Annotated in this window: 56 protein-coding genes (2 of these 56 cut by a window edge); 33 read left to right on the forward strand and 23 right to left on the reverse strand. The window is 63.2% G+C overall.

Going from position 1 to position 55,698, the window contains the following annotated elements:
• The 3 genes in view from aroE to ACI5KX_RS01700 are tightly spaced (each overlapping or abutting the next) and all read right to left on the reverse strand, a layout consistent with a single transcriptional unit that may run on beyond the window.
• Positions 1-607 carry the 5' portion of a shikimate dehydrogenase gene (gene aroE / locus ACI5KX_RS01690; RefSeq protein WP_406808945.1) on the reverse strand. It extends 251 nt beyond the left edge of the window, so only the first 607 of its 858 coding nucleotides appear in the window; its start codon is at positions 605-607; the stop codon falls past the left edge of the window.
• On the reverse strand, positions 604-1,200 hold the full coding sequence (locus ACI5KX_RS01695; RefSeq protein ID WP_406808946.1) for a Maf family protein: 597 nt from the start codon (positions 1,198-1,200) through the stop codon (positions 604-606). The genes aroE and ACI5KX_RS01695 overlap by 4 nt, the downstream gene beginning before the upstream one ends.
• On the reverse strand, positions 1,197-2,042 hold the full coding sequence (locus tag ACI5KX_RS01700; protein ID WP_406808947.1) for a pyruvate, water dikinase regulatory protein: 846 nt from the start codon (positions 2,040-2,042) through the stop codon (positions 1,197-1,199). The genes ACI5KX_RS01695 and ACI5KX_RS01700 overlap by 4 nt, the downstream gene beginning before the upstream one ends.
• Positions 2,043-2,373: 331 nt before the next feature.
• On the opposite strand from ACI5KX_RS01700, the gene hemE reads away from it, so the two are divergent.
• From hemE to ACI5KX_RS01720, 4 genes are all read left to right on the forward strand, one after another.
• A complete protein-coding gene (gene hemE, locus ACI5KX_RS01705; protein WP_406808948.1) occupies positions 2,374-3,393 on the forward strand; it encodes a uroporphyrinogen decarboxylase in 1,020 nt (339 codons plus the stop codon).
• A 9-nt stretch (positions 3,394-3,402) separates the two neighbouring features.
• Positions 3,403-3,846 carry a CopD family protein gene (locus ACI5KX_RS01710; protein ID WP_406808949.1) on the forward strand — a complete coding sequence of 148 codons (444 nt, stop codon included), beginning with the start codon at positions 3,403-3,405 and terminating at the stop codon, positions 3,844-3,846.
• A gap of 180 nt (positions 3,847-4,026) precedes the next feature.
• Entirely contained in the window at positions 4,027-5,292 is a 1,266-nt protein-coding gene (gene rho, locus ACI5KX_RS01715) for a transcription termination factor Rho (protein ID WP_406808950.1), read from the forward strand.
• Between the two features lie 98 nt (positions 5,293-5,390).
• On the forward strand, positions 5,391-5,783 hold the full coding sequence (locus ACI5KX_RS01720; protein WP_406808951.1) for a BLUF domain-containing protein: 393 nt from the start codon (positions 5,391-5,393) through the stop codon (positions 5,781-5,783).
• Here ACI5KX_RS01720 and ACI5KX_RS01725 read toward each other — a convergent pair.
• Positions 5,780-6,142 (reverse strand): nuclear transport factor 2 family protein, encoded by a 363-nt coding sequence (locus ACI5KX_RS01725; RefSeq protein WP_406808952.1) that lies wholly within the window; start codon positions 6,140-6,142, stop codon positions 5,780-5,782. The genes ACI5KX_RS01720 and ACI5KX_RS01725 overlap by 4 nt on opposite strands.
• Positions 6,143-6,186: 44 nt before the next feature.
• Positions 6,187-6,885 carry a dienelactone hydrolase family protein gene (locus ACI5KX_RS01730; protein ID WP_406808953.1) on the reverse strand — a complete coding sequence of 233 codons (699 nt, stop codon included), beginning with the start codon at positions 6,883-6,885 and terminating at the stop codon, positions 6,187-6,189.
• A gap of 132 nt (positions 6,886-7,017) precedes the next feature.
• On the opposite strand from ACI5KX_RS01730, the gene ACI5KX_RS01735 reads away from it, so the two are divergent.
• From ACI5KX_RS01735 to ACI5KX_RS01760, 6 genes are all read left to right on the forward strand, one after another.
• Positions 7,018-7,281 (forward strand): DUF6489 family protein, encoded by a 264-nt coding sequence (locus tag ACI5KX_RS01735; protein ID WP_406808954.1) that lies wholly within the window; start codon positions 7,018-7,020, stop codon positions 7,279-7,281.
• Between the two features lie 24 nt (positions 7,282-7,305).
• A complete protein-coding gene (gene mnmE, locus ACI5KX_RS01740; RefSeq protein ID WP_406808955.1) occupies positions 7,306-8,583 on the forward strand; it encodes a tRNA uridine-5-carboxymethylaminomethyl(34) synthesis GTPase MnmE in 1,278 nt (425 codons plus the stop codon).
• Positions 8,584-8,683: 100 nt separating this feature from the next.
• On the forward strand, positions 8,684-10,549 hold the full coding sequence (gene mnmG / locus ACI5KX_RS01745; protein WP_406808956.1) for a tRNA uridine-5-carboxymethylaminomethyl(34) synthesis enzyme MnmG: 1,866 nt from the start codon (positions 8,684-8,686) through the stop codon (positions 10,547-10,549).
• Positions 10,546-11,172: a 16S rRNA (guanine(527)-N(7))-methyltransferase RsmG gene (gene rsmG / locus ACI5KX_RS01750; protein WP_406808957.1), complete on the forward strand. Its 627-nt coding sequence runs from the start codon at positions 10,546-10,548 to the stop codon at positions 11,170-11,172. The genes mnmG and rsmG overlap by 4 nt, the downstream gene beginning before the upstream one ends.
• Positions 11,173-11,229: 57 nt before the next feature.
• Positions 11,230-12,006, forward strand: a complete 777-nt coding sequence (locus ACI5KX_RS01755; protein ID WP_406808958.1) for a ParA family protein — start codon at positions 11,230-11,232, stop codon at positions 12,004-12,006.
• Positions 12,003-12,977, forward strand: a complete 975-nt coding sequence (locus tag ACI5KX_RS01760; RefSeq protein WP_406808959.1) for a ParB/RepB/Spo0J family partition protein — start codon at positions 12,003-12,005, stop codon at positions 12,975-12,977. The genes ACI5KX_RS01755 and ACI5KX_RS01760 overlap by 4 nt, the downstream gene beginning before the upstream one ends.
• Before the next feature lie 71 nt (positions 12,978-13,048).
• On the opposite strand, the gene ACI5KX_RS01765 is transcribed toward ACI5KX_RS01760, so the two are convergent.
• Both ACI5KX_RS01765 and ACI5KX_RS01770 read right to left on the reverse strand, forming a co-directional pair.
• Positions 13,049-13,966, reverse strand: coding sequence for a glycine zipper 2TM domain-containing protein (locus ACI5KX_RS01765; RefSeq protein WP_406808960.1), 918 nt, complete (start codon positions 13,964-13,966; stop codon positions 13,049-13,051).
• A 157-nt stretch (positions 13,967-14,123) separates the two neighbouring features.
• The gene (locus ACI5KX_RS01770; RefSeq protein WP_406808961.1) at positions 14,124-14,621 is read right to left on the reverse strand and encodes a GAF domain-containing protein; all 498 of its coding nucleotides are present in this window, start codon (positions 14,619-14,621) and stop codon (positions 14,124-14,126) included.
• Between the two features lie 75 nt (positions 14,622-14,696).
• Here ACI5KX_RS01770 and ACI5KX_RS01775 point away from each other — a divergent pair, with 75 nt between their 5' ends.
• Positions 14,697-16,178, forward strand: a complete 1,482-nt coding sequence (locus ACI5KX_RS01775; protein ID WP_406808962.1) for a PQQ-dependent sugar dehydrogenase — start codon at positions 14,697-14,699, stop codon at positions 16,176-16,178.
• A gap of 9 nt (positions 16,179-16,187) precedes the next feature.
• Here ACI5KX_RS01775 and ACI5KX_RS01780 read toward each other — a convergent pair whose 3' ends face one another.
• Both ACI5KX_RS01780 and ACI5KX_RS01785 read right to left on the reverse strand, forming a co-directional pair.
• Entirely contained in the window at positions 16,188-17,012 is an 825-nt protein-coding gene (locus ACI5KX_RS01780; RefSeq protein ID WP_406808963.1) for a DUF815 domain-containing protein, read from the reverse strand.
• A gap of 11 nt (positions 17,013-17,023) precedes the next feature.
• Positions 17,024-18,766 carry an acyl-CoA dehydrogenase gene (locus tag ACI5KX_RS01785; protein ID WP_406808964.1) on the reverse strand — a complete coding sequence of 581 codons (1,743 nt, stop codon included), beginning with the start codon at positions 18,764-18,766 and terminating at the stop codon, positions 17,024-17,026.
• A 92-nt stretch (positions 18,767-18,858) separates the two neighbouring features.
• On the opposite strand from ACI5KX_RS01785, the gene ACI5KX_RS01790 reads away from it, so the two are divergent.
• A complete protein-coding gene (locus ACI5KX_RS01790; protein WP_406808965.1) occupies positions 18,859-19,812 on the forward strand; it encodes an L-threonylcarbamoyladenylate synthase in 954 nt (317 codons plus the stop codon).
• Here ACI5KX_RS01790 and ACI5KX_RS01795 read toward each other — a convergent pair.
• The 3 genes from ACI5KX_RS01795 to ACI5KX_RS01805 form a co-directional block, all read right to left on the reverse strand.
• Positions 19,809-20,141, reverse strand: a complete 333-nt coding sequence (locus ACI5KX_RS01795; protein ID WP_406808966.1) for a hypothetical protein — start codon at positions 20,139-20,141, stop codon at positions 19,809-19,811. The two genes, ACI5KX_RS01790 and ACI5KX_RS01795, sit on opposite strands and share 4 nt — an antisense overlap.
• A 68-nt stretch (positions 20,142-20,209) precedes the next feature.
• A complete protein-coding gene (locus ACI5KX_RS01800) occupies positions 20,210-20,977 on the reverse strand; it encodes a head GIN domain-containing protein (protein WP_406808967.1) in 768 nt (255 codons plus the stop codon).
• Between the two features lie 169 nt (positions 20,978-21,146).
• On the reverse strand, positions 21,147-21,683 hold the full coding sequence (locus ACI5KX_RS01805; protein WP_406808968.1) for a CarD family transcriptional regulator: 537 nt from the start codon (positions 21,681-21,683) through the stop codon (positions 21,147-21,149).
• Positions 21,684-21,991: 308 nt separating this feature from the next.
• On the opposite strand from ACI5KX_RS01805, the gene ACI5KX_RS01810 reads away from it, so the two are divergent.
• Positions 21,992-22,897, forward strand: a complete 906-nt coding sequence (locus ACI5KX_RS01810; protein WP_406808969.1) for a tetratricopeptide repeat protein — start codon at positions 21,992-21,994, stop codon at positions 22,895-22,897.
• On the opposite strand, the gene fdxA is transcribed toward ACI5KX_RS01810, so the two are convergent.
• The 3 genes from fdxA to ACI5KX_RS01825 form a co-directional block, all read right to left on the reverse strand.
• Positions 22,894-23,232, reverse strand: coding sequence for a ferredoxin FdxA (gene fdxA / locus ACI5KX_RS01815; RefSeq protein WP_406808970.1), 339 nt, complete (start codon positions 23,230-23,232; stop codon positions 22,894-22,896). The genes ACI5KX_RS01810 and fdxA overlap by 4 nt on opposite strands.
• Before the next feature lie 110 nt (positions 23,233-23,342).
• Positions 23,343-23,633 carry a S4 domain-containing protein gene (locus ACI5KX_RS01820; protein WP_406808971.1) on the reverse strand — a complete coding sequence of 97 codons (291 nt, stop codon included), beginning with the start codon at positions 23,631-23,633 and terminating at the stop codon, positions 23,343-23,345.
• Entirely contained in the window at positions 23,630-26,257 is a 2,628-nt protein-coding gene (locus ACI5KX_RS01825) for a helicase-related protein (protein ID WP_406808972.1), read from the reverse strand. The genes ACI5KX_RS01820 and ACI5KX_RS01825 overlap by 4 nt, the downstream gene beginning before the upstream one ends.
• 192 nt (positions 26,258-26,449) lie before the next feature.
• On the opposite strand from ACI5KX_RS01825, the gene ACI5KX_RS01830 reads away from it, so the two are divergent.
• Genes ACI5KX_RS01830 through ACI5KX_RS01850 form a run of 5 tightly spaced genes read left to right on the forward strand, consistent with a single transcriptional unit; the run spans position 26,450 to position 30,846 of the window.
• Positions 26,450-28,129, forward strand: coding sequence for a M23 family metallopeptidase (locus ACI5KX_RS01830; protein ID WP_406808973.1), 1,680 nt, complete (start codon positions 26,450-26,452; stop codon positions 28,127-28,129).
• A 46-nt stretch (positions 28,130-28,175) separates the two neighbouring features.
• On the forward strand, positions 28,176-29,171 hold the full coding sequence (gene hemB, locus ACI5KX_RS01835) for a porphobilinogen synthase (protein ID WP_406808974.1): 996 nt from the start codon (positions 28,176-28,178) through the stop codon (positions 29,169-29,171).
• On the forward strand, positions 29,164-29,733 hold the full coding sequence (locus ACI5KX_RS01840) for a GNAT family N-acetyltransferase (RefSeq protein WP_406808975.1): 570 nt from the start codon (positions 29,164-29,166) through the stop codon (positions 29,731-29,733). The genes hemB and ACI5KX_RS01840 overlap by 8 nt, the downstream gene beginning before the upstream one ends.
• Positions 29,726-30,298, forward strand: a complete 573-nt coding sequence (locus ACI5KX_RS01845; protein ID WP_406808976.1) for a GNAT family N-acetyltransferase — start codon at positions 29,726-29,728, stop codon at positions 30,296-30,298. Before ACI5KX_RS01840 ends, ACI5KX_RS01845 begins: the two co-directional genes overlap by 8 nt.
• On the forward strand, positions 30,265-30,846 hold the full coding sequence (locus ACI5KX_RS01850; RefSeq protein WP_406808977.1) for a gamma carbonic anhydrase family protein: 582 nt from the start codon (positions 30,265-30,267) through the stop codon (positions 30,844-30,846). The genes ACI5KX_RS01845 and ACI5KX_RS01850 overlap by 34 nt, the downstream gene beginning before the upstream one ends.
• A gap of 185 nt (positions 30,847-31,031) precedes the next feature.
• Here the strand turns inward: ACI5KX_RS01850 and ACI5KX_RS01855 are convergent, their stop codons facing one another.
• From ACI5KX_RS01855 to ACI5KX_RS01875, 5 genes are all read right to left on the reverse strand, one after another.
• Complete coding sequence (locus ACI5KX_RS01855) at positions 31,032-32,627, reverse strand: cisplatin damage response ATP-dependent DNA ligase (RefSeq protein WP_406808978.1); 1,596 nt, start codon at positions 32,625-32,627, stop codon at positions 31,032-31,034.
• A 12-nt stretch (positions 32,628-32,639) separates the two neighbouring features.
• A complete protein-coding gene (locus ACI5KX_RS01860) occupies positions 32,640-33,644 on the reverse strand; it encodes a ligase-associated DNA damage response exonuclease (RefSeq protein WP_406808979.1) in 1,005 nt (334 codons plus the stop codon).
• A gap of 36 nt (positions 33,645-33,680) precedes the next feature.
• The gene (locus tag ACI5KX_RS01865; RefSeq protein WP_406808980.1) at positions 33,681-35,750 is read right to left on the reverse strand and encodes a prolyl oligopeptidase family serine peptidase; all 2,070 of its coding nucleotides are present in this window, start codon (positions 35,748-35,750) and stop codon (positions 33,681-33,683) included.
• 85 nt (positions 35,751-35,835) lie between these two features.
• Positions 35,836-38,226, reverse strand: a complete 2,391-nt coding sequence (clpA, locus tag ACI5KX_RS01870) for an ATP-dependent Clp protease ATP-binding subunit ClpA (protein ID WP_406808981.1) — start codon at positions 38,224-38,226, stop codon at positions 35,836-35,838.
• A gap of 120 nt (positions 38,227-38,346) precedes the next feature.
• Positions 38,347-38,550: a DUF1192 domain-containing protein gene (locus ACI5KX_RS01875; RefSeq protein WP_406808982.1), complete on the reverse strand. Its 204-nt coding sequence runs from the start codon at positions 38,548-38,550 to the stop codon at positions 38,347-38,349.
• Between the two features lie 100 nt (positions 38,551-38,650).
• Here ACI5KX_RS01875 and ACI5KX_RS01880 point away from each other — a divergent pair, with 100 nt between their 5' ends.
• The 6 genes from ACI5KX_RS01880 (at position 38,651) to ACI5KX_RS01905 (ending at position 45,140) form a co-directional block, all read left to right on the forward strand.
• Positions 38,651-39,673 carry an NAD(P)H-quinone oxidoreductase gene (locus ACI5KX_RS01880; protein WP_406808983.1) on the forward strand — a complete coding sequence of 341 codons (1,023 nt, stop codon included), beginning with the start codon at positions 38,651-38,653 and terminating at the stop codon, positions 39,671-39,673.
• Positions 39,666-40,307, forward strand: a complete 642-nt coding sequence (locus tag ACI5KX_RS01885) for a glutathione S-transferase family protein (protein WP_406808984.1) — start codon at positions 39,666-39,668, stop codon at positions 40,305-40,307. The genes ACI5KX_RS01880 and ACI5KX_RS01885 overlap by 8 nt, the downstream gene beginning before the upstream one ends.
• Positions 40,308-40,413: 106 nt before the next feature.
• Positions 40,414-41,331, forward strand: coding sequence for a UDP-2,3-diacylglucosamine diphosphatase (locus tag ACI5KX_RS01890; RefSeq protein ID WP_406808985.1), 918 nt, complete (start codon positions 40,414-40,416; stop codon positions 41,329-41,331).
• Positions 41,332-41,375: 44 nt separating this feature from the next.
• Positions 41,376-42,434: a glycosyltransferase family 4 protein gene (locus tag ACI5KX_RS01895; protein WP_406808986.1), complete on the forward strand. Its 1,059-nt coding sequence runs from the start codon at positions 41,376-41,378 to the stop codon at positions 42,432-42,434.
• A gap of 104 nt (positions 42,435-42,538) precedes the next feature.
• Positions 42,539-43,345, forward strand: a complete 807-nt coding sequence (locus ACI5KX_RS01900; RefSeq protein ID WP_406811300.1) for a cell cycle transcriptional regulator TrcR — start codon at positions 42,539-42,541, stop codon at positions 43,343-43,345.
• Between the two features lie 130 nt (positions 43,346-43,475).
• Positions 43,476-45,140, forward strand: coding sequence for a long-chain-fatty-acid--CoA ligase (locus tag ACI5KX_RS01905; RefSeq protein ID WP_406808987.1), 1,665 nt, complete (start codon positions 43,476-43,478; stop codon positions 45,138-45,140).
• Between the two features lie 66 nt (positions 45,141-45,206).
• On the opposite strand, the gene ACI5KX_RS01910 is transcribed toward ACI5KX_RS01905, so the two are convergent.
• Positions 45,207-45,629: a polymer-forming cytoskeletal protein gene (locus ACI5KX_RS01910; RefSeq protein WP_406808988.1), complete on the reverse strand. Its 423-nt coding sequence runs from the start codon at positions 45,627-45,629 to the stop codon at positions 45,207-45,209.
• 4 nt (positions 45,630-45,633) lie between these two features.
• Positions 45,634-46,812 (reverse strand): peptidoglycan DD-metalloendopeptidase family protein, encoded by a 1,179-nt coding sequence (locus ACI5KX_RS01915; protein WP_406808989.1) that lies wholly within the window; start codon positions 46,810-46,812, stop codon positions 45,634-45,636.
• A 298-nt stretch (positions 46,813-47,110) separates the two neighbouring features.
• Here ACI5KX_RS01915 and ACI5KX_RS01920 point away from each other — a divergent pair, with 298 nt between their 5' ends.
• The 8 genes from ACI5KX_RS01920 to ACI5KX_RS01955 all read left to right on the forward strand — a co-directional run bounded on the left by ACI5KX_RS01920 (position 47,111) and on the right by ACI5KX_RS01955 (position 53,920).
• On the forward strand, positions 47,111-48,400 hold the full coding sequence (locus ACI5KX_RS01920) for a glutamate-5-semialdehyde dehydrogenase (protein WP_406808990.1): 1,290 nt from the start codon (positions 47,111-47,113) through the stop codon (positions 48,398-48,400).
• 16 nt (positions 48,401-48,416) lie between these two features.
• Positions 48,417-49,064, forward strand: a complete 648-nt coding sequence (locus tag ACI5KX_RS01925; protein WP_406808991.1) for a nicotinate-nucleotide adenylyltransferase — start codon at positions 48,417-48,419, stop codon at positions 49,062-49,064.
• 66 nt (positions 49,065-49,130) lie between these two features.
• A complete protein-coding gene (gene rsfS, locus ACI5KX_RS01930; protein WP_406808992.1) occupies positions 49,131-49,553 on the forward strand; it encodes a ribosome silencing factor in 423 nt (140 codons plus the stop codon).
• 186 nt (positions 49,554-49,739) lie between these two features.
• Positions 49,740-50,162, forward strand: coding sequence for a 23S rRNA (pseudouridine(1915)-N(3))-methyltransferase RlmH (locus ACI5KX_RS01935; RefSeq protein ID WP_406808993.1), 423 nt, complete (start codon positions 49,740-49,742; stop codon positions 50,160-50,162).
• Positions 50,163-50,166: 4 nt separating this feature from the next.
• Positions 50,167-51,420 (forward strand): murein hydrolase activator EnvC family protein, encoded by a 1,254-nt coding sequence (locus ACI5KX_RS01940; protein ID WP_406808994.1) that lies wholly within the window; start codon positions 50,167-50,169, stop codon positions 51,418-51,420.
• Between the two features lie 154 nt (positions 51,421-51,574).
• Entirely contained in the window at positions 51,575-52,912 is a 1,338-nt protein-coding gene (locus ACI5KX_RS01945) for a S41 family peptidase (RefSeq protein ID WP_406808995.1), read from the forward strand.
• Positions 52,913-52,931: 19 nt separating this feature from the next.
• Positions 52,932-53,402: a disulfide bond formation protein B gene (locus ACI5KX_RS01950; protein ID WP_406808996.1), complete on the forward strand. Its 471-nt coding sequence runs from the start codon at positions 52,932-52,934 to the stop codon at positions 53,400-53,402.
• Complete coding sequence (locus tag ACI5KX_RS01955) at positions 53,399-53,920, forward strand: demethoxyubiquinone hydroxylase family protein (RefSeq protein ID WP_406808997.1); 522 nt, start codon at positions 53,399-53,401, stop codon at positions 53,918-53,920. Before ACI5KX_RS01950 ends, ACI5KX_RS01955 begins: the two co-directional genes overlap by 4 nt.
• On the opposite strand, the gene ACI5KX_RS01960 is transcribed toward ACI5KX_RS01955, so the two are convergent.
• Complete coding sequence (locus tag ACI5KX_RS01960; protein ID WP_406808998.1) at positions 53,917-55,257, reverse strand: nucleotide sugar dehydrogenase; 1,341 nt, start codon at positions 55,255-55,257, stop codon at positions 53,917-53,919. The two genes, ACI5KX_RS01955 and ACI5KX_RS01960, sit on opposite strands and share 4 nt — an antisense overlap.
• Positions 55,258-55,423: 166 nt before the next feature.
• On the opposite strand from ACI5KX_RS01960, the gene ACI5KX_RS01965 reads away from it, so the two are divergent.
• On the forward strand, positions 55,424-55,698 hold the beginning of the coding sequence (locus ACI5KX_RS01965) for a hypothetical protein (RefSeq protein WP_406808999.1). 340 nt of this gene lie beyond the right edge of the window; 275 of the gene's 615 nt are visible here — the first part of the coding sequence; the start codon lies at positions 55,424-55,426; the stop codon falls past the right edge of the window.

The raw sequence follows: 55,698 nt of genomic DNA on the forward strand, positions 1-55,698 counted from the left end.
GAGACGCGTTGATGACGAGGTCGAGGCAACCCTCGCGATCGTCGAAGGCGAAATCGGTCGGCTGGGCGAAGTGCGAGAGCTGGATAGCGTGGTGTTCACCGTCCGGCGCAAGCTCGTCGAGCAGAGCGCGCGCTTTGGCAGGATCCCGCCCGGCCACGACGAGGGTGAAACCGTTGTCGGCGAGCGCGGCAATGATCGCCCGGGCCGCGCCGCCTGTGCCAATGATGCGGGCCATGCGGAACAAGTGCTGCGATTCGAGCATCGGCATGAGCGGCTCCAGAAAGCCGGGCGCATCAGTGTTGAAACCCTTCAGCGAGCCATCCTCGCCGCGAACGACTGTGTTCACAGCGCCGAGCTTGCGAGCTACGGGGTCGAGCGCGTCGAGTTCGCCCAGGATCGCCTGTTTGTGCGGCATGGTGACGTTGCACCCAATCCAGCTACCGTCGCTACGCCGTTCGGCCAGGTAATCGCGCAAGCCTGCGCTCTCCACAAGGCGCGCCTTGTAGCTTCCCGGGATACCGAGCCTTTCTAGCCAGAAGCCATGAATCAGTGGCGATTTCGACTGCGCGATAGGATCGCCGATGACATGGGCGTAGGGAGCGTTCATGCAAGCAGCACACCGTGTTCGCGAAGCGCGCCAAGCAGCGGAAGCAGTGGCATCCCGAGCACAGTGAACTGGTCACCCTCGATGCTGTCGAACAACTGCACGCCCATCGCCTCGATCCGGAACACGCCGACGGTAAAACCCACCGCGGGCCATTCATGCTCGAGGTAGTGCTCGATGAAGTCATCCGAAAGCGCGCGAACCGCAAGGCGCGCGATGTCGGCATGTGCCCATTCGCAGGTGTCCCCGCGGACAAGGGCCGCCGCGCTGTGCAATTCCATCACCTTGCCCGAGAAGAACCGCAGGTGTTCAGCGGCATTCTCGCGAGAAGTCGGCTTATCGAACCTCGTCCCATCGACAACCACCAGGGAATCGCTACCAAGGACGAATGCTTCGGGATGATCCGCGGTGAGGGAGGCTGCCTTGGCCACGCTCAGAGCCTCGGCGATCTCGGGCGCCGAAGCGTCGTCGAGGTTCTGCTCGATCGCGCGTTCGTCGATATCGGCGGGGATCGCTTCATAGGTCACACCCGCGGCATCGAGCATTGCCCTGCGCGAGGCGGATTTCGAAGCGAGAATGAGCGGCGGCTGCGTCATATCGGTTTTGACATGAGATCGGGCTGACCGTTCTGACGCTTGCGTTCCTGCACAAGCCGGATGATGGCCGCCGCGCTTTCCTCGATCGAACGACGGGTCACATCGATCACCGGCCAGCCATTGTCGGCGAACATCCGCCGCGCGAATTGCGTTTCGGACTTCACCTTCTCGCTGTCGACATAAGAGGTCTCGGTACCCTCGTTCAGCGACAGCAGGCGGTTGCGGCGGATCTGGACCAGCCGCTCAGGTGCGGTTGTCAGTCCGACCACGAGAGGGTGGCGCAGCCTGAAAAGGCTGCCAGGCGGAGGACTTTCGACCACAAGCGGGATGTTCGCGACCTTGTATCCGCGATTGGCCAGATAGATGCTGGTTGGCGTCTTCGAACTGCGGGAAACGCCTGCGAGCACGATATCGGCTTCTTCCCAGTCCTCATGCCCGACACCATCGTCATGCGCGATGGTGTACTGGATCGCTTCGACGCGTTTGAAATATTCCTCGTCCATCAGATGCTGGCGACCGGGTCGTCCATGGGCCTCCTGGCCGAGTTGGGATTCCAGCGCTGCGGTTACTCCATCGAGCACAGGTACCGCGGGCAGTCCGAGATGGCGGCAATGTTCCTCTAGCCTCGCGCGCGTGTCGGCGTTCACAAGAGTGAACAGCACCAGGCCCGGATTGTCGGCGAGATCGGGAACGATCCGGTCGAGATGCTGCTTCGATCGCACCATCGGCCAGAAATGGCGTGCGACCTCGGGATCGTCGAACTGAGCCAGCGCCGCCTTGGCGATCATCTCCAGCGTTTCCCCGGTGGAATCAGAGACAAGGTGGAGATTCAGGCGGTTCATCGGGTGGTCGCGATTGCTTTTCTACGCTTGTGGATACTCGCGGGCATAAACCACGGGAGAGGACCGTTCACAAGCATGGGAGCGATTTTCATGCCCGCTGACCGGGTCGCAGCGGGCCGGTTTCTCTACACGGGACAGCGCATATCGACAGGCTGGGGACAACGAGGAAAGATTGCGCTTGACCGCCTGCGTGTGCAGAGTCGCAAAGCGTCAAGGGGCTGTTCAGCACGGGAGAAATCGGGCAGTTGTCGGTAATTCCCGCTTTCCACAGGGCCAACAGACTCCATCATCTCTTTTATAAATATAATTATTATTGATTAGAGGAACACGTATGCCGGGCCCGTTGCTCGAAACTCTCAAAGGTACGAAACAAGATGTCGCTCCGGTCTGGCTCATGCGCCAGGCGGGCCGTTACCTTCCCGAATATCGCGAACTGCGCGCCGAGAAGGGCGGTTTTCTCGAACTGGTCTATGACAGCGAAGCGGCGGCGGAAGTCACTGTCCAGCCGATCCGTCGTTTTGGGTTCGATGGAGCGATCCTCTTTTCGGATATCCTGATCGTGCCGCATGCGATGGGGCAGGGGCTCGAATTCCAAAAAGGGGAAGGGCCGAAGCTCAGCCCGACACTGCTCGAAGCCGAACTCTCGGACTTCACCAAAGCGAAGGAGCGCTTCGACGCAGTCTACGAAACCGTACGGCTGACCCGCGAGCAGATCGCAGACGATGTGACGATGCTTGGCTTTGCAGGGTCACCCTGGACCGTCGCGACCTACATGATTGCCGGCGAAGGGTCCAAGAACCAGGAGCCGGCGAGGCTTCTCGCCTATCGCGATCCGGCGCGCATGCAGGCGATTTGCGATGCGATCATCGAAACCTCGATCGAATATCTTCGTGGCCAGATCGATGCGGGGGCCGAAGCGGTGCAGCTGTTCGACAGCTGGGCCGGCAGTCTCGCCCCTGACGAATTCGAACGCTGGGTGATAGCGCCGAATGCTACGATCACCGCGGCGATCAAGGAATCGCATCCCGATACGCCGGTGATCGGTTTCCCCAAGGGTGCGGGCGCGAAGCTTCCTGCCTATGCGCGCGAGACCGGGGTGGATGCGGTCGGTCTTGACGAAACGCTCGATCCCGCGTGGGCCCATGCGAGCCTTCCAGAGGGAATGCCGGTGCAAGGCAATCTCGATCCTCTGCTGGTCGAAGCGGGCGGGCCGGCTTTGCCCGATCGGGTGCGCACCATCCTCGATGCCTTCGGAGACCGGCCGCACGTGTTCAATCTTGGCCACGGAATCGGTCAATTTACGCCGATCCAGCACGTCGAAGAGTTGCTTGCGGCCGTGCGGGGCGGGTAAGGCGCGGCCATGCAGGACTTCTTCGTATCGATCTATCTCTGGCTGAAGATCGGCCATGTCATCTTCATGGTCTTCTGGCTTGCGGGGCTGTTCATGCTTCCGCGCCAGTGCATCTACATTCTCGATCATGCACCCGGTTCCGAAGGCGAGGCCAAGTGGGCCGAGCGGATGGGCAAGCTGCGGACAATCATCCTGACGCCGAGCCTGTTGGTGGTATGGGTGCTTGGCCTGGCCATGGCCTACACGATGGGATTCTTCAGTTCGGGCTGGCTGCACGCCAAGTTGACGCTGGTTCTGGTCCTCAGCGGTTATCATGGATGGCTGGTGGCGCAGTCCAAGAAGATGGCGCGCGGCGAGCGGCCGCTGAGCGAAAAGACCCTGCGGATGATCGGCGAGGTGCCGGGTTTGCTGCTCGTGCTCATCGTCGCGCTGGTGTATCTGAAGCCATTCTGACATTTGCCGATTGACCGGCACCCAACCGAATTCTATTTCATCTCCATCACCCGGTAAGGGCTGAGCGACCCCGCACAGCCCCGTCTGCTTTCTCCAAGCCCAGCCTCGGATCCTGCGAGGCGCCTCGTCCACAGAGGTACTGACGAACCGGCCAATCATTTTTACTCTGGAATAAAACCAATGCATCTCAAAGACTTAAAGCAGAAGACCCCGGCCGAACTCGTCCAGATGGCGGAAGAACTCGGCGTCGAGGGTGCATCAACCATGCGCCGCCAGGACCTGCTGTTCAGCATCCTGCGCGAACTCGCCGAAGACGAGGAATACGAAGAGAAGATCATGGGAATCGGCACCATTGAGGTGCTGCAGGATGGCTTCGGCTTCCTGCGCTCGCCCGAAGCGAACTACCTTGCCGGGCCGGACGATATCTATGTTTCACCCAACCAGATCCGGAAATGGGGATTGCGCACCGGCGATACGGTCGAAGGCGAAATTCGCGCGCCGAAGGAAGGCGAGCGCTACTTCGCGCTGACAAGCCTTGCATCGGTCAACTTCGAGGATCCGGCACAGGTTCGGATGCGGACCAATTTCGACAACCTTACGCCGCTGTATCCCGATCAGAAGCTGAATCTCGACACGCTCGATCCGACCGTGAAGGACAAGTCCGCGCGGGTGATCGATATCATCGCGCCGCAGGGTAAGGGCCAGCGTGCGTTGATCGTCGCGCCGCCGCGCACCGGTAAGACGGTGCTGTTGCAGAACATCGCCAAGGCGATCACAGACAACCATCCCGAGGTGTTCTTGCTCGTGCTGCTCGTCGACGAGCGTCCCGAGGAAGTCACCGACATGCAGCGCAGCGTGAAGGGCGAGGTGATTTCTTCGACTTTTGACGAGCCCGCCAATCGCCATGTCCAGGTCGCCGAAATGGTGATCGAGAAGGCAAAGCGCCTGGTTGAACACAAAAACGATGTCGTGATCCTGCTCGATTCGATCACGCGTCTGGGCCGTGCCTACAACACCGTGGTCCCGAGCTCGGGCAAGGTGCTGACCGGCGGTGTCGATGCCAACGCGCTCCAGCGTCCGAAGCGTTTCTTCGGTGCGGCACGCAATATCGAGGAAGGCGGCTCGCTCTCGATCATCGCCACCGCGCTGATCGATACCGGCAGCCGTATGGACGAGGTAATCTTCGAGGAATTCAAGGGCACGGGCAACAGCGAAATCGTGCTCGATCGCAAGGTCGCCGACAAACGCATCTTCCCGGCGCTCGATGTCGGCAAGTCCGGCACCCGCAAGGAAGAATTGCTGGTCGAGAAGGATATCCTTTCGAAGATGTGGGTCCTGCGCCGCATCCTCATGCAAATGGGTACCATCGATGCGATGGAGTTCCTGCTCGACAAGATGAAGGATTCGAAGACCAACGAGGACTTCTTCGAGACCATGAACCAGTAAGGAAAAGGCGGTGGATTCCGGTCGTCGCTTTGCGGGGCCGGAACCCCATACGCTGACCGATTGGCAAGCGCGCCCGTCGGGTCTAAGGCTCCTCACCAATGCTAAGCCAGTATCTCTACATCAGCACCGCTCCCAGCCTGTCCCGCGAGGAGGTCGATTCGATCCTCGCGAGCAGCGCGCGCAACAATCCGGCGAACGGGATCACCGGACTCTTGCTCTACAACGGCCGGAACTTCCTCCAGCTTCTCGAAGGCGAGGAAGCCGATCTCGTCGGCCTGATGGTGCGCATCACCCACGATCCGCGCCACACCGGCATTTCGATGCTCGAGCAGCGCAAGGTGAATGAACGCTCCTGTCCGGATTGGGCGATGAAGCGTGTCCTGATTGCCGAGAGCGTCGAAAAACGCCGCGAGATTCTCGAAGCCGAACTCCCCAAGGGCCTCGATGATCAGATCCGCAAGATCATCATGAACTTTGCGGTCCTGAACTAGGTTTTTTGCCGCTCCAGCTGCGCGGCCATCATTTCCCAGACCTTGTTGACGGCCTTGAGTGGCCTGACCATAACCTTGAAATCCTTGATCAATCCGTCATCGTCGAAGGTGATCATGTCGATCCCGTTGACGTGGATGTCGTCCATCTCGGTGGTGAATTCGAGCACTGCGGTAGTGCCGTCGACCATTTCGCGGAGGTAGCGGAAGCTGTCATTGCCGAGCGTTTGCCCTGCCGCACTGAGGTAGGCGACGACAATTTCGCGACCCTCCTGCGGTGTATGGACCACCGGGGAATGGAACACGGCGTCTTCACGGATGATGGCGGCAAGCGCATCGGGTTTGCTGCCACCTTCTGCCATCTTATGCCAACGGGCGAGGGCGGTGTGAGCATCCATGGCTCGGATCAGCTCAGATGCTCGGAGAAAAAGGCTGCGGTGCGCTTATCGGCAAGCGTTGCAGCCTCCTCGTCACGGCGTTTGCCGAATTCCGTCGCAAAGCCGTGATCCAGGCCTTCGTAGTCGTAGAGGGTGACACGCGGATGATCGTCGAGCCCTTCATGCATCGCCTTTTGTGTATCCTTATCGACGAACCCGTCCTCGGTGGGGATGTGGAGCAACAGCGGATTTGAGATCGCATGTTTCTCGCGCAGCAAGCCATCGATACCGACCCCGTAGTATCCGACTGACGCATCCACGTCGGTGCGAGCTGCAGTCATATACGCGAGGCGACCGCCAAGGCAGTAACCGACGCAGCCCACCTTCGCGACGCCCATTTCCCCGCGGCTGCGGTGGATTGTGGCTTCGATATCGCGGATGCCCTGATCCTGGTCGAACTTGCCCATCAGATCGAGCGCCCGCTGGAACTCGGGCTCGATGTCGGGATCGAGCTCGACGCCGGGTTCGAGCCGCCAGAAAAGGTCGGGCGCGACTGCGAGATATCCATCTTCGGCCAGCCTGTCGCATTTGCGGCGGATGCCGGCATTCACACCGAAGATTTCCTGGATGACGACGATCGCGGCGCGGGGGTTGTCCGCAGGGCGCGCGACATAGGCGTTGAAAGTCGAATCGCCGGACAGGGTGGGGATCGATACGGTCTCGCTCATGGGGGTCCTCTCGTGGTTTTACCTGGATGTCGAATCGCGGTCTATCGATTGCAGGTTGGCTTTGCCAAACCCAAATGTCACAAACAGTCAGATTGACACATTCAGAGTGTCCCATGCGAGGGGAGTGGCCCGATGAAAATCAATATCGAAATCGATTGCACGCCGGAGGAGGCGCGCAACTTCATGGGTCTCCCTGACGTAAGCGAGGCCAACAGCATTTATGTCGACAATATCGCGAAGGCGATGAAGGGTGTGAGCAACCCGGCCCAGATGCAGGAATTCGCACAAGCTTTGGCTCCGATGGGGCAGATGGGACTGAAAATGTTCCAGAATTTCGTCGAAGGCGGGATGCGGGCCGGATCTACCGGGAAGTCGGGTAAGAGCGACGCCGACTGATCCTCGGTCCAGGAAGACCCGTCAATGTCGGACACGATTTTTGCCTTGTCGAGCGGGCTTCCGCCTGCTGCGATCGGTATCGTTCGTGTGAGCGGCCCCAAGGCCGGTTCGGCGGTGAATGCCCTTGCCGGGCGCGAGTTCGAGCCGCGGAAGGCAAGTCTCGCCAAGTTGCGCGACAGCAAGGGACGTTTGCTCGATGAGGCGCTGGTGCTCTGGTTTCCGGGGCCGCAGACGGTCACCGGAGAGGATTTCGCCGAGTTCCATTGCCATGGCGGCCGCGCAGTGCTCACCGCAGTGCAGCGGGCGCTGGGCTCGATTGATGGCTTGCGCCCCGCCGAAGCGGGTGAGTTCACCCGGCGCGCTTTCGCCAATGGCAGGATCGATTTGGCTGAATCCGAAGGGCTCGCCGATCTGCTAGCCGCGGAAACCGAGCTTCAGCGCGCTGCGGCGATCGCCAATGCCAGCGGGATGTTGTCCGGCCAGGTTGAAGGATGGCGCACCCGACTGCTCGAGTTGTCCGCGCAGGTCGAGGCAGCTCTCGATTTCTCGGACGAGGACGACGTCGAAGCCTTGCCCGATGAATTTGCGCGGAATGTCGAAAGTCTCAGTCGGGAAATCGATGAATGGCTGGACAGGCCAAGGTCGGAAAAGCTTGGGGAGGGCTTTCGGATCGTGCTCGCCGGCCCACCGAACACTGGGAAATCGACACTTTTCAATGCGTTGGTGGAGAGCGAGGCGGCCATAACTTCCCCGATCGCAGGGACCACCCGTGATGTGATCGAGCGATCGGTTGCGATTTCCGGTGTCCCCTTCGCCTTCGTCGATACCGCCGGACTGCGCGAGGGCGGCGGGGATGAGATCGAGGTCATCGGCATCGATCGCGCGCGCGGGGAATTGGCGCGCGCAGACGTGATCCTGTGGCTTGGGGAGGAGGGCGGAGGCCCGGATGGTGCGTGGGAGATCGCAGCCCGGTCCGATGCCGATGATTACCTGTCCAAGAGCAAGGCGAGGCACATTGTCTCTGCAAAGACGGGGGAGGGTCTTTCCGGCCTTAAGCTCGACTTGGTCGAACATGCGCTCGCAGTCCTGCCGAAGGCCGGGGAGGCGACGCTCAACGCTCGGCAACACGCGCTCCTGTCCGAAGCAGCGGTATCGCTGAGTTCTTCTCGAAACCACTCGGATCCTCTGCTGGTTGCAGAGGACCTCCGGCTGGCCCGATTGGCGTTTGATCGCCTGATCGGACGGGCCACCACCGAGGATATGCTCGATGCGCTTTTCGGGCGTTTCTGCATCGGAAAGTGAGCGGTGTCGCCGCATCTGTTGTTTCACGTGAAACATAGCGATCTGTCGCGCATACAATCAGCTTTTGACGCGGGTCCCTCGGCACACTATTTGCCTCGCCATGCACACTTTCGAGGTTCTGGTTGTCGGCGGCGGTCACGCCGGTGTCGAAGCGGCCTGCGCCGCTGCGCGCATGGGTGCGCGCACGGGCTTGGTGAGTTTTGATCTCGACGCAATCGGAGCCATGAGCTGCAACCCGGCCATTGGGGGGTTGGGCAAGGGGCACCTCGTGCGCGAGGTCGATGCGCTTGATGGGGTTATCGGCCGAGCGGCAGACGCCGGTGCGATCCACTACCGTATGCTCAACCGCTCCAAGGGCAGCGCGGTCTGGGGGCCGCGTGTGCAGGCCGACCGTGTGCTGTTCAAGGCGGCGGTCCAACAGGTGGTTCGAAACCAGGCGAACCTGTCGCTGATCGAGGGTGAGGCCGCTGCGCTCATGCTAGAGGGCGGGGTGGTTGCGGGGCTTGAACTGGCCGACGGGACGCAGTTGCGCGCCCCTCGGGTCATCCTTTGTACGGGCACATTCCTCGGCGGCGTACTCTTTCGGGGTGAGGAGCGGTTCGAAGGCGGGCGGATCGGAGAGAATGCCGCAAAAAGGTTGGCCGAGCAGCTACGGCATGCCAACCTGCCGATGGCGCGGCTCAAGACCGGTACACCTCCACGTCTCGACGGAGGGACTATCGACTGGGCGAGCCTCGAGGAGCAGCCGTCCGACGCAGACGGCTGGACCATGTCGCCACTTACCAACAGGCGCGCCAATCCGCAGATTTTCTGCGCAATCACGCGCACGACACAGGCTTCGCACGATGCGATCCGTGCCAACCTCCATCGTTCGCCGCTGTTTTCGGGCGCGATCGATGCGGCTGGACCGCGCTATTGCCCTTCGATCGAGGACAAGATTCACCGCTTCGGCGATCGCGACGGGCACCAGGTCTTCCTTGAACCGGAAGGCTTGCGCACGCATCTGGTCTATCCCAACGGAATCAGCACTTCGCTGCCTGTCGATGTCCAGCTCGATATGCTTCGTGCGATGCCGGGTCTCGAGCGGGTCGAGATGGTCGTGCCGGGCTACGCGGTCGAATACGATCACATCGATCCACGTGCGCTGACTCCGGACCTTCAGTTGAAGGCGATCCCCGGCCTTTACTGCGCCGGCCAGATCAACGGGACTACGGGTTATGAGGAAGCTGCAGCTCAAGGTCTTGTGGCCGGGCTCGAAGCCGCGACTGCCGAACTGGGCAAGAAGGGGCCGAAACTCGACCGTGCGAACTCTTACATCGCGGTGATGATCGATGATCTCACGCTCCAGGGTGTCAGCGAGCCTTATCGCATGCTTACCGCGCGGGCCGAGTATCGCCTGCGCCTGCGGGCGAACAATGCCGGGACGCGTTTGACCGCCCTGGGTATGGAGGCTGGTTGTGTAGGCGATGAGCGTCGCACATGGTTCGAGCAGCGGGAGCGGCACCGCGAGACGATCGGTGAAGCCTTTGCGCGGGATGTGCATGCGCGCGAACTCGCCGATGCGGGGCTCAACGTACGCCGGGATGGCGGTGAGAAGAACGTTGCCGAATGGCTGCGGCACGACGGGATCGATCTCGGAACACTTTCCCCTTGGCTCAAAGATATCAGTCTGCTCGATCCGATCCTTGCGCAGGAAATGGCCGAGGATGCGGCCTATGCGCCGTATCTTGCTCGGCAGGATGCGGAATTGCGCGATTTGCGGGCGAGCGAAGAGCTGCCATTGCCGTCGGACTTTCCCTATTCCGAGGTTCCCGGCCTTTCGAATGAGATGGTCGAGCGGCTCAGCAGGGCTGCACCGAGCACCCTGGCTGCTGCAGGGCGGGTGCCCGGAGTGACACCTGCCGCGCTCTCCGCCCTGCTTGTCCAGGCGCGCCGCTATCAGCAATCGGGTAGTTTCGCTGCGTGATCGATACCGAAGAGCAGGCCCGTGAGTATGTGGGTGGAATGGCAGATCGGGTTGCTATCGAGAGGCTTGAACGCTTTGCCGAGCTCCTGATCGAGGGGAACCAGCGGCAAAATCTCATCAGCAAGGCGTCCGAAGCGCAGGTGTGGCAGAGGCATATCGCCGACAGCGCGCAACTGCTGCAGCATGTTTCACGTGAAACACTCGATCACACTCGCGGCGAGCCATGGCTGGATCTGGGCACGGGAGCGGGCCTACCCGGCCTGGTCGTCGCGGCGCTTCTTCCCGATTTTCCGGTTCGGCTGGTCGAATCGCGCGCTCTTCGTGTCGAATTCCTGCGCGATTGCTGCGAAAAGCTCGAATTATCGCGTTGCGAGGTGCTGCATGATCGCATCGAACGGATCGAGCCGTTCCCGGTCAGTGTCATTTCGGCACGCGCCTTCGCTCCACTGGACAAACTCCTCCGCTTATCCGCACCCTTCTCCACAGAGCGCACGCGCTACGTCTTGCCCAAAGGGCGCTCGGCAGCGCACGAATTGGAGAAGCAAAAACCGTCGATTCGGAAGATGTTCCACGTGGAACAATCATTGACCGATCGCGATGCGGGCATCATCGTGAGTGTCTGATCCATCGCGAGATGCACCGAAATCGGTGCAGGAAGGACCCTCAGAGGTGAGAAACCCATGCTGACGATAGCCATAGCGAACCAGAAGGGTGGGGTGGGGAAAACCACGACCGCGATCAACATGGCCACCGCGATGGCGGCGACGGGGTGGCGGACCTTGCTTATCGACCTCGATCCGCAGGGCAATGCCTCCACAGGTATGGGAGTGAACGCGGCGGCGCGGGGCCTCTCCAGCTACGATCTTCTGGTGGATGAGATCCCGCTTTCGGAGACAGTCGTCAGCACAAGCATTCCCGGGCTGGACATCGTTCCGGCGACCCAGGACCTTAGCGGTGCGGAAGTCGAACTCGTCTCGGTCGAGGAACGCACTGCACGGCTCCGTCAGGCTCTCGACAATCACAGCGGTCACGATGTGTGCTTTATCGACTGCCCGCCCTCGCTTGGCCTGCTCACGCTCAATGCCCTGTGTGCGGCGGATACGTTGCTGGTGCCACTGCAGTGCGAATTTTTCGCGCTCGAAGGGCTTAGTCAGCTCTTGCAGACGGTCGAACGGGTCCAGCAGCGCTTCAACCCGTCGCTCGGCATCATCGGAGTCGCGCTGACGATGTACGATCGCCGGAACCGCCTGACCGATCAGGTGTCGGACGATGTCCGCGATTGCTTGGGGAATCTGGTGTTCGAAACCGTCATTCCCCGCAATGTCCGGCTTTCGGAAGCGCCGAGCCACGGCCTTCCGGCGTTGGTATATGATCATTCCTGCACCGGAAGCCGCGCCTATATCGCCCTTGCGCGCGAGCTGATCGGGCGTTTCCCGCCTGAGAGGCAGGCCGCATGACCAACAATAGCGATCCAATCCGCTTTTCCGTCCCCCAGCGCGGGCCGGATGACAAGAAGAAGCGCTTGGGCAAAGGGCTTGGCGCTCTTCTTGGGGAGACACGGCGAGAAGAACCGCTCGTGAGGGATGCTGTTTCGGGTGACGCGGACGCCGCAGCGCCTGAAAGCGATTCACCACTCAAAACGATCGCGGTCGCTTCGATTTCTCCGCTTCCCGGCAATCCGCGCAAGCATTTCGACGAGGAGGCGCTCGAAGAGCTTGCCGCCTCGATTGCGAAGCGTGGAGTGATCCAGCCGATTATCGTCCGTCCGCGCGGGAACGGGCAATATCAGCTTGTCGCGGGTGAGCGTCGCTGGCGGGCCGCACAGAAGGCGCGCCTGCACGATATCCCTGCTTTGGTGCGCGAGCTCGAGGACCGCGAGGTCATGGCGCTTGCGCTGATCGAGAACCTCCAGCGCGAAGACCTCAATCCGGTCGAGGAGGCGCGGGCATATCAGAGGCTCGCCGACGATGAGGGCATGACCCAGGCGGAAATCGCCCGCATGGTCGAAAAGTCACGCAGCCATGTCGCGAACTTCCAGCGCCTTCTGAACCTTCCCGAAGCCGTGCTCGATCTGGTCGAATCCGGGAAGCTCTCGATGGGCCACGCCCGTGCGCTGATCGGACAGGACGATGCCGCCGACCTCGCCGAGCGCGCGGTCAACGACAACCTTTCGGTTCGCGAAATCGAGAAGCTCGTCCGCCAGATGGCTCGGTCGGTCAATCCGCAGGGCAGGTCGGTCAAATCGCGCGGCGATACGGCCGCCGATGCCGACATCGCCGCAGTCCAGCGCCATCTCGAGGAATTCCTGGGGTTGCCCGTCCGGATCAAGGCCGATGCCGATCCGCGAACCGGCTCGATCTCGATCCGATACAAATCGCTCGATCAGCTCGACCTGGTATGCCAACGCCTAACCGGCGGTGACTTCTAAAACACTGATTTAGAGTTATTTGTGGTCACACAAGTTGCGCGGCGCAACTTTCCTCTTAGGGGGTAAATGCGCTATTGCTGCTTGATCGATTTCACCGGGCGAGGGCTAGGGGGTGCCTGCTTTATCATCTTCGGTGACGGAGCGGGTACGCGCTCCTCGATCATACGCGCGGCCCCTGGTACCTCATACGTTTCTTCGCGCACGGTCTCCCGAACCACCACTCGCTGCTGCTGTTCGTAACGAACGGGCACATAGACGACTTGCGGCGGTTGTGCGCAGGCGCAGCCGTAGGCTGGTGCATAGCCATAGTAGCCCTGGTGCGCGTAGGCCGGGTATCCATATGCGGAATAATGTGGCGCAGCGATTGTCCTGCTCGCGAGGCGAACCGGGCCCCGACCATATTGGGCCAGGTAGCCGTCGAGCGCGGCTTCGCAATCATACCGGTCGTCCTTTTTGCCGCCGCCAATGAGCCCGCCGAGCAGCAATCCCCCGAGACCGCCTGTTCCTGCGCCGATCAACGTGCCGGCCAGACGATCACCGTCACCGGCGACACGGTTGCCGATTATGCCGCCGGCGACAGCGCCAAGCAGGCTGCCGATGATCCCGCCCTTCTCCTTTTCGCTACGGCCACTGGTGCGGCGGTTGCATTCGTCGATCCACTGCTCTCGTTCGAGCACGGCGGCCCCGGAGGCATAGGGAACGGGAGCATAGCTTGCCGGAGTCTCGTAGGTGGAGGTGGCTGGACCCGAGGTTTCGATCCGCCGCGTACGGACGATAGTCTCGACACCGTCAGCGCCCTTCGTCGTCTCGGTCGACTCGGTCACCTGCACCGGGGCTGATTGCATGTCCGCAGGGAGCTCGCGGACGTCTTCAGTGCCCATCGGATCAATGACATATTGCTGAGCGTAGGCGGGATGGGCCAGCGAAACGACCCCGGCGACCAGACCCAAGCTGGTCGCAGCACGGAAACGAGAGCGGTTGAACGGCATGTAAACCCCCAATGCGATACGCCGGGGCACGCGAATCGCGCCTGCCGACAGTTGCAGTTAGCCAAATGTTTACCACTCGGCACTGCTCGCGCCCAAGCAGGCCGCTACTGCTGTCTCGTTTCGGGGCGATTGTCTCGCATCGGCGCCTTTGGCCCGGTTAGATCCGAGCCGAGAGCAATCGGGCGAGTTTTTCCAGTCCCGAAGCGTCCTTATTCGTGAACCGCGCTGGCTCTGGACTATCGAGATCAATCACCGCAATGGTTTCCCCATCGCGAACCACAGGCACAACAAGCTCCGAACGGCTGGCCGCATCGCACGCTATGTGTCCGGGAAAGGCATGGACGTCTTCCACCAGCTGGGTTTCCCGTGTCGAAGCCGCCACACCGCAGACTCCCTGGCCCAGGGGGATGCGGATGCAGGCCGGACGGCCAACGAACGGACCCAGCACCAGCTCGTCAGCACCTGAAGCAGACTTCCCCATGCGGTAGAATCCGGCCCAATTGAGCCCGGGAAGGAACTCCCAAATGAGAGCGGCGACATTCGCCATGTTCGCCACCGGGTCGGGTTCCCCCGCCGTCAGCGCATCCGCCGCATCGCTCAGCTGACGATAGCGTTCTGCCGTGTCGAGACCGGGATCGGGCTTGAAATCGTACATTCTTGTCCTCTTTGACCGGCGTATCGCGGCGTTCGCCTGTTGCCGCAAGCCGAATGCGGCAGTAATCCCGCCTACATGGCTATTCTTCGCAAACTCGCAATCACCCTTGTCGTCCTGATCGCGGTGCTCGGCATCGCATTCTATTTCCTGTCGCGCGGCGATACGGCCGATTTGACTGTCGAAGAAGTCGCCGGGACCGATCCCACGCTGCAGGAACCCGAGGCGGAGAGCTTCCCCACCGTGCAGATCGCCAAGCCGGTCGGCTGGAATGAGGGCGAACAGCCCGAAGCTGCCGAGGGCTTGGCCGTCAACCGGTTCGCCGAAGGTCTCGAGCACCCTCGCGTGCTTTATGCCCTGCCGAACGGTGATGTTCTGGTAACCCTCACCCGCGCCCCGAAGACCGAGGACAGCGGAGAAGGCGGAATCCTGGACACGATCCGTGGATGGGTGGCGTCCTATCTGTTCTCCGAAGCCGGCGCCGCGGGCGAGTCACCCAACCAGATCGTGCTGCTGCGCGATTCCGACGGCGATGGCGTTGCCGAAACGCGGAAGGTCATCCGCGAGGAGGGTCTCGATTCGCCTTCTGGCCTGAGCTGGAACGATGGCACACTCTATGTGGCAAACCACGATGCGGTGCTGGCCTTCGATTACGAGCTCGGCAGCGACGATGTGACCGGCGAACCGCGCAAACTCATGGATTTACCGCCCGGTGGCGGCCACTGGATGCGCAATATGGAAATCCATCCTGATGGTGACCGCCTGTTCGTCGCTGTCGGCTCTGTAAGCAATATCGGCGAGCAGGGGATGGACGTCGAGGAGGGCCGCGCGATGATCTGGGAATACGATCTCACCACAGATCGCCAACGCCAGTTTGCCGCAGGCCTGCGCAATCCGAACGGTTTCGATTTCAGCCCCTGGTCGGGAGAACTATGGGCCACCGTGAACGAACGCGACATGCTCGGGTCGGACCTGGTGCCGGACTATCTCACCAATGTCCCGGTCGGCGCTCAATATGGCTGGCCTTGGGTCTACTATAAGAACAACATCGATCGCCGGGTAGAGGCACCGATGCCGGCCTATCTGATGGAATACACCCGTAATCCGGTCTACGCGCTGGGTCCGCATGTGGCCGCACTCGGCCTTGTGTTCACCAAGGAAGGCCACCGCATGGGCCCCGAATTCGGCAGCGGGGCTTTCATCGCGCGCCACGGTTCGTGGAACCGCAAGCCCCCTTCGGGCTATGATGTGGTCTATGTCGGTTTCGACGAACGCGGCAACCCGATCGGCAAGCCTGTTCCGTTGCTCACCGGCTTCCTCAATGCGGACGGTACGACCAAGGGGCGTCCGACCTGGGTCGAATGGGCAGGTGATGGTTCCCTGCTGGTCTCGGACGACACGGCCGGCATCATCTGGCGCGCGGTCGCCCCCGATGCGGAACCGGGAGCCGGGATCGAACGGATAAGCGGCAATTCGCTTCCACCGCAACGCGAGCTGCGCGATCCGCGAGCGATATTCGAAGAGGATTACCTCCGCCGTCAGGCCGGGCAGAGCCAATAAATTGCCGACTTAAAGGGGTTTTTCTGCTCGCCCCGCGAGTTCCACTGCGAACTGGTGTGCGCTGCGTCCTGAGCGGTTTCCGCGCTCGATAGCCCATGCAAGTGCCTCATCCTCGTCGAACTCAAGTCCGGCGGGATCGGTGTAGGCGCGCACAATCTCGAGATAGGTATTCCGATCGCAAGGATGGAAGCCGAGCGCCAGTCCGAAGCGATCGGCCAGCGCGAGCGCATTGTCCCGTTCGTCGCGCTCGTGCAGCGCTTCGCTTTCGTGCTCGTTGCGCGCGACGATGGCGCGCCGATTGGAAGTGACCGCAAGCCGGACATGCGGTGGCCGGGCGACGAGCCCTCCATCGAGGAGGCTCCGCAATCCTAGCACCGCCTGCGCTTCACCCGCGCCGAAGCCGAGATCGTCAACGAAGAGCAGGCACGCGCTCTCTTGTTCTGCAAGAGCTTCCAGCAAGGCGGGCATCCCCGACAAAGCGTCGGCTGTGATCTGGATCAGGGTAAGGCTGCCCGATTTGTCCTGTTGGACCTCGGACACAACCGAACGGACCAAAGCCGACTTGCCCATTCCGCGCGCACCCCAAAGCAGCATGTCGTGAGCCGCATGGCCGTGTGCCAAGCGACGGATGTTCTCCAACACTGCCGCTTTCTGCGCGTGGATTCCGCGAAGAGTCCCGAGAGGGAGGGCGTCGATGCGATCCAACGGTCGCGCGCTGCCGCCGTTCCAGACGAAACCCGGAGCGGACGACCAGTCGACCGAAGAAACCGCAGGCGGAGAAATCCGCTCAAGCGCTTCGGCGATGCGCCTGAGAGTGTCGTCCGCCTCGCCCATTATCGGCGCTTCTAGCCCGCGAGCTTTTCATTCGGGAGCGTGTAAAGCAAATCGGCTCCGGCGGTTGCGCTCGCCTTGAGACCAAGCGCCTCTGGCACGATCCTGTCGAGGAAGAACCGAACGGTAACGGGCTTGGTCTCCGCCAGCGCCGGTGCAGCGCCGGTCGCCACAGCCTCGGCCTGCTTCTTCAGTTGCCACCCGGCGACAGCAACCGCAGCCATGGTGCAGAACGGCACGCTGCCGGCGAGCCGGTCGTCGAGACTTGCTTCATCACGCATCCACCGCGCGATTTCCGCGCAAGTCCGCGAAAGCTCGGCAAGTTGCGTTTCGCCCGAGGCGTCGCGTGCAATTTCCTCGAACAGGCCGATCATCGCCTCGCCGCCTTCCAGCCCGAGCTTGCGGGTGACGAGATCGGCGGCCTGGATTCCGTTGGTGCCTTCGTAGATCGGAGCGATCTTCGAATCGCGCCAGTGCTGCGCCGCGCCGGTCTCTTCGACGAACCCCATCCCGCCATGTACCTGGATCCCGATCCCTGCGACCTCGACGCCGATATCCGTGCCCCAGGCTTTCACCATGGGTACCAAGATCTCGGCACGGATCTTCGCTTCGGTGTCGCCCACCGTGCCGCGATCGACCCGTCCGGCGCAGTAATAGAGCAGCGCGCGGCAGCCTTCGGTCAATGCCTTCATCCGCAGGACCATGCGGCGTACGTCCGGGTGCTCGATAATCGCCACCGGGGTCTTGTCAGGCGACCCGGCGCGGGCGGACTGCACCCGGTCGATCGCATAGTGCAGCGCCTGCTGTGTCGCACGTTCGCCGATCTGCACGCCCTGGTTGCCGACATTGATGCGCGCATTGTTCATCATCGTGAACATCGCCATCAGCCCGCGGTTGGGCTCACCGACGATCTCGCCAATGCATTCGCCGTTATCGCCATAGCTCATGACGCAGGTCGGCGACGCGTTGATCCCCAACTTGTGCTCGAGACTGACGCAGCGAAGATCGTTCTTCGGCCCGAGCGAACCGTCGTCGTTCACGTGGTACTTGGGCACCACGAACAGCGAAATTCCTCGCGAACCTTCCGGCGCGTCGGGCAGCCGCGCGAGAACGAGGTGGATTATGTTCTCCGAAAGCTCGTGCTCACCCCAGGTGATGTAGATCTTCTGGCCGGTGATCCGGTATTTGCCAGCGTGAGGGCCATCCTCGATCGGAACCGCCGTCGAGCGCAGCGCGCCTACGTCGGACCCTGCGGCCGGCTCGGTCAGGTTCATCGTTCCCGACCATTTGCCGCTGACGAGATCGGGAAGATATCGGGCCTGCTGATCCTTGCTGCCGTGGTGTTCGAGCGCTTCGATCGCGCCGACCGAGAGCATCGGCAAGAGGTTGAAGGCCATGTTCGCCGCGCCGAGGTTCTCGAGCACGTTGCAGGCGAGCGTAAAGGGCAGGCCTTGTCCGCCGAACTCTTCCGGCGAAGCTATCGCGTTCCAGCCCTGCTCCACATAGGCGTCGTAGGCTTCCTTGAATCCCTCGGGCAGGCGCACCACGCCGTTTTCCAGCTTTGCTCCTTCGAGATCTCCGATGCGGTTCAGGGGTGCGAACTCGCCAGCCGCGAATTGCCCGACGCCTTCGACGATAGCTTCCACCAGATCGGCCTCCGCATGAGCGAACTTTTCGGTGTGCGCGAGCTCCTCGATCCCGGCGTTCACGCGGATGGCAAGAAGTTGGTCCTGAGTCGGCGGGGTATAGGGTGTCACGGGCGTTGATCGTCCTGTTGGTGTGGGCGCGAGCGGGGCGGAAAGGCGCGTTTTGCTTGGCAGCGCCTGTGAGAGAATATAGCGACCATCCAATGAGCGACAAGGACGTTACGGAAGTGCTGCCGCCTGATGCCGAAGGCATTGCGCAAGCCGCGCGAATCCTCGGGGCCGGCGGGCTCGTCGCGATTCCCACCGAGACGGTCTACGGCCTCGCTGCGCGGGCGGACAGCGCCGAGGCGGTGGCGAAAATCTATGCCGCAAAAGGTCGCCCCGACTTCAACCCGCTGATCGTGCATGTGCGAGATCTCGACCAGGCGAAACAGATCGCGCGATTCGACGATCGCGCGACCGACCTGGCCGAGCGGTTCTGGCCCGGTCCGCTGACACTGGTGCTGCCGTTGCTCGATGGTGCGAAGGTGGCTGGCGCCGTGACGGCAGGCTTGCCGACTATTGCTCTGCGCCAGCCTTCACACCGGGTGATGCGGGCAGTGCTCGAACAGACCGGCGTTCCGCTGGCGGCACCATCGGCGAACGTCAGCGAGGACATCAGCCCGACCCGGCCCGAGCATGTGCTCGCCTCCTTCGGTGACGCCGCTCCGCCAGTGCTGGACGGGGGGCAAAGCCAAAAGGGGTTGGAGTCCACCATCGTCGCCTTGCGCGAAGACGGCAGCTGGTCGCTGCTGCGTCCCGGCCCAGTGACCAAGGAAACACTCGAGCGTTTGCTCGGCGGCGAACGGCAGGTCGCCGATGCCGGTATCGAAGCGCCGGGCCAGCTGACCCGGCACTATTCCCCCGGCAAGCCCTTGAGGCTGAGCGCCACGGAAGTTGCGCCAGACGAGTTTTTCATCGGTTTCGGTGACGTCACCGGTGACTGCAATCTGTCAGAAGCAGGCGATCTTAACGAGGCTGCGGCGCGGCTCTATGATTGCCTGCATCGCGGTGCCGCGTCGGACAAGCCGCGTATAGCGGTTGCGCCGATCCCCTATGGCGAGGTCGGCCGGGCGATCAACGACAGGTTGCGGCGCGCCTCGGCTGGGGCTGGCTAGTTGCCTTCAGGTTCGGCTGGAATCGTCGGTAGGATCGCCTGGATATCGCGGTAGGTCAGCTGCGCGTCGTTGCAGGACTTGCGGATACCATCCTGGCATTCGCGCAGCTCCCTGGCGTAGCGGCGTTCCAGCTTGCCAAGTTCTTCTTCGCGCTTGCGAATTTCGCGCCCGCGCTTTTCGTCGGCTTCGGACTGGCTGGTCGTCGCAAGATCGACCGCTTTGCTGCCCGCGCGGACGGGCGCCGTCACGACGTCGGCCGCCGTGCCGACGATGCATCCGGAAAGCGAAACGCCCGCCGAAGCGAGCGCCAAAATGGAAAGAGCGCGCATGGCTGGCACCATGCGCGCTCCTCAATGGAATGCAAGGCCGGAAACGACCACCTGTCGGACCGGCGGGGTCAGGTCTCGTCGGTCAGCACAGCCTCGGCTTCCTCGTCTGCGGGCTCATCCCCATCTGAGGATGTCGGATTGCAGGTGAGCGTGCCCGATCCGAAAGCGCTCACGCTGCATTTCGCATTGCCGTTGACAACCACGTCGCCTGCGCCGGCGATGGTCGCTTCGACTTCGCCATCCGAAGCGAATTCGACATTGCCTGCTCCGCCGATCGAGATTTCGGCCTTATCGGCCTTGAGGCCCGCCATTTCGACATCGCCAGCGCCGCCAATAGAGATTTCCAGGCGCTCGACTGTACCTGCGCCTTTTACGGAGCCCGAGCCACCGATTGCGATTTCAAGCGATTCCCCGGCAATCTCTTCGATAGAGATCGAACCCGAGCCGCCAATGGCGAGTTCGGAATTCGACGCGACGGTTGCCGCTTCAACCGTTCCGGAACCCGCGATCGTAATGCTTTTGGGGGCAGGCATGGTTACGCGCACGACGGGTTTGTCGTCCCTGAAGTCGATATCGGGATCGCGCGTCACGCCGAAAGTGTCGTTATCGAGCACGAAACGCAGCGCATCCTCGTCATCGCCTTCGACCTCGATATCGAGCGTATCGCCTTCGGTCAGGATCACCGAGGCACTGGCCGCGACAACCAGCTCGGTAGGTGCGGCACCGCTCGTATCGAGCTCGCTGAGCGGGACACCCTTCTCGCCGTTGATCGTCAGGTCGACATTACCGCAACCGGATAGCCCGGCACCCATCGCAAGCGCGGCGAGGGGCGCCAAACCTTTCAAGAGCCGCTGAATCATCTGTATCTCTCCACCTTGTGTGATTGCAGTCCCGCTAAGCGTATTGGCGATATAATACACCAATTCGCCATGCGCAAGCAGTGTCGCGAATCAAAAAGGGCCGCCCGGAAGGGCAGCCCTCGATGATTGTCAGCCGGCGCGAGACTTATTTGTCGTCGTCGTCATTGTCGTAGTATTGCGGAGCGTGCTCGCGCAGGACTTCGAGAATCTTCTCGAGCGCCGTTGCCTCGTCGGTCTCTTCCATTGCCGCGAGTTCGCGGGCGAGACGGCTGGAGGCCGCTTCGAAGATCTGCCGTTCGGAATAGCTCTGTTCGGGCTGGTCGTCCGGACGGAACAGGTCGCGGGTCACTTCGGCGATGAGGACGATCTCACCCGAATTGATCTTCGCTTCGTATTCCTGCGCGCGGCGCGACCACATGGTGCGCTTGACCTTGGGCTTGCCCTTGAGCGTGTCCATCGCCTCTTTCAGCGTCTTGTCCGAGGACAGCTTGCGCATGCCGATCGATTCGACCTTGTTGACGGGCACGCGCAGCGTCATGCGCTCTTTCTCGAACCGCAGGACGTAGAGCTCCAGCTGCATGCCAGCGATCTCTTCGTTCTGGAGTTCGATCACACGGCCCACGCCGTGCTTCGGGTAAACAACATAATCTCCGACAGTAAAGGCGGGCGCATTGCTTGCCATGCGTATTCCTTTCTTGGGGCCTACCAGCAAGGGCGACAGAAGACGACTGGGCTGGCGACGTTGCCGCTCGAGAGAGACAGGCAAACGCCGTTAAAATACCGTCCGAACCTCTGTTTGCTGGTATGTGGCCTTTCTGGTTCTACCTTCCGGCGCCGGGACCAGCCGACGCGGTTGGTTCATTATATAACATAATCGCAACAATATTGCGAGTCTGATTGATTCTTGCCTATTCCGGTTGCCATTCGCACAAAGGTAAGGCGGACCCTTGGAAGGATTCCATGCTCGATCTGTTTCTTTTTCCAGCACTTATGCAGCTATCGACTGTTCCTGCAGAATTCTACGAGCAGGAGTATTCCGGAGATACGCAGGCCGCCATCTCCGATCACGCCAACGAAGATGCGAAGGCCCTGACCGTGGCCCTCGAACGGCTTGGTGAGCAAGGGGATGCGAGTGCCTACGAGGCATTGGGCGAAATCTACAGCGGGGGAGCCTTCGGAGTGAAACGCGATCCCGTGCGCGGTTGCGACTATTTTGAGCTGGTCGGCGCGCGCCGCGCGGATGCGCTGCACAATCTCGCAACCTGTTACTACAGCGGAAACGGCCGTCGGCAGGATCTCGCCAAGGCCCGCGAGTTCTACGTCCAGGCAGCCGAGGCCGGCTGGCGCATGTCTTTCTGTGCCTATGGCAACATGCTCGTACGCGGGGAGGGTGGCCCCGTTGATGCGGAGGAAGGCATCCACCTGTGCCGGATGACGGCGGTGCTGGGCGATGCCGATGCCCAGACCGATTACGGCACCTATTTGCTGACCGGGAACGGGGTCGAACGCGATCCGGTGGCGGCGCGTTTCATGCTCGAGCAGGCCGCCGCGCAGCAACAGCGCAACGCAGCATTTCTGCTCGGCCAGATCCACACGAAAGGCGACGGAACGCCGACCGACCACCGGCTTGCCGCCGACTGGTTTGTGCAAGCCTATGAATGGGGTCGCTCGGATGCAGCACTGGAAGCGGCCAGGAGCTTCCTGCGCCGCGGATACATCGAGAATGACGATGGGAGCGCGACCGTCAAACCCGAGCTGCTCGGCGATGCTCTCGAGTGGAGCCGAATTGCTCTATCTGCTGAAGCGAATGGCTCCGAGCGGCAGGAGCAAGCCGTTGAACTTGAAAAACTGCTAATCCGACTGATCGATGCAGCCGAGGGAACCACCGGCGGTTAGTCGCCCTCGCCGGGTTCGGCGCTGAAATACTTCTCGAACTTGCCTTCTTCGCCCTTGTGATCGTCGGCGTCGGGCAGCGGCTCTTTCTGGCTCGTGATATTCGGCCATTCGGCTGAGAACTTGGTGTTGAGTTCGAGCCATTTCTCGAGCCCGTCTTCGGTGTCGGGCAGGATCGCCTCCGCCGGACATTCGGGCTCGCACACCCCGCAATCGATGCACTCGCTGGGGTTGATCACCAGCATGTTCTCGCCTTCGTAGAAGCAATCGACCGGACACACTTCGACGCAGTCGGTGTATTTGCATTTGATGCAGTCATCGGTGACGACGTAAGTCATGTACAGCTTGCTTTCGGATTGCGGCAATGGATGGCGGGTGGTGCTATGGCGATTTCACCGCGAGGGTCAAGGCCCACATTTGTGACAGCGCCCTGCGAACAAAGGGTTCATCAGAAACGCGTCAGCTCCCGGTAGAACGTCGTCGCGAGGGCCGGAGAGGCGCGTCGTTCGGGCAGGCCCATCACTTCGATTATCTTGACCTCTCCTGCGTGAACCAAGGTGAGCACATCGCCGATGGCGACGCTCTCGCTCACTCGCTGGACATGCTGCCGGTTGCGGCGCAGCGTGCCGCTTTCGATCATCGTCCGGGCAGCCGAGCGGGTGCGAGCAAAGCGCAGGTAAACGAGCAGCCGATCGATCCGGATTGTCTCCGTGCCGGCGGCTTGCCCGATATCGGTCATCCGCCAAGCAGGTCTGCCAGCCCGTCGAACGCTCCTCCCGAACGCGCCGGCTCCGTATCGCCTCGGAGCCGTGACTTCCGTGGCCCACCCTTTCGCTTGGAATCGCGCTTGCCCTTGGGACCCTTTCCGCGCCGCGCATCCGGCTTTCGCGCCTGGCGTTCGGGGTTTCCGGGGCGGCGCGGGCGCCAGGTCCAGCTGTCGGGTGCAGGCGGTCCATGCGCACCTTCTTCCAGCGTCCGCCCTCGCTGGACCTTGAACCCCGCACTGCCGAGCAGGCGGCGTGCATTGTCCTCTTCCAGACCGATCGACACCGGAAGCGCAAGATCGAGCCGGAAGCGCGGATGCTTCTGCTGCGAGGTTGTGCCGGTCGCTTTCGCCCGTGCCTCGAATGCAGCGCGCAGGATCTTCTCGGCGAGATCGACCCGGATCAGCTGCGTTCCTGCGGGCCGGTAGCCCGCGGGGATCGCCTTGGCCTCGGCGATAACGGGCAGCATCGCTTCCTGCAGCGGCCTCCGGTCGAGACCGAGGGCATGCAGCAACTGCCGCGCGGCGGGCTTCAGCAGGTCGCGCGCGAAAACGTCGAGCGCGCCGAATGTCACACCGAGCTTGCGCAGGAATGGGCGCATTTCCTTGGGCAGGTGCTGGAGCCCGGCATTCTCGCGGGCGACGACGCCGCGCGCTTCGATCAGCGTGATCAACAGCGCGCGCGCCTCCGAACCCGCCTCGGGATCACGCGCGGCTTCCGCGAGCTTGCGCAATGGGGCAAGCGGTTCAAGCTTGGCTTGCAGCCATTCGAGCAGCCCGGATTCGAGTTTCGCACGTGCCTGATCGGGCATCATCGTGATTTCCCGCGCCAGCGTCAGGCGCGGTGCCGCGAAGTCGTCGGGCATGTCGATCGCCGCCAGCGGGCGATCATTCCAGCGTATCGACCCGCCCGCGATTTCAAGTTCGCCCAGCCCTTCGGTGAGCAACCAGTCCGCGCGCTGGGCGAGCAGGCCGGGCAGCGCCTTCTCACCAGCCGCCAGCAGCATCTTGCGATCGGCGGCGGTGGCATCGGGGTCGACCACGAACAGGAAGCCGTCGAGACGGCCTATCGGTTCGTCTTCGACGGTGAGGCGTCCGTCGGGTTCCAGATTTACGGGTAGTGCGCTGGCATCCTGTCCAAGCGATTTCATCAAGATAGTCGTCCTTCGGTTGACGAAGCGTTCGGTGAGCCGAGCGTGCAGCGCATCGGAAAGCTTCGCTTCGACCGCGCGCGCCCGCGCGGCCATTTCGTCGCGCGCCAGCACCCAGTCGGGCCGCTGGCAGATATAGGCCCAGGAACGGATCGCGGCTATCCTTCCCTGAAGCGTGTCGATGTCGCCCCCCGTGCGATCGAGTTCGGCGATCCGCGCGGCGACGAAATCCGCCCCGAGATAGCCTTCGCTCAGGTCCTGCCACAGCCTTGCGACGAAGCGGGCATGCGGATCGACGCCCACTTGCCGAAAGTCGGGAAGCGAGCACGCTTCCCAGAAACGGCGGACAAGCCCGGCGCCGCGGACCGTTTGGGCGATGGGATCATCGGCAAGGCGCTTGAGCACTGCGAGATCGATCGCTTCGGGCGCGCGGCGCAACATCTCGTGGTCGGGTGCACTCTCTAGATCTGCGATAAGCGCGCCAAGGCTCGCGAAACGCGGTTCGGCCTCGCGCCAGTAGAGATGGGTGAGGGGCGCGAAACGGTGTTCCTCGATCGCGTAGATTTCTTCGTCGGTAAACTCGAGCGGGGCACCCGTCCTGCTTCCACCGCCGGTCAGCGTCCCGAATGTCCCGTCGCGCTGGTGCCGCCCGGCGCGCCCGGCAATCTGGGCCATTTCCGCCGGAGTGAGCCGCCGCTTGCGGCTTCCGTCGAACTTCGACAGCGCGGCGAAGGCGACGTGATTGAGATCGAGGTTGAGACCCATGCCGATAGCATCGGTGGCGACGATGTAATCGACTTCACCGTTCTGGAACAATTCCACCTGCTTATTGCGCGTTTCCGGTGAAAGCGCGCCCATCACCACTGCCGCTCCGCCGCGAAAGCGCCGCAGTGCCTCGGCCATTGCGTAGACTTGCTCGACCGAAAAGGCGACGACCGCGCTACGCGGCGGCAGGCGGGAAAGCTTGCATGATCCGGCATGGCTCAGCGTCGAGAAGCGCGGGCGCTCGACCATTTCTGCCCCGGGAATCAGCTTCTTCACGATCGGCTCCAGCGTCGCCGAGCCGAGGATCATCGTCTCTTCGCGGCCGCGGGCATTGAGTAGCCGATCGGTGAAGATATGGCCGCGCTCCGGGTCGGCACCGATCTGGGCTTCGTCGACGGCGACAAAGGCGTGCCCGCCGCCCAGCCGGTCCATCGCCTCGGCGGTGCAGCAGAAATAGCGCGCGTCTTTCGGCTCGATCCGCTCCTCGCCGGTGATCAGCGCAACCGCCTTGTCGCCCTTGATCGCACGCACCCGGTCGTAGACCTCGCGCGCCAGCAAGCGCAGCGGGAAGCCCATCATCCCGCTCGAATGGCCGCACATCCGTTCGATCGCGAGATGCGTCTTGCCGGTATTGGTCGGGCCGAGCACCGCCCGCACAGTCGAATTGCTCGAAGATCGGTTCACGTTCCGGCTTGTGTCAGTCTTGGCCGAAGGGAGCAATGGGACGTTTGGAAACGCCCGCCTATTTGCGCACAACCACTCATCGCAGCGCAGACTCGTTTGGTCGCTGCTTAAGTGCGTATTTACTTTGTTCGTCCATCAATTTCGGCCAATAACCGCTTGGGAGTGGCCCGCCGAGGGCCTCGCTAGGACGCAATGTTGGATCACGCGCGCACCGGTCCGGATGGAATCACGGTCGAGGACTACTCCTCGCCCTACGATGCCCCTGCGCCATCGCCCCATGACAGAGATAGCCGTGAGCCCGTCGATACAGGCAGCCGGGCCACGGTGATTTCCCGCGTGAGCGGCATTGGCGAGCGTTACGACGAATGGAAGCTTGCCGCCGGGAACTGGTTCAACGGACTGGACCTTGCACCAGACCTTGCCGACAACATCGGCAGTCGTCGCTGGTTTCGCGGACTCGGCACAATGGTGGCGCTGGGGGCCGTGGCGCTCGCCTTCTGGCCCGACCTGGCCCCGCTCGAAGCGCGGGTCTCGATGCCGCAAGGCCAAGAAATCCGCGACGAGTTCCGCAGCCAGATGATCATGCCGCTGGCTTACGGCGCGGACAGCGGGCGCCGCATGGGACCGACCGCCGAGGTAATCCCGCTCGCCAGTGCGCCCGAGCGCCCGCAGATCGAATTTCTGGCGACCCTCGCTCCCGGTGACAGTTTCGCCAGCATGCTCCGCCGCGCCGGCGTTTCCTCCGGAGATATCGGGCAGGTCAGCGCGCTGATCGGCCAGGCCATGCCGCTCGCCGAGATCGAACCGGGCACGCAGATAGACATCGTGCTGGGCCGCCGGCCGGCAGAAGGTGCGCCGCGGCCGCTCGATGCCCTGAAGTTTCGCGCGCGTTTCGACCTCGAGCTCGAGATCGCGCGTCAAGGCGGCGATCCGGCAGCAGGGCAAGGCGGAATGCTTGCGCTGCAGCGCAATGTGATCCGGGTCGATGACACTCCGCTGCGCGTGCGCGGGCAGGTAGGGGGCAGCCTGTACCGTTCGATGCGCGCGGCAGGCGTCCCGGTCAGCGCCGTGCAGGACTACATCAAGGCGCTCGACAACCAGATCGACATGGATCGCCAGGTCCGCTCGTCCGACGAATTCGACATCATCATCGCCTACCGACGCGCAGCCACCGGAGAGCGCCAGGCGGGGCAATTGCTTTATGCCGGGATCGATCGTGGTGGTCAGCCCAAGACCCAGCTTATGCGCTGGGGCGAGGATGGCACTTTCTATGAAGCCTCGGGTGTCGGAGAGCAGCGCAACGGCCTTGTCGCTCCAGTACCGGGCCGGATCTCGTCGAACTTCGGAATGCGTCGCCACCCGATCCTCGGATACCGGAGAATGCATTCGGGCATGGATTTCAGCGCCCGGCGCGGGACGCCCATCGTCGCGGTAACCGACGGTACCGTGGCCGGGGCGGGCCGGATGGGAGGCTGCGGTATTGCCGTGCGCCTCAATCACGGAAACGGTCTTTCGACCCGATACTGCCATATGAGCCGGATGGCGGTCAGCCGCGGCCAGCAGGTGCGGCGCGGGCAGGTGATCGGCTATGTTGGCTCCACCGGACTGTCGACCGGGCCTCATCTTCACTACGAAATGTACCGCAACGGACGAGCGATCAATCCGGCCACTGTCAGGTTCGTGACCCGGGCGCAGTTGTCGGGAACCGAGCTGATCGACTTCAAGCGGCAACTGATCAGGCTGAAGGATATCGAAGTCGGCGCCGCGCTCGAAGACCTCGAAAAGCTGCCAAGCGAAAGCGAGGAACCGGTGCGTGAAATCGAAAAGATCGATCTGGCCCGCCGTCTCAAGCCCGGCCGCAACGGACCGTAACGCTTGCGATTGCAGCCGTGCGCGATTTGCGGCTAAACCTGCGACCATGACGGGACATTATCCAAATACGCGCCTGCGCCGCACGCGCGCCAGCGGGTGGAGCCGGGCGCTTCACCGCGAGAACCGCCTTGCACCGACAGACCTGATCTGGCCTCTGTTCGTGACCGAAGGCCAAGGGGTCGAGGAGCCGGTGGCAACACTGCCCGGCGTCTCGCGCTGGTCGGTCGACGGGATCGCGAAGCGCGCCAAAGAGGCCGTCGATCTCGGCATCCCGGTGATTGCGCTGTTCCCGAACACGCCCAGCGACAAGCGCAGCGACGACGGGGGCGAAGCGCACAATCCCGACAACCTGATGTGCCGCGCGATCAAGGCGATCAAGAATGCCTGCGGAGAGGATATCGGCGTGCTGACCGACGTCGCGCTCGATCCCTATACCAGCCACGGGCAGGACGGCCTGCTCGACGCGAACGGCTATGTGACCAATGACGAGACCGTCGCGGCGTTGGTCGACCAGGCGATCAACCAGGCCGAGGCCGGCGCGAACATCATCGCCCCTTCGGACATGATGGACGGCCGCATCCAGGCGATCCGCATGGCGCTCGAAATGGGCAATCATCACAACGTCCAGATCATGAGTTACGCTGCGAAGTATGCGAGCGCGTTCTACGGCCCGTTCCGCGACGCGGTCGGTTCGGGCGGGTTGCTCAAGGGCGACAAGAAGACCTACCAGATGGACCCGGCCAATGGAGACGAGGCCCTTCGCGAAGTGGAATTCGACATCGCCGAAGGCGCGGACAGCGTGATGGTAAAGCCGGGGCTCGCCTATCTCGACATCATCTATCGGGTGAAAGAGCGTTTCAGCGTGCCGGTCTTCGCCTATCAGGTGAGCGGCGAATACGCGATGATCGAAGCCGCACAGGCCGCCGGGATCGGCGATCGCGACGCGCTGCTGATGGAAAAGCTGATCGCCTTCAAACGCGCCGGATGTTCGGGAGTTCTGACCTATCACGCGCCGGTCGCCGCGCGCTTGCTCAATGGCTGAGGCGGACACCCGCTTCCGGCACGAGACCGAACGCCTGATCCTGCGCGACTGGCAAGACGAGGATTGGACGAGGTTTTGGGACGGCACCAACACGCCCGCGGTGATGCGCTGGCTCGGCGGGGTGTGCGACGGGGACAAACGCCAGGCCGCGCAGGACCGCCTGCTTTCCTACGAGCGAGAACATGGCCACACCTTCTGGTGCGTCGAACGCAAAGAGGATGGTGCGATCCTGGGATTTTGCGGACTGAAGCGCTGCAACCAGAAAGGCGGCCCGATCGGCATGATGGAAGTCGGCTGGCGGCTCCGCGAGGATGCCTGGGGCAAAGGCTACGCCAAGGAGGCCGCAATCGCCTCGCTCGATCTGGCGTTCGATCGCTTCGGCGCGGATGAAGTCATCGCGTTGACTGTCGAGGGCAACACGCCGAGCTGGGGATTGATGATACGGCTTGGAATGGAGCGGCGCGAAGACCTCGACTTCCCTAACGACGATTTCGATCCGGAGAGCGGCACGATCATCGTCTATTCGATAGACCGCGGCGACTGGGCTCTGCTCAATGGCTGACCTCGTACTCGAAACCGAACGGCTGGTGCTGCGCAAAATCGACGAGACCGACGCTGCGCTGCAGGACAATATCCTCAACACCCCGACCGTCATGGCGCATCTCGGCGGCGTGAAGGAGCTGCACGAAATCGAAGCCAAGCACGCCAAGGCGATGGCGAGCTTTGCCAAGGAAGGCTTCGGCTTCATGATGATGATCGAGAAAGCGAGCGGCGATCTCGTCGGCCATTGCGGCATGAAGCGCGTCGAAAACCCGCTTGCGCCCAATATCGGCGATCACGAGATCGGCTGGCTGGTTCGCGAAGACCGCTGGCGGCGCGGCTATGCGCACGAGGCGATGGTCGGCGTGATCGACTGGGCGTTCGGTCCGATCGGCGCGCCCCATGTCGTCGCGCTCACCTGCGAGGCGAATGTCGGCAGCTGGAAGCTTATGGAAAAGCTCGGCATGGAACGCCGCACCGACCTCGATTTCATCGATCCCGGATTTCCCGAAGAACAGAATCCGACGATCCAGTACTCGCTCACCAAGGAGCAATGGGAGACACGCAAATGTACCGCCCCGGAGTGAACATCATCCCGATCCACGGCAAGACGCCGCATATTCACGAGACCGCTTTCGTCGCCCCCGGCTGCACCCTCATCGGAGATGTCGAAATCGGGGCGGAAAGCTCGGTGTGGTACAATTGCGTGCTGCGCGCGGATGTCAGCCGGATCGTGATCGGCGAACGCACCAATATCCAGGACGGCACCGTGTGCCACTGCGACCCGCCGCGTCCGGGTGACGAGGAGGGCTCTCCACTCATCATCGGCGACGACGTGCTGGTCGGTCACATGGCGATGCTGCACGGCTGCACGATCAAGGATCGCGGCTTTGTCGGCCTCGGCGCGATCGCGATGAACAAGGCGGTGATCGGTCACGACGCCATGCTGGCGGCTGGCGCGATGCTGACCGAAGGCAAGGTGATGGACGACCGCATGCTGTGGGCCGGTCGCCCGGCAAAGCCGATGAAAGAACTATCCGACGCGGCGATCGCCGGAATGCGGACGGGTGTCGCGCACTACACCGAAAACGCCAAGCATCACGCGGTCGCGGTGTTCGAATGCGGGTTGAAGTGAGCCGCTTGCGAAGGTGACGAAGTTGACACCGTGTCACCCGCCGGAATCTTAAATTTTGTTCGCTAAATCAAGATTTTATCCTGAAATAACAAAGTTGACACTTTGCAGAATTGATTTTGTGTCAGGATGCGGTTTTCAAAGAGCCGCGACGATATTGACGCGGCTCGGGCGAGTAGGAAAGCGCTTCAATCCCGCACCAGCGCGCGAAGACTCTCGATCCGGTCCGCTTCGTGCACCGGTTTGTCCCAGCGGATGCGGTGGATGCGCGGGAAGCGCATGGCTAGGCCGCTCTTGTGGCGCTTCGACGTGTGCACGCTGTCGAAGGCGACTTCGAACACCAGCGTGCGCTCGACTTCGCGCACCGGGCCGAAGCGGTCGCGCGTGGTTTGCCGCACCAGCCGGTCGAGCTTTTTCAGCTCGGCATCGGTGAAGCCCGAATAGGCCTTGCCGACCGGCAGCAGGTCGGCGCCTTCATCCGGGTCGCCGTCCCAGCAGCCGAAAGTGTAGTCCGAATAGAAGCTCGAGCGCTTGCCCGAGCCGCGTTGCGCGTACATGAGCACCGCATCGATCAGCAGCGGATCGCGCTTCCATTTGTACCACAAGCCGACCTTGCGCCCGGCGATATAGGCGCTGTCGCGGCGCTTGAGCATCAACCCTTCGATCGCATCGTCGCGCGCGCCTTCGCGGATTGTCGCGAGGTGATCGAAATCGCGCGCTTCGACGATTGAGGAGATGTCGAAATGGCTGTCGGGCAGTTTCGCCATCAGCTTTTCGAGCCGTGCGCGGCGACGGTGCCAGGCTCGCTCGCGCAGGTCCTCGCCTTCGACGATCAGCGCATCATATAGGCGCACGAAGGCGGGCGACTCAGTCAGCATCTTCTTGCTCACGGTCTTGCGACCGAGCCGTTGCTGGAGCGCGTTGAAGCTCGCAGCGCCCCCTTCCTCGCCACCTTGCGCATTTCCGCGCACCAGCAATTCACCGTCCAGCACCGCGTCGAGCGGCAGGACATCGAGCAATTCGGGGAACGTCGCAGAAATATCGTCGCCCGAGCGTGAGTAGAGCCGGGTTTCCCCCGCCACGCGCACCAATTGCACTCGGATCCCGTCCCATTTCCATTCGGCCGCGTAGTCGTCGAGATCGACCACCGTGTCTTCCAGCGGATGCGCCAGCATGAACGGACGGAAACGCGGCGTGTTGGAAACATCGGGTGGGTCCGCCCCATCGGCAGCCCATGCGAACAGCTCCGGGTAGGGCGCTTCCAGCGCATGCCAGTATTCCTCGACCTCTTCGACCGCGACATCGAACGCCTGCGCAAAAGCGGTCTTGGCGAGCCGGGCAGAGACACCGATCCGCATTCCGCCCGTCGCCAGCTTGATCAGCGCGAAGCGGCCATTGGCGTCGAGCCGGTCGAGCAGTTTCGGCAGCTCTTTCGGAGCGGTGGTGCGGTTGAGCCCGGAAAGGAACTCGACCACCTTCGAAACGCTCGGCACGTCTCCCTCGACGGTGTCCGGCTCGGGCCAAAGCAGGCTTGCGGTCTCGGCTGTATCGCCGACGAAATCGCGGCTCAAAGACCACAGCACCGGATCGACCCGCTCCTTCATCAGGTTGCGGATAGTCGAGGCTTTGACTGCCGGGAAATCGAGTTCGCCGGTCAGCGCAGCGAGCGCCCAGCCGCGGTCGGGATCGGGCGTCTCGCGCAGATACTCGGCGATCAGCGCCAGCTTGCGATTGCGGCTGGTGGTGTAGACCAGCGTGTCGAGGAGTTTGGCGAATTCCTCCATCACCCGTCTCCGCTATTCATCTTCGTCCTCGCGCCCGACCAGCGCCAGAGCGCGGGCGCGGCGCTGGCCGAGCTCGCACCATCTGAGCAGCGCCTCCTCGCGGCCATGCGTGACCCACACTTCTGCGGGATCGACCTCGTCGATGGTGCGCGTCAGCTCGTTCCAGTCGGCATGGTCGGAGATCACCAGCGGCAGTTCGACATTGCGTTGCCGCGCGCGTTGGCGCACCCGCATCCATCCGCTTGCCATGGCGGTGATCGGGTCGGGCAGGCGGCGGCTCCAGCGATCGTTGAGCGCGCTCGGCGGGCAGACCACGATGCTGCCGCGCATGTCGTCCTTCTCGTGGTCGGCAACGAGCCGCAATTCACCCAGATCGACCCCGTGCTCCTCGTAGAGCCGGCACATCTTCTCCATCGCGCCGTGAAGGTAGATCGGATGGGCATGCCCCGCGGCGCGCAGTTCGGCGATCACCCGCTGCGCCTTACCCAGCGCATAGGCGCCGACCAGAACGCACTTGTCGGGATTGTCGGCGAGCGCCTTCAGGAGCTTCGCCATTTCCTCGGCAATCGGCGGATGGGTGAAGACCGGCAGGCCGAAGGTCGCTTCGGTGATGAAGATGTCGCACGGGGTGACTTCGAACGGCATGCAGGTCGGATCGGCGCGGCGCTTGTAATCGCCGGTGATGACGACCCGCTCGCCCGCATGCTCGAGCAGGATCTGCGCGCTGCCGAGCACATGCCCTGCCGGGATGTAGGTCGCGTCGACCCCGCCGCCGAGCCGGATCGTTTCGCCATATTCGACCGGGACGGCACCCTCGCGCGTGTTGTAGCGCAGTTCCATGATCGCCAGCGTCTCGGGCGTGGCAAAGGTCTTGCCGTGCCCGCCGCGCGCATGATCGGCATGGCCGTGGGTAACGAGCGCCCGGTCGACCGCGCGGCCCGGATCGATCCACACGTCGGCGGGGACGACCTGCACACCCCACGGTTCGGGGCGGATCCAGGAAAAGGGCGCGCTCATACACCTATGAACGAGCGCGCGGCACTTCCTATCCCGTCATTCTTCGGGCTTGTCGCTCCGGTATTTGTCGAACCATGCGATCACGGCAGCGGTCTTGGCCGCCTGCTGGCTTGGCGACATCGACAGGTCCGAATGGCTCGCCCCCGGCGTAACGACCAGGGCAGTGTCGATCCCCTGCACCTTGAGCGCACCGTAGAACTGTTCGGCCTCGCTGCGCGGGGTGCGGTAGTCCTCGTCACCGACCAGCACGAGAGTCGGCGTTGTGATATTGCCCGCCGCAGCCAGCGGAGAACGCCGCCAGTAGTCGTCCTGCTTCTCCCACGGCTGGCCCTTCATCCAGTACTTGCCGAAGAACGCGTAGCCGTCGCTCATCAGCGCCATGCTCGTCCAGTTGATCACCGGTTTGTACGATGCCGCGGCTGCAAAGCGGTCGGTCTGGCCGACGATCCACGCTGTGAGGATGCCGCCGCCCGATCCGCCGGTGACGAACAGGTTTTCGGGGTCGGCATAGCCCGCCGCGATCGCCGCCTCGACCGCCGCCATCAGTTCGGGATGGTTGGAAATCGGATAGTTCCCCTCGATCCGGTCGGCAAAGGCCTGGCCGTAGCCGGTCGATCCGCCCGGATTGGTATAGAGCGTGGCGTATCCCGCGCTGGCATAAAGCTGGTAATCGGAGGAGAAGCTGGGGCCGTAGGCAGCGTAGGGCCCGCCATGGATCTCGAGGATCAGCGGCACCCGCGTGCCCGCTTCGTAATCCGGCGGCAGCACGATCCAGCTCGGAATCCTCGTGCCATCGGCAGCGGTCACGTCGAGTTCGATCGTTTTGCCCAGCGTCTTGCCGCCCAGTTTCATGTCATTCAGCGAGGTCAGCTGCCGGTTGCGTCCGCCGCGCAGCACCGAGATATCAGCCGGGCGCATCGCGTCGCCGCTGGTGAAGGCGACGGTTCCGTCATCCGCGACGCTCCACTGGCCGCCGGCATAGGGCCGCGAGTAATAGGTATCGACCAGTTCGGCCCCGAGCGGACTCACCCGTCCCGAAGTCGACACGCGCGCGATGCGGTAACCGCCTTCCTCTTCGTAACCGATAAACAGCCCCGCATCGGTCCAGTCCATGCTGGTGATGTCGCGATCGAAGTCCGCTGCGATGCGGCGCTTGTTCGATCCGTCGCGGTCCATGAAATACAGGCCGCTCTGTTCGTAGGCCATTTCGCGGTCGTCGTAGCCGACATAGGCGATGGTCCGACCGTCCGGTGATATCTCGGGATGGCCGTCGGGACCGTTGCGGTCGGTCAGCGCGCTGATCTCGCCCGAGGCGACGTCGATCGAATAGATCTCGGTATCGACGCCTGCGAGCTCCCAGTCTTCATCGCGATTGCCGCTGATCAGGATCGCCTCGCCGTCGGGTGTCCACTCGAGCGCGCCGTCGTGGTGGCGGTCACCGAAAGTCAGCTGGCGCGGCGCGCCGCCGGTCGCCGAAACGACGAAGATCTGGGTGTAGCCCGATTTGAGATAGCCCGCGCCGTCGAAACGATAGGTCACCTTGTCGATGATCGTCGGGCCCTTCTTCCACTCGGCTCCCTCGGGCGGCGAAAGCGGCTTGCCTAGCGCGAGCGTCTCTCCCGGCACCCGCGCCGTGTAGGCGATCCGGCCTCCATCGGGTGACCAGCTGATCCCGCCCGGCCCCTCGGGCAGCGCGGTGATGTTGGCGCTTGCGCGCGAACCGAGCCACATCACGTGCAGTTCGGGCCCTCCGCCGCTTTCGGTCGAAACATAGGCGAGGCGGGTGCCATCGGGAGACCAGCGCGGCGAGCCGTGATACCCCTCGCCGGTCACCAGCGGCGTTTCCGCACCGCTCGCAACATCGATCATCCAGATCGAGGTTACGGGGGAATCGGTCATCACATCGTTGGTGCGGCGGACGTAGGCGATGGAGGAGCCGTCCGGGCTGATCTGCGGATCGCTCGCCACAGAGAGGTCGAATAGGTCCTTGCCGGTGAATTCCGTGCTGGGTGCGTCGCCGCTGTCCGGCGCGGCGTGATCGTCGGCCGCAAGCGGACTCGAAATCGCCAGCGCGGCTGCGGCGGTAAGGATGGTGCGTGCAAACATAATCGGCCCCCGAATTGCTTCGAGGGCCGATCAATCATGTTTTGGTGGTAGCTGTCCAGCCTTGTCGGACGATCAGCCGTCGGGATCAGGCGTCCTTGTCGTTGTCCGAGGCTTCCGGCTTCGGATCGGTGCCCTTGGCCGGAGGCGCCTTCTTCGCGGCCGGTTTCTTGCGCGGCTTGCGCTTCGGCTTCGTCTTTGGCGGTGCGGGCGTCAGCTCGAAGGAGGGCTTGCCGTCCTTCATCGTCACCGAAACCTCGCCGCCATCGGCAAGTTTGCCGAACAGCAGTTCTTCGGCGAGCGGCTGCTTGATCTTGTCCTGAATCAGGCGGCCCATCGGACGCGCGCCATAGAGCTTGTCGTAACCCTTGTCCGCCAGCCATGCACGCGCATCGCTGTCGAACTGGATGTGGACGTTCTGTTCGGCGAGCTGGAGTTCGAGCTCGAGGATGAACTTGTCGACCACGCGGGCAACAGTGCTCTTGCCGAGATAGGCGAAGGGCACGATCGCATCGAGGCGGTTGCGGAATTCCGGCGTGAACATCTTGTTCACCGCCTCGGTCCCGGCGTCCTCCTTCGAAACATCGCCAAAGCCGATGCCGCTGCGCGCCATATCGGATGCGCCGGCATTGGTCGTCATGATGAGTACGACGTTGCGGAAATCGACCGTCTTGCCGTGATGGTCGGTCAGGCGACCGTTATCCATTACCTGCAGCAGGATGTTGAACAGGTCCGGGTGCGCCTTTTCGATCTCGTCGAGCAGCAGCACGCAGTGCGGGTTCTGGTCGACCGCATCGGTGAGCAGGCCGCCCTGGTCGTAACCGACATAGCCCGGAGGGGCACCGATCAGGCGCGAAACGCTGTGGCGCTCCATATATTCGGACATGTCGAAGCGCTTGAGCTCGATCCCCATGATCGAGGCGAGCTGGCGCGCGACCTCGGTCTTGCCGACGCCGGTCGGACCGGAGAACAGGAACGAGCCGATCGGCTTGTCCGGATCGCGCAGGCCTGCACGGCTCAGCTTCATCGCGGTGGACAGGCGATGGATCGCCTCGTCCTGACCGAACACGACGTGTTTGAGGTCGCGTTCGAGATTCTCGAGCGCTTTCTTGTCGTCCTTGCTGACCGATTTCGGCGGAATGCGCGCCATCGTCGCGATTACGGCCTCGATTTCCTTGGCCGTGATCTTCTTCTTGCGGCGGCTCGGCGGCACCAGCATCTGCATCGCGCCGACTTCGTCGATCACGTCGATCGCCTTGTCGGGCAATTTACGGTCGTTGATGTAGCGCGCCGACAGCTCGACAGCGGTCTTGAGAGCATCGGGCGTATACTTGACGTTGTGATGCTCCTCGAAGGCGCTGCGCAGCCCCTTGAGGATCTTCACCGTATCCTCGATCGTCGGTTCGTTGACGTCGATCTTCTGGAACCGGCGCAGCAACGCGCGGTCTTTTTCGAAGTGGTTGCGGAATTCCTTATAGGTCGTCGAGCCGATGCAGCGGATCGCCCCGCTCGAAAGCGCGGGCTTCAGCAGGTTCGAGGCATCCATCGCCCCGCCGCTGGTCGCACCGGCACCGATGACCGTGTGAATCTCGTCGATGAAGAGGACCGCGTGCGGCATCCCTTCGAGCTCGTTGACGACCTGCTTCAGCCGCTCTTCGAAATCGCCGCGATAGCGCGTGCCTGCGAGCAGGGCGCCCATGTCGAGCGAATAGATCACCGCTTCGGACAGCACGTCCGGAACGTCGCCTTCGACGATCTTGCGGGCGAGGCCCTCTGCAATGGCTGTCTTCCCGACGCCGGGATCACCGACATAGAGCGGGTTGTTCTTGCTGCGGCGGCACAGGATCTGCACGGTGCGATCGACTTCGGGCCCGCGACCGATGAGCGGATCGACCTTGCCGGCCTCGGCCTTGGCATTGAGGTTGACGGTGAACTGGTCGAGCGCGGTTTCTTTCTTGTTGCCGCCCTCTTTCGACGCTTCGGCCGTTTCGCCCGCACCCTCTTCGGAACCGGTCGGCTGCTTGCTTTCGATCTGGCGGCCGCCTTTGCCTATGCCGTGGCTGATATAGCTTACGGCGTCGAGGCGGCTCATGTCCTGCTGCTGCAGGAAATAGACCGCATAGGAATCGCGTTCGGAGAACAGCGCCACCAGCACGTTGGCGCCGGTCACGGTGTCCTTGCCGCTCGACTGGACGTGCAGGATCGCGCGCTGGATCACCCGCTGGAAACCGGCGGTGGGCTGCGGATCGGCATCTTCCTCGGTCTTGAGCGACTGGTACTCCTGATCGAGATATTGCTTCACGACCTCGCCTAGCTCGGCAAGGTCGACGCCGCAAGCCGCCATCACCTGTGCGGCATCCTCGTCATCGATCAGCGCGAGCAGCAAGTGCTCGAGTGTCGCATATTCGTGCCGCCGCTCGGACGCATTGCCGAGCGCGTTGTGGAGGGTCCGTTCGAGGTTCTGGGCAAAACTTGGCATTCGGGAGTCTCTAGCAGGAGGGAGAGGAAGGTACGCTAAGTGACAGGGTGAAGGGCGATTTCACCATATATGGTAAGCGGTCGCACGATTGCGAATCCGTTTGCGAAGGAACGGCAAGGCTCACGTCGATTTGCCGCCGAACAGGGCGTCTGCCGCAGCGCGATGGGCCGCGGCTTTGTCGCGATGCGCCTTGACGCGTTCGATCTCGGCTTCGAGCAGCACGACGCGCTCGTCGAGTTCATCCTGCGAATAGGGTGCGAGGTCCTCGGTCGCGAGCTTGCTCGCGGCATCGCCCTTGGGGCGCGGAAGATCGCCTTCGTCCATGTGTTGTCCGAACATCGCAAGCCAATCGGCTTGCTGTCAATCCGCGAGGCGGTTATCGCGCGCGAATTGCAGAGGATTGGGGCAGATGGGGCACAGAATCATGGTTGAAGCGCAAGCCGCGAACCTTCCGGATACGATGCGCGCGATTGGTTTCGAAGCCCCGGGCGGTCCTGATGTGCTGGCGCTCGAAGACGTCGCCCTGCCCGAAGTGGGCCCGGAGGATGTGCTCATTCGCGTTGCCTATGCAGGCGTGAACCGGCCCGATTGCATCCAGCGTGCCGGCCACTATCCGCCGCCGCCGGGTGCCTCGCCGATCCTGGGACTCGAAGTGTCGGGCGAAGTGGTTGCGGTCGGCGGTGAAGTGCCCGGTGAACTGCTTGGGCAGACGGTCGCCGCGCTGACCCCCGGCGGGGGCTATGCCGAATATTGCACCGCGCCGTGGAACCATTGCCTGCCGGTTCCCGAGGGCATGGACCTAAAATCCGCCGCCGCGCTGCCCGAGACCCTGTTCACCGTGTGGCACAACGTGTTCGAGCGCGGCATGGCGAGAGACGGCGAGCGGCTGCTCGTCCACGGCGGCACGAGCGGGATCGGGACGATGGCGATCATGCTGGCCAAGGCGTTCGATCTCGAAGTGATCGTGACCTGCGGCGACGAAGCCAAGTGCGAGGCCGCGCGGCAGGTCGGCGCGGACCTCGCGATCAATTACAAGGAAGACGATTTCGTCGAGGTCGTGAAGGCTCACACCGGCGGCAAGGGCGTGAACATCGTGCTCGACATGGTTTCGGGCGACTACGTGCCGCGCAACCTGCAATGCCTTGCCGAGGACGGTCGCCACGTAACGATCGCGGTGCTCGGCGGGGCCAAGGCCGAAATCTTCATGCCGATGGTGATGATGCGGCGGTTGACGCTGACCGGATCGACGCTGCGCCCGCGTTCCGATGCGTTCAAGGCGGCATTGGCGGACGAGATCGCCGAGCACGCCTGGCCGCTTTTCACCTCGGGCGAGCTCGCTCCGGTGATGGACGAGACTTTCCCGCTCGCCGAGGCCGCCGCCGCGCATGCGCGCATGGAAGCAGGCGAACATATTGGCAAGATCGTGCTACAAGTAGCCGATGACTGAGCACTACATCCTCCACGAAGATCCCCGCAGCGGGAACTGCTACAAGATCAAGCTGACCGCCGCGCTGCTCGGCCTTCCGCTCGAAACCCGGCAATACGACATCATGAAGGGCGAGACCCGCACGCCCGAGTTCCTTGAACAGGTCAATTCGAACGGGCGCATCCCGGTGCTGCAGATCGGCCAGGTCGGATCCGGGGGCGAAGGCGCGCGCTTCCTGCCCGAAAGCAATGCAGCCTGCTGGTATCTCGCCAGCGGGTCGCACCTGATCCCCGAGGATCGGTTCGCCCAGGCCGACATGCTGCGCTGGATGTTCTTCGAGCAGTACAATCACGAACCCAATGTCGCGACGCTGCGGTTCTGGCTGCGGTTCGTGGGGCAGGCCAACCTCTCGGACGAGCAGCGCGCCCAGATCATGGCCAAGCGGATGGCGGGCTGTGCCGCGCTCGAGGTGATGGAAAAGCATCTCCACTCGCGCGCCTTCATGGGCGGAGACAGGCTGACGCTCGCCGATATCGCGCTGTTTGCCTACACCCACGTCGCCGAGGAAGGCGGTTTCGGGCTGGACGATTATCCCGCCATCCTGCGCTGGATTGGGCGGGTGCAGGACGCGCCCGGTTTCGTCGCGATGGACTGACGCCAAGCTGTCGCACTTTCGCATAACCGTCACGCGTCTGTGAATCGCGTGTCACAATTCCATGCCACCGAAGTTGCGGATGAATTTCGCAACTCGGGAGCATTCGATGACCGATTCTGTCTTTGCCGCATTCGACAATGTCGCCAGTCTCGACCCGGTCGAGCCATCGATTCCGGAACCTACAGCACCCGAAAAGGGCGGACCCGAACGGACCAGATACCGCACGATCTGGATCAGCGACGTCCATCTGGGCACCAAGGGCTGCAACGCGCAGATGCTGATCGACTTTCTCGATCGCACCGACAGCGAGACGATGTATCTCGTCGGCGACATAATCGACGGCTGGCGGCTGAAGAAGAAATTCTACTGGCCGTCCGAACACAACGACATCGTCTGGCGCGTGATGAAGCGCGCCAAGCGCGGCACGAAGATCGTCTACATCCCCGGCAATCACGACGAGATGTTCCGCCAGTTCACCGGGCTCAATTTCGGCGGGGTCGAAATCCGCCGCGCGGCTTTCCATGATACCGCCGACGGACGGCGGCTGATGGTGCTGCACGGTGACGAATTCGACGCGGTGATGCTCTCGCAGCGCTGGCTCGCCTTCGTCGGCGATTGGGCATATCACGCCGCGATGAGCCTGAACCTGGTGGTGAATTCCATTCGCAGGGCGTTCGCAATGCCCTACTGGTCGCTGTCGAAAGCGGCCAAGCACAAGGTCAAGAACGCGGTCGAGTTCATCGGCAAGTATGAAGAGGTCGTCGCCCGGGCGGCCGGCGAGCGCGGGGTCGACGGGGTGGTGTGCGGGCACATCCACACCGCCGAATTCCGCTCGTTCGAGCACGATGGCCGCACGATCGAATACTGGAACGATGGCGACTGGGTCGAAGGCTGCAATGCGCTGGTCGAGCACCACGACGGACGGATGGAAATCCTCCACTGGGCGGACATAATGCACGAGCGCGAGCGCCGCGAAGAGGCCTTGTCTGCTCACGACGCCGAACGCGAGCTGGAAGCTGCGTGACGCGCGGCGGCGCGAATACCCCCAATGCAAACGAGGAGCGCCCGATGCCCCATTCGATAGCGATCGTGACCGACGCGTGGTATCCGCAGACCAACGGCGTGGTGCGCACGCTGTCGACTACCTGCGACATGCTGCGCGATTGGGGTCATGAGGTCACCGTCATCTCGCCCGACCAGTATCGCTCCTTTCCCGCGCCGACCTATCCCGAGATCCGGCTGGCGGTGACGATGCCGGGTGCAGTCGGCCGCAAGCTGCGCCGGATCAAACCCGACGCGATCCACATCGCCACCGAAGGTCCGCTGGGCCTTGCCGCGCGGCGATACTGCATCCGGCGGAAAGTGCCGTTCACCACCGCCTATCACACGCAGTTTCCCGATTATCTCGCGCGGCGCACCGGCTTGCACGCGCGCTTCTTCTGGCCCTACATCCGCTGGTTCCATCGCCCGGCGCAGCGGATCATGGTCGCGACCGAGACGATCCGCGCGCAACTGCGCGAGCAGGGCCTGACCCACCTGAGCCACTGGAGCCGCGGGGTCGATCTCGCCAGCTTCTCGCCCGCTGCGCCGCCTCCGCCCGAGTATGCCGGACTCGAGGGCCCGATCCTGCTCTATGTCGGACGGGTTGCGGTGGAGAAGAACATCGAGGCCTTCCTCGCCTGCGACTATCCCGGCAGCAAGGTCGTGGTCGGCGATGGACCGGCGCGCGCCGCGCTCGAAGCGAAGTTTCCCGACGCGCTGTTTCTTGGCAAGCGCACCGGGCAGGACCTCGCCGGGTGTTACGCCGGGGCGGATGTGTTCGTCTTCCCGAGCAAGACCGACACCTTCGGCCTGGTCATGATCGAAGCGCTCGCCTGCGGCACGCCGGTGGCCGCCTTTCCGGTGCCCGGACCGCTCGATATCCTGAATGAAAAGGTCGGCGCGATGTCCAATGACCTCGCGCGGGCGATCGACGCAGCGCGCTATTGCGACCCGGGGGAGTGCCTCGAGCGCGGTCGGCATTTCAGCTGGGAGGCGGCGACGCGGCAATTCCTCACCGCGCTCGTTGCCCTGCGCGAGGACGAGTGCGCCTGGCTGCAGGCCGATGCTGCGATCCAGCGAGCCTGAGGCGTATTTCCTTTCGCTTGCCGTTTACGATGACATCGCCTATCTAGGGCGTTGCAATGGCCGCTCCGAAAGGGGCGGCCCTTTACATTTTTACGGAGATTTCCATGGCCCAGGCCAACACCCAGCCCAAGCCGCTGATGCCGCACGCGACCGCCACCTGGCTGGTCGATCACACCGGCCTGTCGTTCGAACAGATTGCCGAATTTTGCGGGCTGCACATCCTCGAAGTGCAGGCGATGGCGGACGATCTTGCCGGCAGCAAGTATACCGGCCGCGATCCGGTCCACGCGGGCGAGCTGACCCTCGAAGAAATCGAGAAGGGGCAGGCCGACTCCGAATACTCGCTCAAGATGCACAAGGCGCCGGTCGAGGTGACCCGCACCAAGGGCCCGCGCTACACGCCTGTGTCGAAACGTCAGGACAAGCCCGATGGCATCGCCTGGATCCTGCGCAACCACCCCGAAGTGTCGGACGCGCAGATCTCCAAGCTTATCGGCACGACCCGCAACACGATCGGCGCGATCCGCGAGCGCACCCACTGGAACATCCAGAACATCCAGCCGAAGGATCCGGTGACGCTCGGCCTGTGCTCGCAGCGCGAACTCGATGCGGTCGTTGCCAAGGCGGCAAAGCGCGCAGGTATCACCGAAGAAGTCGAGGCTCCGACGGATGGCGATACCCGCAGCGACAAGGACAAGCTGATCGAAGAGCTGCGCGCCGAGCGCGAAGCGAACGTCAAGGCTGCGGCAGAAGCGGCTCAGGAAGCCGAGGCCGAAGCCTGGCTTGCCGCCAAGCGCGAGGCCGAGGCCAGCGGTGCCGACACGATCGATCCCGAAAGCGGTTTTTCGACCCCCGCTGCCGAATCCGAATCCGAATCGGAAGATGAAGAGGCCGAGGCAGACAAGGCCTGAGGTCCCGATCGAGCACTCCGGCGCGTCGTGATCGGCGCGTCGGCTTCACAGTCTGACCGATGTACGAATTCCGCGAAGTGCGGCGCGGTTTTGCTTGTGCGAAACCGGCCCATACGGCATGTTTATTGACATGGATGTCAGTAAAGCCCCCTACCATCATCCGAAACCGTGGGACACGCAGTTCGAGTTGATGAGCCTGCCCGAAATGTTCGGGCGGACGACACGCGAAAACCCTGCCGCGCCGTTCCTGCGCTTTCTCGGTCGCACCTACAGCTACGGCGAAATTTTCGAAGAGGCGCAACGCTTTGCCGCCGGGATGGCGGCGATGGGGATTGCAAAGGGCGATCGGGTGGGGCTGTTCCTCCCCAATGTCCCGATCTACGCCTCGGCCTATTACGGGGCGATGATGGCCGGTGCAGTCGTGGTGAACTTTTCGCCGCTTTATACGGTCGAAGAGCTCGCCTGGCAGGTCGGCGACAGCGGCACGCGCGTGCTCGTTACGCTCGATGTTCCGGAGCTCTACGACACCGCATCGAAGGTGCTGGCGAGCTCCGACCTCGAAACGCTGGTGGTCGGGCGCCTTTCCGACATGCTGCCTTGGCTCAAGGGTGCGGCGTTCAAGCTGCTGAAACGCAGCCAGATCGCCGAAGTCGAATACGGTGCTGCCGTGCGCGGCTGGAAAGATTGCACCCCCGCCTCGCCCGCGCCCGACATCACGATCGATCCGGCCGAGGACCTTGCCCTGCTGCAATATACGGGCGGCACCACCGGGCGGCCCAAAGGGGCGATGCTCGGACATAGCCAGCTTGCCATGAACGCCCAGCAGGTCGCGTCCATCAATCCGTTCGGCGATCCGCGCGGCGAAGTATTCATGGGGGCGCTGCCGTTCTTCCATGTTTTCGCGAACACGGCGCTGCTCAACCACGCGATGGCGACCGGGGCTTCGATAGCGATGGTGCCGCGCTTCGAAACGAAGCAGGTCCTCCAGACCATTGCCAGGGATCGTGCAACCGGGTTTCCCGGCGTGCCGACGATGTTCCAGGCGATGCTCGATCATCCCGACCTTGCGAAGACCGACATGTCCTCGCTCAAGGTTTGCATATCCGGCGGCGCACCGATGCCGGCGCAGGTTCACGACCGGTTCGAGGAAGCCACAGGCGTCCGCGTGGTCGAGGGCTACGGCCTTACCGAGAGCTCGGGCGTGGTCTCGGCCAACCCGTACGAAGGGATGCGCAAGAAGGGCACGATCGGCCAGGTCGTTCCGGGGACCGAAGTGATCCTGCTCGACAAGGAAGACCCCTCGAAGCTCGCACCCGAAGGAGAGCCGGGCGAACTGGCGATCCATGGACCGCAGGTGATGCGCGGATACTGGAACCGCCCCGAAACCGATGCGGACGTCTTCGTCCAGCGCGACGGCAAGCGTTACCTGAGGACCGGCGACGTCGCGGTGATCGACGAGGATGCGTTCATCGCAATCGTCGACCGGATCAAGGACATGATCGCGGTCGGCGGCTTCAAAGTGTTCCCGAGCGTGGTCGAAGACGCGATGCTCAAGCACGAAGCCGTCAAGGAAGCGCTCGTGATCGGCGTGCCCGACGACTATCTTGGCGAGGTCCCGCGCATCTATGTTGTGCTCGAGCCGGACACCGACATCGGCGCCGACGCGCTCAAAGGCTGGCTCAACGACCATGTCGGAAAGCACGAACGGGTCGACAAGGTGGTGATCCGTGAGGAGCTGCCGAAGACCATTATCGGCAAGCTCGATCGCAAGGCCCTGCGCGCCGAAGTCCTCTAGCCAGATGCGAAAGCGCCGCGGACCATCGCTGGCCGCGGCGCTTTCAAATGACCTGAGCGATACCGCTTACTTGGCGATTTGCAGTTCCGATTGGTCGGGAGCGGTCGGGTTGTTGGCGGGCTTCGCCGACGCCGTTGCCGGAGCCGCGGCTTTCGCCGCATCGCGGCGCGCATTCGGCGCGAACCGGCCATCGACCTGAGCGCCCTGCTCGATCGTCAGCGCATCGTAATGCACGTCGCCTTCGATCTTGGCGGTCTTGAGGATCACCAGCTCCTTCGCGTTGATCGATCCGACCACTTTGCCGGCAAGCCGGGCGGTGTCGGCCATGATGCCGCCCTTGACCTGGCTCGATTCGCCCTGGACCAGCGAGGCGCACTTGATGTCGCCTTCGATCGTGCCGTCGACATGAAGGTCGGCGGACGCGGTGATGTCACCGTGAATCTTGATGTCCGATCCGATCACCGAAAACGTGGAATTGTTGCTTGCCATGGGTTTACTCACCGGTCTTGGCGCGGGTGGTGCGGACCGAACTGGCTCCGCGGACTTCTTTGAGAACATCGGGGGCGGTCTCCAGGAACGGGCGCGGATTGATCGCGCGGTTGTTGATACGGACTTCGAAATGAAGGTGCGGTCCGGTCGAACGACCGGTGCTGCCGAGGCCCCCAAGCGTGTCGCCGGCTTCGACAGCCTGACCCGGCTTCACATCGATGCGTGACATGTGGGCATATCGCGTCATCAAACCGTTTTCGTGGCGGATTTCGACAGACTTGCCGTATCCGGCCTTCCATCCGGCGAACTGAATCTCGCCTTTGGCAGCGGCAAAGATCGGCGAACCGCGCGCTCCCTTGAAATCGATGCCGTTGTGCATCGCGCCGCGGCGGGTGAACGGATCGCGGCGATAGCCGAAGCCCGAAGTGATTGTCTGAACGCTAGCGGGAACGACCTGCGGTACGCCTTCTAGCGCGCGCTCGAGGGCATTCATGCGGGAGAGGCTGAGGCCGAGCCGTTCGAAGCGCGGATCGATCGAGCCGTCGGCCGAGGTTGCGAGGATTTCCAGCGGTCCACCGACGCCGCTCTGGCGCTCGATGTTGCGGGCCATGGCGGCAGGATCGAGGTTGAGCTTGCGCAGCGCCGCTTCGGCGCGCTTGGCCCGCCAGTCGGCGAAGCGGGTGAGGCGTTCGACCAGCGCGAGCTGGCGCGCCTCGATCTCTGCAAGACCGCGTGCCTGCGGGAACATCGCGCCGACTTTCTCGACCGTTTCGGTGGCAGCATCTGATGAATCGGTCACGTTGCTGTCGAAATTGCGCACATCCTCGGGGAGCATTTCGCTCATCGCGTCGAGCGCATCCTGCCGTGCGTTCAGATCCTCGACCACGCGGTCGAGATCGCTGCCATATGCTTCGAGCCGCTCCTGCGCGGTGGCGACACGCGCTTTTTCATCCTGGAAGGAAGCAAGATCGGCCTCGGCCTGATACTTGTTCCAGGCCATGACGCCCATCGAGCCGGCCCAGACCAGGGCAAGCGCCGCAGCAGCACCGGCGCCTGCCATCTGGACGCGCGACGATATCTTGATGAAGCGGACATGACCCTGCGAGCGCATGAAGAATTCGCGATCGGGGAACCACTCACGTAGTCGTTCACCCCACGGTCGTGCGGATTTTGTATCTGACAAAGCGGCCCCGATTGATTTTTATCTCTGGCGATCCCTTGCGGTCGCTAACAACCCTATGCCGCGCGGTCGAACGGAAGTGTTAACGCTTCCGGCGAGTCGAAACCGAATCGCGATGAAGCGTTCATGTGGGAGAAATCTCCGCCGAGAAGTCGTCAAACGCCGTGTCGCAGAAAGCAGCCCAGCCCCACTTTTCGGGAAAGGAAGGGAGGGTTCTGCATTGATTCGGTACACCCATTCACTCGCTTCCGCGCGCGCTGCGCCGGCGGAAATGAATTGACGCAACCAACAAAGGCCCCACATGACGCAGACCATGACTACGCAATCCGCTCCCCAGGCACTCGACCCCGAAACACTGATTTCCGAACTGGCGAAGGCCGGCCGCGCGGCCCAGCGCGAACTCGCCGGAATGACGAGCGAGGCGCGTGCTGCCGCTCTCAAGCTCGCCGCCAGGCACCTGCGCGACGACCGCGCCGAGATCCTCGAAGCCAATTCCAAGGATCTCGAAGCTGGCCGTGAAAGCGGCCTCTCGAAGGCCATGCTCGACCGGCTGGCGCTCGACGATGAGCGGCTAGAAGGCATCGCTGCCGGAGTGGAAGCGGTGGCCAGCCTGCCCGATCCGGTGGGCGAGGTGATCGACACGGCAGAGCGCCCCAACGGGTTGAAACTTTCGCGCATCCGCGTGCCGATCGGTACCATCGGGATCATCTACGAAAGCCGCCCGAATGTGACCGCCGATGCCGCCGCGCTGTGCGTGCGGGCCGGCAATGCTGCGTTGCTGCGCGGAGGCAGCGAAGCAGTGCACTCGAACCGGGCGATCCTAGCGGCTTTGACCGCAGGGCTCGAAGAAGGCGGTGTTCCCGCCGCGGCCGTCCAGCTGATCCCGACGCAGGACCGCGCCGCCGTTGGCGCGATGCTGACGGCTTCTGGCCTGATCGACATGATCGTCCCGCGCGGCGGGAAAGGCCTTGTCGCCCGCGTCCAGTCTGATGCGCGTGTGCCGGTTCTGGCCCACCTCGACGGGATCAATCACACCTATGTCCACTCCGCCGCTGACCCCGCAATGGCCAAGGAAATCGCGCTCAACGCGAAAATGCGCCGCACGGGTATTTGCGGTGCGATGGAAACCCTTTTGGTTGATTCCGAATATAGTGAAGCCGCCGATCTGGTTAAGTCGTTGCTCGATGGAGGAGTCGAAATCCGCGGCGATGAGCGCATCAAGGCTCTCGACGACCGGATCGTCCACGCGAGCGCGAACGATTGGGACACCGAATATCTCGACGCTGTTCTCTCGGTCGCGATGGTCGACGGGATGGAGGATGCGCTTGCGCACATCGCGCGGCATTCATCCTCGCACACCGATGCCATCGTCACCTCGGATGATGCGGTCGCCGAAGAATTCCTCACCAAAGTCGACAGCGCGATCGTGATGCACAACGCCTCCTCGCAATTCGCCGATGGCGGCGAGTTCGGCCTCGGCGCCGAAATCGGCATCGCGACCGGACGCCTACATGCGCGCGGTCCTGTCGCGCTCGAAGGGCTCACGACCTACAAATGGCTGGTGCGCGGCACTGGCCAGGCACGACCGTAACTTAACAAGGGGATAGGTGCTGCTACGGACGGGGCTGTTAGGCGGGAGCTTCAATCCTGCGCATGGCGGGCACCGCCGGATCACACGTTTCACCATCGACGCGCTTGGACTCGACGAGGCGTGGTGGCTGGTATCGCCCGGCAACCCGCTCAAGCCCAGGAAAGGCATGGCCCCGCTGGTCGCGCGGCTCAAATCGGCCGAAAAGCAGGCGCGGCGCGCTCCCATCGTCCCGACCGCGATCGAGCGCGAGCTCGGCACGCGCTACACGGTCGACACGATCCGCGCGCTCAAGCGACGCTATCCCAAGCGCGAATTCGTGTGGCTCATGGGGTCCGACAATCTCGCCCAGTTCCATCGCTGGAAACGCTGGCGCGACATCGCCCGGACAATGCCGATTGCGGTCATCGCCCGCCCGGGTTATAACGGTGCTGCCATGGCGAGCCCCGCCATGGCCTGGCTCAGGCGCTATACCGTGTCTGCCGCCAGTTTTCGGAAACGGGGGCAATGGAGCGCACCGGCACTGGTGTTATTGCGTTTCGATCCGGACCCACGCTCGGCCACGGCCATTCGCCGTGCCAATGCGGATTGGGCCTCTGACTATCGAGGCGCTGCGGTGCGCGATCGGCTGACGTTCAGCCTCATCCAAGATCGGGAGGATGCATGAGACGCCATTCAAGCGTGTCTGCCCGCCTGTTCAACTGCCCTGCAATCTGGAGAACCATGCTTGCCTATGACACAGGCACAAACCGCTTCGGCGAATGCCGGGGCAACGAAAGCCGCACATTCCGTGGCCGCCGCTAAGATGACCAGCGGCGAGCTTCACGATCTCGTGCTCAAGCAGCTCGACGACGATCAGGCGCAGGACGTCGTCTCGATCCCGCTCGAGGGCAAGAGTTCGATCGCCGATCACATGGTGATCGCCAGCGGCCGGTCGACCCGGCAGGTTGCGTCGATGGCGCAAAAGCTGGCCGAGAAGGTGAAGCAGGAAGGCTTCGGCCCGGTGCGGGTCGAAGGCCTGCCGCAGGCCGACTGGGTGCTGATCGATGCCGGCGACGTCGTCGTGCATCTGTTCCGCCCCGAAGTGCGCAGCTTCTACAACCTCGAACGGATGTGGTCGTTCGAGGGGGGCGAGCGCGCCGCGGGAAGCGCGTAGTCTTTCCGCACCCCATCGGGGGTGCGATACTCTCGCTCACGCGGCCTGAAGGCCGCATCGCTGCGGGCGGCGTTGTTGTCGCGCTATCGCTTCGCTACTTGACCGCTGTTCGGCCTTTAAAAGGCCGCAAAGGCGACCGCCCCTCGGAGGCATTGGCGAAAGCCAATTGCCGTGAGAGAAAAAGAAATGCTTCTTCACGTCATCGCTCGCGGAAAGATCGCCCGTTCGCCCGAGGCGGAGCTGGTTGCGCGGTACGAGAAGCGCATGACGTGGCCGATCAAACTCACCGAACTGCCCGAAACCGGGGGTAAAATCCCTGACCCGCAGGCACCGTGCAAGACCGTGCTGCTCGACGAACGGGGTACGGCGCTATCGTCGGACAAGCTCGCCAAAACGCTCGAAAATTGGCGCGACACCGGTACGCGCGAAACCCGGTTCATGCTCGGTGCGGCGGATGGGCATTCGGATACCGAGCGCGCCGACGCGGACCTGCTGCTCGCATTCGGGCCCGCCACATGGCCGCACCTGCTCGCCCGCGCGATGCTGATGGAACAGCTGTACCGCGCCACGAGCATTCTTGCCGGGCACCCCTATCATCGGGCAGGTTGAGCGGGTGAACAGAACCACTCTCTCGCTTACGCTTGCCACCGGTGTCGCTCTTGCCGCGCTGGCCCTATTCGTGCCGACGGGCAGCGCGCAGCGCGATGTCGGCTTGCTCGACCCGGTCGAGGCGCAGGCACAGCTCGAACGCGCCACCCGCGAAAGCCAGCGCGCCGAAGCTCGTGCCCAGCGATTCCAGCGCGAATCCGAACAGGCGATCGAAGCGGCGGACAAGGCGGCGCGCGAAGCGGCTGCCATCGCTGCACAGATCCAGCGCGCGGAGGCCGATATCGAAGCGGCGCGTGCGCGCTATTCGCTTGTCCGTGCCGATCGCGCCGCGCTTTCGGACCGCCTCGCAGAACGCCAGCAGCCTCTCGTGCGGCTTACCGGGGCCTTGCAAACGACATCGCGCCGCCCGCTTGCGCTCTCCGCGCTCCAGCCGGGATCGCTCAAGGACCTCGTCTATGTCCGCGCGGTGCTCGACAGCGCGGTGCCGCAAATCCGCGACCGCACCGCGGCTTTGCGCGGCGAACTGGAAGAAGGGCGCAGGCTGGAACGTCAGGCCGTGCAGGCGCTCGAAACCTTGCGCGCCAACGAACTGGACCTGCAGGCCCGCCGCGAAGAGCTGGCGCAACTCGAAACGCGCCAGCGGCTTGCCTCGCGCGAAGCCCGTAGCTCGGCCTCGCGAGAGAACGAACGGGCGCTGGCACTCGCCGAAGAAGCGCGGGATATCGACGGGCTGATGGGGCAATTCGATGCGGCTGCGAGGCTGCGCCGCGAGCTCGCGGTCCTGCCTGGGCCCGTCCTGCGCCCTGCAAACCTTGGCGAGAACGGGTCTGCCTCGGCCGCGACATCGCAGCCCGAGCCCACTCCTTCGGCATCACCGACCACCGCCGCCGCACCGCCGTCCGATTTCCAGCTTCCCGTGCAGGGCCGCACGCTCGCAGGTTTCGGCGAACAACGCGGAAGCGGGCTGCGCAACACCGGAATCCAACTGGCACCGGCGCCGGGTGCCCAGGTTGTCGCCCCGGCGGCGGGCCGGGTGGCCTTTGCCGGGCCGTATCGCGGTTATGGCCGGATCGTGATCATCGAGCATCCGGGTGGGTGGACGAGCCTTGTCACCGGGATGGCGCGGGTCGATGTTGCGGTCGGCGGCGAGGTGATCGGCGGCAGCCCGCTCGGCGTGGCGGGGGGAGAAGACCCGGCGATCACGCTCGAATTGCGGCGCGAGGGCGAAGCCGTGAACCCGCTGCAATTCCTCGGTTGATCGCCTGAAGCCGTTTCGGGCCCGCATCCGTATCTGTTAGCAGCCACCGCGCGAATTGCCCCGTCGCGGGACGCCCGATGCCACTCGTCGAAGTTATCTGGCGTTCAGGCGCACCGTTCTATACGTTGAACTTCAAAAGGAGCCTTGTGAGTCCATGAAAATTCCCGCTCTTCTGAAGAACACTGCGCTGATCGCAACCGGGGCCGTGCTGGCGACCACCACCACCGTCATGGCCCAGGGCGATGCCCGCGGCGATCCCGAGTTCTCCAAGGTTTTCGCGGTCTACCAGCGGATCAAGACGAGCTATGTCGAGCCGGTCGAGGACGATGTCCTGATGCGCGGCATGATCGACGGGATGCTGACCGCGCTCGATCCGCATTCGGGCTATCTCGACGGCAGCGATTTGCAGCGCCTGAACACGATGATCGACGGCAATTATTCGGGCCTCGGCCTGTCGGTCCAGATGGAAGACGGCGCGGTCAAGGTGATCTCTCCGTTCAAGGGCAGCCCGGCGGACAAGATGGGCATCAAGGCGGGCGACTTCATCACCCATCTCGATGGCGAGCTGATTTACGGCGGCGATCTCGACGATGCGGTGGCGCGGATGCGCGGCAAGGCCGGGACGTCGATCCAGCTGACGATCTTCCGCCCCGGGCGTGACGAACCGTTCGACGTCAGCGTGACCCGCGGCGTGATCGAACTCGAGCCGGTGACGTTCGAACTCCAGTCGGGCAATGTCGGCGTCATCACCGTCAACGAATTCTCGGCGGACGTCGGAGCCGACGTGTTCCGCGCCTGGAGCGAGCTGCAGGATCAAGCGACCGGCCGGATGAGCGGACTGGTGCTCGACCTGCGTTCGAATCCGGGCGGTTCGCTCGACGAAGCGGTGGCGCTGTCCGACCTGTTCCTCGACGAGGGCCGGATCGTATCGCAGCGCGGTCGTGCGCGCGGCGAAACGCTGCTCTACGATGCCGAAACCGTGTTCCGCGGCGATATGGCCGCGGGTGTTCCCGTGATCGTGCTGATCGATGCCGGTTCGGCCTCGGCGTCCGAGATCGTTGCCGGTGCCCTGCAGGATCACCGCCGCGCGCTCGTCATGGGCGAACGCAGCTTCGGCAAGGGTTCGGTGCAGTCGCTGCTGCCGCTCGGCCGGGACGCGGCGCTCAAGCTCACAACCGCTCGGTATTACACGCCCAAGGGCAAGTCGGTGCAGGAAGGCGGGATCAAACCCGACATCACCGTGCCGCAGATCAGCGACCCCGATTTCGCGCTCCGGCAGAAGTACCAGACGCGCGAGAGCGACCTGCGCGGCCACCTGATCAACGAGCTCGGCATCAAGGACGAAGAGATGGAAGTCGATGCAGTCGACGATCCGCGATTCAAGCTGACCGCCGAACAGCTCGAAGAGCAGGGCATCGAGGATTTCCAGCTGCACTACGCGCTCGAAACCCTGCGCCGCACGACCAAGAGTTCGGTGGCGCTGCGCAAGTAAGCCCACTAGATAGCGCCGCATGAACACTGTGACGAAAGCCCGGCTGCTTGCCGTGGCCCTTCCTGCGGGTTTGCTCGGCGGGGCCTATATCTCGCAATACGGCTTTGGCCTGTACCCTTGCGAGATGTGCTGGTGGCAGCGCTATCCGCACTTTGCAGCGCTCGGATTTGCGATACTGTCCTTTGTGATGAAGCCCGCACGCGTGTGGATCGCGCTGGCGGGCCTCGCTGTCATCACCTCGGGGCTGATCGGCGGCTTTCATGCCGGGGTGGAGTACGGCTGGTGGCAGGGCATCACCGGCTGCGCCACCGTTGGCGGCGGCATCGACGTGATGGACCCGGCCGCAGCTCCGGTGATCCGCTGCGATATCGCTCCGTGGGACCTGTTCGGTATCTCGCTCGCGGGCTGGAATTTCCTGATCTCGGTGATCGGCGGGATCGCAGTGCTGGCCTTGAGCGTTAAGGGAGCAGGACAAGAGGCACAATTATGAAACGCGAAGAACTCCACCGCATGATCCGGGTCGACCAGGCCGGCGAATTCGGCGCGACACGTATCTACGAAGGCCAGCTCGCCGTGATGGGCGATCGCGGCCCGCACTCGGCGGAAATCCGGCATATGGCCGAACAGGAGGAAGGCCACCGCGCGCGCTTCGATGAAATGCTCGCCAAGCGCGGCGTGCGGCCGACGGCGCTGTACCCGTTCTGGTCGGCGGCCGGCTATGCGCTCGGCGCGGGCACGGCTCTGCTCGGCCCCGAAGCGGCCATGGCCTGCACCGCGGCAGTCGAGGAAGAGATCGACAAGCATTATTCCGAACAGCTCGAGCGGCTCGCCGAAACCGATTCGGACCCGGAACTGGCCTCCATGATCGAGGAGTTTCGCGAAGACGAACGCGAGCACCGCGATGCGGCGCTTGCTGCCGGTGCGGAGAAGGCCCCCGCCTATCCGCTGCTCTCGGGCGCCATCCGGCTGGGGTGCAAGCTCGCGATCAAGATCTCAGAGAGAGTCTAGAGCGACCAATAGGACAAATTCTCCGGCAATTCGCCCGGATCGAGCACCGATTTCACATCGATCAAAATGCCGCCCGGCTTGATCCGATCGGCAAGTTTGCTGCCTTCGGCGGTATATTCGGCGTGATTGACCGCAAGGATCAGCGCGTCGAGATCGCGCAGATCGCCGTCACTGCAAAGCGCGATTCCATATTCGTGCATCGCAACCTCGGATGAGGCGAGCGGGTCGCCGACCAGCGGCTCGACTCCGAACTCGCGCAGCTCCGAAACGATGTCGGGGACTTTCGAATTGCGAATATCGGGCACGTCCTGCTTGAAGGTCAGGCCGAGCACGCCGACACGCGCTTCGGTAAGCGCCACTTGCCCGCCGATCAGCTTGATTGCCTTCTGTGCCACCGCCGCCCCCATCGTATCGTTGATCCGGCGCCCGGCGAGGATCACTTCCGGGCGGTAATCGAGACGCTCGGCCGCTGCGGTGAGGTAATAGGGATCGACACCGATGCAGTGCCCGCCGACGAGGCCGGGCGTGAACGGCAGGAAGTTCCACTTGGTGCCCGCCGCCGCCAAGACGTCACGCGTCGCAATCCCCATCCGGTCGAAGATCAGCGCGATTTCGTTCATCAGCGCGATGTTGAGATCGCGCTGGGTGTTTTCGATCACCTTGGCCGCCTCGGCGACCTTGATCGACGGGGCTTCGTGAAGTCCCGCATCCACGATCGCGCCGTATATCGCGCGCATCCGGTCGAGCGCTCCGGGGTTTTCCGCCGCGATGATCTTCGTGATCGTTTCGAGCCGGTGCACCGTATCGCCGGGATTGATGCGTTCGGGGCTGTAGCCGAGCGCGAAGTCCTCGCCCTGTGCGAGCCCCGAATGCCGTGCCAGCAGCGGGCCGCAGAAATCCTCGGTCGCGCCGGGGAATACGGTCGATTCGAACACCACCAGCGCGCCCTTTTGCAAATGCGGGCCGATCGTCTCGCAGGCGGCGCGCAGCGGCGAAAGGTCGGGGCGGCGTTCGTCGGTGATCGGCGTCGGGACGGTGACGATGAAGCTCGTCGCGCCGGCGAGGCTGGCGGGATCGTCCGAGACTTCAAGCCCGGACGCGGCGAGCCGCACGTCGTCGATTTCGCGGGTGTAGTCGGACCCGGCGCGCAATGTCTCGACCCGCCGGGCCGAGATATCGAAGCCGAGCACATCCACTCCGATCGGGCGGAGTCTCTCTGCAAGCGCCACGGCGACCGGGAGGCCGACATAACCGAGCCCGACTACGGCAATGCGCTCGCGGGCGGCAACAGCGGGCGATCGGCTCGCTGATTCGGATGGCTGGAACGGCGCGTTCATGCGGGCTCCCATGCACCCGATATGCTCAACAAACCGCTAACCACGTTGCGCAAAAACCCGGTGCGAAGCGCGCAATTCACGCTGAATTCAGTGGCGCGCCCCTATCGCTGCTGCCATGATAGGGGCGAGGGCGCGCAACGTCTCGCCGGAACGAGGAATTCGATCGATGATCAAGCCGAACCATTCTTTTTCCCTTACATCGGGCCTGATCGCCTGCGGGGCCGTGCTGTGTGTCGCCGCCCCCGCTGCAGCGCAGGACAAGGCGGGCGACAAGGTCAACATGGTCATCGCCTATGACGAGAGCGAATGCCCCGAAACCGCCGCAGAGAACGAAATCGTGATCTGCGAAATCCTGGTCGAGGCGGAGCGTTATCGCATCCCGCGCAATCTTCGACAGAGCGACTCGCCCCAGAACACCGCGTGGACCGAGCGGGTCGAGAC

This window comes from Erythrobacter sp. GH1-10, assembly GCF_045363165.1.
In the GTDB taxonomy this organism is placed as follows: Bacteria; Pseudomonadota; Alphaproteobacteria; order Sphingomonadales; family Sphingomonadaceae; genus Erythrobacter.

Coding starts and splice junctions, on each gene's coding strand:
- ACI5KX_RS01720 (WP_406808951.1), top strand. CDS start 5,391: ATGCTAAGCCAGTATCTCTACATCAGCACCGCTCCCAGCCTGTCCCGC.
- ACI5KX_RS01710 (WP_406808949.1), top strand. CDS start 3,403: ATGCAGGACTTCTTCGTATCGATCTATCTCTGGCTGAAGATCGGCCAT.
- ACI5KX_RS01765 (WP_406808960.1), bottom strand. CDS start 13,966: ATGCCGTTCAACCGCTCTCGTTTCCGTGCTGCGACCAGCTTGGGTCTG.
- ACI5KX_RS01950 (WP_406808996.1), top strand. CDS start 52,932: ATGAACACTGTGACGAAAGCCCGGCTGCTTGCCGTGGCCCTTCCTGCG.
- clpA (WP_406808981.1), bottom strand. CDS start 38,226: ATGCCAAGTTTTGCCCAGAACCTCGAACGGACCCTCCACAACGCGCTC.
- ACI5KX_RS01820 (WP_406808971.1), bottom strand. CDS start 23,633: ATGACCGATATCGGGCAAGCCGCCGGCACGGAGACAATCCGGATCGAT.
- ACI5KX_RS01725 (WP_406808952.1), bottom strand. CDS start 6,142: ATGGCAGAAGGTGGCAGCAAACCCGATGCGCTTGCCGCCATCATCCGT.
- ACI5KX_RS01795 (WP_406808966.1), bottom strand. CDS start 20,141: ATGCGCGCTCTTTCCATTTTGGCGCTCGCTTCGGCGGGCGTTTCGCTT.
- ACI5KX_RS01770 (WP_406808961.1), bottom strand. CDS start 14,621: ATGTACGATTTCAAGCCCGATCCCGGTCTCGACACGGCAGAACGCTAT.
- ACI5KX_RS01840 (WP_406808975.1), top strand. CDS start 29,164: ATGGCTGAGGCGGACACCCGCTTCCGGCACGAGACCGAACGCCTGATC.
- ACI5KX_RS01890 (WP_406808985.1), top strand. CDS start 40,414: ATGACCGATTCTGTCTTTGCCGCATTCGACAATGTCGCCAGTCTCGAC.
- fdxA (WP_406808970.1), bottom strand. CDS start 23,232: ATGACTTACGTCGTCACCGATGACTGCATCAAATGCAAATACACCGAC.
- hemB (WP_406808974.1), top strand. CDS start 28,176: ATGACGGGACATTATCCAAATACGCGCCTGCGCCGCACGCGCGCCAGC.
- ACI5KX_RS01910 (WP_406808988.1), bottom strand. CDS start 45,629: ATGGCAAGCAACAATTCCACGTTTTCGGTGATCGGATCGGACATCAAG.
- ACI5KX_RS01755 (WP_406808958.1), top strand. CDS start 11,230: ATGCTGACGATAGCCATAGCGAACCAGAAGGGTGGGGTGGGGAAAACC.
- ACI5KX_RS01895 (WP_406808986.1), top strand. CDS start 41,376: ATGCCCCATTCGATAGCGATCGTGACCGACGCGTGGTATCCGCAGACC.
- ACI5KX_RS01845 (WP_406808976.1), top strand. CDS start 29,726: ATGGCTGACCTCGTACTCGAAACCGAACGGCTGGTGCTGCGCAAAATC.
- ACI5KX_RS01790 (WP_406808965.1), top strand. CDS start 18,859: ATGAGCGACAAGGACGTTACGGAAGTGCTGCCGCCTGATGCCGAAGGC.
- ACI5KX_RS01960 (WP_406808998.1), bottom strand. CDS start 55,257: ATGAACGCGCCGTTCCAGCCATCCGAATCAGCGAGCCGATCGCCCGCT.
- ACI5KX_RS01830 (WP_406808973.1), top strand. CDS start 26,450: ATGTTGGATCACGCGCGCACCGGTCCGGATGGAATCACGGTCGAGGAC.
- ACI5KX_RS01775 (WP_406808962.1), top strand. CDS start 14,697: ATGGCTATTCTTCGCAAACTCGCAATCACCCTTGTCGTCCTGATCGCG.
- ACI5KX_RS01880 (WP_406808983.1), top strand. CDS start 38,651: ATGGTTGAAGCGCAAGCCGCGAACCTTCCGGATACGATGCGCGCGATT.
- ACI5KX_RS01850 (WP_406808977.1), top strand. CDS start 30,265: ATGGGAGACACGCAAATGTACCGCCCCGGAGTGAACATCATCCCGATC.
- ACI5KX_RS01730 (WP_406808953.1), bottom strand. CDS start 6,885: ATGAGCGAGACCGTATCGATCCCCACCCTGTCCGGCGATTCGACTTTC.
- ACI5KX_RS01860 (WP_406808979.1), bottom strand. CDS start 33,644: ATGAGCGCGCCCTTTTCCTGGATCCGCCCCGAACCGTGGGGTGTGCAG.
- ACI5KX_RS01695 (WP_406808946.1), bottom strand. CDS start 1,200: ATGACGCAGCCGCCGCTCATTCTCGCTTCGAAATCCGCCTCGCGCAGG.
- ACI5KX_RS01760 (WP_406808959.1), top strand. CDS start 12,003: ATGACCAACAATAGCGATCCAATCCGCTTTTCCGTCCCCCAGCGCGGG.
- ACI5KX_RS01945 (WP_406808995.1), top strand. CDS start 51,575: ATGAAAATTCCCGCTCTTCTGAAGAACACTGCGCTGATCGCAACCGGG.
- rho (WP_406808950.1), top strand. CDS start 4,027: ATGCATCTCAAAGACTTAAAGCAGAAGACCCCGGCCGAACTCGTCCAG.
- ACI5KX_RS01700 (WP_406808947.1), bottom strand. CDS start 2,042: ATGAACCGCCTGAATCTCCACCTTGTCTCTGATTCCACCGGGGAAACG.
- ACI5KX_RS01780 (WP_406808963.1), bottom strand. CDS start 17,012: ATGGGCGAGGCGGACGACACTCTCAGGCGCATCGCCGAAGCGCTTGAG.
- ACI5KX_RS01855 (WP_406808978.1), bottom strand. CDS start 32,627: ATGGAGGAATTCGCCAAACTCCTCGACACGCTGGTCTACACCACCAGC.
- ACI5KX_RS01875 (WP_406808982.1), bottom strand. CDS start 38,550: ATGGACGAAGGCGATCTTCCGCGCCCCAAGGGCGATGCCGCGAGCAAG.
- ACI5KX_RS01955 (WP_406808997.1), top strand. CDS start 53,399: ATGAAACGCGAAGAACTCCACCGCATGATCCGGGTCGACCAGGCCGGC.
- ACI5KX_RS01735 (WP_406808954.1), top strand. CDS start 7,018: ATGAAAATCAATATCGAAATCGATTGCACGCCGGAGGAGGCGCGCAAC.
- ACI5KX_RS01900 (WP_406811300.1), top strand. CDS start 42,539: ATGGCCCAGGCCAACACCCAGCCCAAGCCGCTGATGCCGCACGCGACC.
- ACI5KX_RS01810 (WP_406808969.1), top strand. CDS start 21,992: ATGCAGCTATCGACTGTTCCTGCAGAATTCTACGAGCAGGAGTATTCC.
- ACI5KX_RS01805 (WP_406808968.1), bottom strand. CDS start 21,683: ATGGCAAGCAATGCGCCCGCCTTTACTGTCGGAGATTATGTTGTTTAC.
- ACI5KX_RS01920 (WP_406808990.1), top strand. CDS start 47,111: ATGACGCAGACCATGACTACGCAATCCGCTCCCCAGGCACTCGACCCC.
- ACI5KX_RS01865 (WP_406808980.1), bottom strand. CDS start 35,750: ATGTTTGCACGCACCATCCTTACCGCCGCAGCCGCGCTGGCGATTTCG.
- ACI5KX_RS01935 (WP_406808993.1), top strand. CDS start 49,740: ATGCTTCTTCACGTCATCGCTCGCGGAAAGATCGCCCGTTCGCCCGAG.
- ACI5KX_RS01905 (WP_406808987.1), top strand. CDS start 43,476: ATGGATGTCAGTAAAGCCCCCTACCATCATCCGAAACCGTGGGACACG.
- hemE (WP_406808948.1), top strand. CDS start 2,374: ATGCCGGGCCCGTTGCTCGAAACTCTCAAAGGTACGAAACAAGATGTC.
- mnmE (WP_406808955.1), top strand. CDS start 7,306: ATGTCGGACACGATTTTTGCCTTGTCGAGCGGGCTTCCGCCTGCTGCG.
- ACI5KX_RS01885 (WP_406808984.1), top strand. CDS start 39,666: ATGACTGAGCACTACATCCTCCACGAAGATCCCCGCAGCGGGAACTGC.
- mnmG (WP_406808956.1), top strand. CDS start 8,684: ATGCACACTTTCGAGGTTCTGGTTGTCGGCGGCGGTCACGCCGGTGTC.
- rsfS (WP_406808992.1), top strand. CDS start 49,131: ATGACACAGGCACAAACCGCTTCGGCGAATGCCGGGGCAACGAAAGCC.